The following is a 57,671-nucleotide window of genomic DNA, read 5'->3' on the forward strand; positions in this document are numbered from 1 at the left end:
TGATCACCACGATCTGGCACATGGCCACCAACGGCACCTACTACCAAGACCCCGGCACCGACTACCACGACCGGCAAAACCCCAACCGCACACGCCAACGACTGATCAAAGCCCTCAACACCCTCGGATACGACGTCACCCTCACCCTCAAAGAAGCCGCCTAACCCCCACACCAACAGACCATCTTCGTAACAGGCTCGTTCCTCGCACCTCAAAGAGCGTGACCACCCACGCTCTCTGAGGTGCGACGAGCTCTGCGAGGAGCCTCGAAGAGACCCAACGCGAGTTTTTGGCTGGGACTGTTGCCAGGTCGCCGGTGGCCTCTTTTCGAGACGCTGGTGCTCGAACCTCAAAGAGCCGAGGACGTCTAGAAGTCGGCGATGATGAGCTTCTTCATCTCCAGCATGCGTTCGAAGGCGTTCGGGCGAGCCATGAGTTCGCCCATGTTCTCGGGGACGATCTGCCAGCTGACGCCGTAGCGGTCCTTCAGCCAGCCGCACTGCTCCGCCTCTGGGACCGCGGACAAGGCATCCCAGAGGCGGTCGATTTCGGCCTGGTCCTCGCACTGCACTTCTAGTGAGACGCCTTCGGAGAAGAGGAAGGCGTGGTCAGCGCCGAAGTCGGTGGCCATGAACCATTGGTCGGCAATGCTGAACTCGCCGTAGGCAAGCGCCTCCGCGCTGGCCGGGCCGGTGGGGGTGCCGTACGGGAAGCGGTTGCCGACGGCGGCGCCACCCGGCACCGAGGAGAAGAGGGACACGTAGAAGTCGGCGGCCTCTGCCGCCTTGTCCTGCGCCGGTCCGCCGAACATTAGGGCGGGGACGACGAAGGGGCGGGGATCGCCGGCGGGATCGGTGAGCATGAGTTGCCAGTTCACGCCGTACCGGTCCTCGACCCAGCCGTAGCGTTTGGCGAACGGATACTCGTCGACATCCATCCGCACCACGCCGTCGACGACGAGCGCGTCCCAGGTGGCATCCAGGCTCGCTCGCGCGGTGGCCTCGGGGTCGGGTCCGTCGAAGCGCGACGGATCGAAGTTGAGCATGAAGGAGATCGCTGGAGTGGGGCGGAACTCGCCGCCAGCATTGATGAGCGTCATCTTGGTGCCGGCCACCCATACGGTGACGGTGAGCGGTTGCCCAGCCAGCGGCTCTTGGAAGTCGAGCAAGCCCTGATCGGGATAGCGGGACTCCACCTCGTAGCTGGTCGCCGGTAGCGAGGCGGCGTAGAAGCGCCCCATCTCCTCGGCGTTCCCGATGCTCCAGATATTCGGCACGATCCTCTGAGTGATGGTCATGGCGGTCTCCCTTCCGCGTCCCAGTATTCGCCTTGACCAGGTTCACGGTCTGACCTTTTCCCTATATCTGCCCGGGGGAGCGGTAACCAAGCATCGCTAGAGTGCTTGGCATGACGGAGGTGTGGCGGCTGCTCGGAGATGCGCTGGCGCTGAATACCGGTGCGTTCAGCGGGGTGGACGCGACCGCCGCCGCGATGCTGCCGGCTGCGCTGGGCGTTGCTGCCATCGCCGCGGTCTCGACGGTGCTGGGTCACGTCGCGGTGTTGCTGCTCAACCGCATCCGTGGGGGCAGGCTTTTGGTGAGTCTGGTGCTGAGCATCCTCGCGTTCACGGGGTTGCAGGTGGTGGAGGCGCTGGTCACCTGGGGCGTGGGCTCGCTGGCGACGCGCAACCTCCTGCCGCTGATGCCGCTGGTAGTCGTCGCACTCACGGCCACCGCGCCTCTCGCCTTCAACTTCCTCACCGCCATCCCGCACTTCGGGATGTTGATCGGCAGGGTGCTGCAGGGATGGTCGGTACTCGTGCTGGTGACGGGAATCCGGCTGGCCTACGGGGCCGGGCTCTGGGCGTCGGTGGCCTTCGTGCTGGCGGGCTGGCTTACCATCCAGCTGCTCTCTCGCCTGCTGAACCGGCCGATCGCCTGGATCTCTTCACGGCTCTGGACCCTGGCAACCGGCACCCCCACCATGGTCACGGCCGACGACATCCTGGCCGGCATGCCGCTCATCCCGGTGACACACCCCGTCCCGTCGGTCGGAGGTGGGCGCGCATGAGCTGGATCCTGACGACGGTGCTGCTGGTGGTTGTCGGCTTCGTGCTGGTCTCGCCGCTGGAGTCGCTGCGCTGGTGGTCGAACAAGGGGGAGCAGGAGGTGCGCTCGTCCTTCGAGTTGCTCCCTCCTCCCGACGCCGGCGACTCGTCGGCGACGCAGTTCGCCGTCTATCTCTCGGGCATCGGCGTGCTGGCAGGAGACGAACTCGCCAACCGTGAGCAGGCCTTCCTACAGGGCCTCGAGGACGAGGTGCCGGGGTTGGTCGTCGTGGCCGATGTCTTCCCTTACGCGGTCGACAACCGTGGACTCACCCAGCGCGCCACCATGTGGTTGTGGCGGATGCTGGATCGGATCCGTCGGCGCTGGCCCTTCAACCCCCTGCCGTTCCTGATCCAGTTGCGCAACGTTTCCCAGGTGCTGGTATCGGCAGATCGACGCTACGGCCCCACCCAGAGCATCGGTCTGGCGCAGGAGATCTGGCGTTCCCTGCAGCGTCATGGCTACCGGTTCGGTAGCGGCGTGCCCGTGACCATCGTCGGCTACTCCGGTGGTGGCCAGATGGGACTTGGTGCGGGGTGGTTCCTCGCCGGACTCGGGATTCCCGTCTCCTTGATCTCCATCGGTGGCGTGTTCGGCGACGATCCAGGCCTCGACCGGATGGGTCACGTCTGGGATCTCTACGGTGCGAAAGACCGAGTGCGGTGGCTCGGTCCCATCGCGTTTCCAGGCCGCTGGCCGACCGCCCCGCTGTCCCGGTGGGGCCGAGCGAAGCAGGAGGGTCGCGTGACCCAGAGGGTGATCGGCACCATGAAGCACGACGGCGCCGATGCGTACTTCGGTCGTCGCAGGACCGGGGCCGATGGTGGTGCCCACGCCGACGTCACCCGCGAGGCGGTCGTCGAGGTCCTGAGTGCGGCCGGTCGTTGAGGTGCGAGCGCCAGCGAGCCTCGAAGCGACCCGGCCGGCGGCTGGGAGACAGTCTCTGCCCAATGTCGCGTTCCTTTCGAGGCTCGGCCGCGGGCGGCCTCGCGCCTCAAGGAGCGTGGTGGGCTAGGTAATCCTGGAGGACCAGGGCGTGGTTGACGGCTGGGTCGTGGGCTGCGTAGAGCAGGGTGAGACGGTTGTGGCCGGCCGCCTGGTGCAACAGAGCCGCTGGGGCGTCGCTTGCCTCGAGTTCGGCGCGGTAGCGCTGGGCGAACTCGTCGAAGCGATCTGGGTCGTGGTTCCACCAGGTGCGGAGGTCAGGGGAGGGAGCTACGTCCTTGTCCCAGAGGTCGAGGGCAGCCTTCTCCTTGGACACGCCCCTCGGCCACAGCCTGTCCACCAGCACGCGGAACCCGTCGTCCGCGTCAGGCTCCTCGTAGATGCGCTTGATCTGGATGTGCATGTCTCCACGGTAGAACTGCGGCGGGTCAGGTGCCGGCGAAGGGATTGTCGATTTTCACTCCACGGATCGTGGCACCTGCATTGAGATCCTCGGTGAGAAGCCGGCTGCAACCAGCCCGGACCGACGCTTCGACGATCAGGGCATCCCAGTAGGACAACTGGTGAGTGATCGAGGTCTCGATCCCGGCCGCCACCAGACCGGCGTCCGTGGGAACCGTCACCAGTTCACCGAGCTGTGTGATGGCGCGGGAGGCATCGATCGGGTCCAGCGGTTTGGGCAGTTTTCGGGTCACGGTGACGTAGAACTCGCTCAGCACCTGGGCGCTGAGACACAGCTCAAGGTCTGGATTCAGCAGGATCTCTTGCGCCTTCTGTCTCTTCTCGACCGATGCCTTCGCGTGGTCAAAGGCGTAGACGACGATGTTGGTGTCCAGGAAGACGCGCTCAGTCATAGAGCTCGTCCCGGCCCCACGATTGTCCCTCACTAGAGGACTCAGAGGCCTGAGCCAGCTCGACTAAGCGCTTCCGGGCGTCCAGCTGTGCGACGCTCCCATCGGCGTAGTCGCCGAGGAAGCGACGCACGACGGCGTTGACCGAGGTGCCCCGCTCGACCGCTCGGAGCCTGGCGCGTCGCAGCGTCTCATCGTCGATGGTCAAGGTGAGGTTCGTCATGAGCTAAGTGTACTCGTGTTACGCGGGCCTTTGGCAGTCCCGCAGCCGGGGGCTTGTGCACGGAGGGGTGTCTGGGAGCGGCCATTCCGCTGGGTTATGCGTGAGGCCCGAGGTTCGGTAGACTCCCCGGTTGGCCGGACAGTGCCCGCGAACCTCGACTCAGGAGAGAAAACGATGGCGTCAACCAACGATCTCAAGAACGGCATGGTGCTGGACCTGGACGGTCAGCTGTGGCAGGTGCTGTGGTTCCAGCACCACAAGCCGGGCAAGGGCAACACCGTCGTGCGCTCGAAGCTGAAGAACGTGCTTTCCGGCAAGATCATCGACAAGACCTTCAACTCCGACACCAAGGTCGACACTGCCACCGTCGATCGTCGCGAGATGCAGTACCTCTACATGGACGGCGAGTCCTACGTCTTCATGGACAACGAGACCTACGACCAGATCATGATCTCCCCGGAGGTCATCGGTGACGCCAAGGACTACATGCTGGAGAACCAGAACGCGATCGTCGCCACCCACGAGGGCAACCCGCTGTTCATCGATCTGCCGGCCTCCGTCGAGCTGGAGATCACCTACACCGAGCCGGGCCTGCAGGGCGACCGCTCCACCGGCGGCACCAAGCCCGCGACGCTGGAGACCGGCAAGGTCATCCAGGTTCCCTTGTTCATTACCAACGGCGAGCGTGTCAAGGTCGACACCCGCGACGGTTCTTACCTGGGGCGCGTCTCCTCCTGATGACGGAGAAGCGCCGCTACACCACCACTCAGACGAAGGCCCGCAAGGCGGCCCTGGACATCCTGTACCAGGCCGAACTTCGCGGTGCCTCGCTGAGTGAGACGATCTCGGAGCAGCACTCGCTGGCCGAGAACGAGCCCCGTCCCCTCACCAAGACGATCCTGCAGGGCATCCTCGAGCACGGCTCCGACATCGACCGACGCATTTCCGAGTCGCTCGACCGCAGCTGGACGCTGGAGCGGATGAACAACATCGACCGCAACCTTGCCCGGATCGCCGTGTTTGAGATGGACTACACGGACACCCCCGATCCAGCCATCATTTCCCAAGCCGTGCTGCTGGCCGGCGAGTACTCCACCGATGATTCGCCCGCATTCCTCAATGGCGTGCTGGCGAAGGCCATGGCCACGAAGCCGAACACGAACTAGACGAGAGGCGCGACGTACGCATGAGTTCCGCGATTTTGGTTGTTGAGGACGGACGCGTATTTCGTGGTCGTTCGTTCGGTGCCGAGGGGGAGACCTTCGGCGAGCTGGTGTTCTCCACCGGCATGTCGGGCTATCAGGAGACGCTGACCGACCCCAGCTATCGCGGCCAGGTGGTCCTGGCCACCGCGCCGCACATCGGCAACACCGGTTGGAATGACGAGGACGGCGAGTCCTCGCGCATCTGGGTGGCCGGCTACATCGTGCGCGACCCCGCCCCGCGCCCCTCCAACTGGCGCTCCGCGCGCAGCCTGGAGGACGAGCTGACCGCGCAGGGCATCGTGGGGATCGCCGACATCGACACCCGCGCGCTCACCCGGCACATCCGCGACATCGGCAGCATGCGCGTGGGTATCTCGACGCTCACCGACGATCCGGAGGCACTGCTGGCCAAGGTGTTGGAGCAGCCCGGCATGGCGGGCGCCGATCTGGTGGGCGAGGTCACCACGGCCCTTCCTTATACCGTCGAGCCGATGGGAACCAAGAAGCTCACCGTCGCGGCCCTCGACCTGGGCATCAAGTCGATGACCCCTGCCCAGCTGGCCTCACGCGGCATCGAGGTACACGTGCTGCCCGCGCACACCACGTTCGAGCAGGTCCAGGAGCTGAACCCGGACGGCGTGTTCTTCTCCAACGGTCCCGGTGACCCCGCAGCCTCCGTCGGCCCCGTCGAGCTGCTGCGCCAGGTGCTGGACGCGGGCATCCCGTACTTCGGCATCTGCTTCGGCAACCAGCTCTTTGGCCGCGCGCTGGGCCTCGGCACCTACAAGCTCAAGTTCGGCCACCGCGGCATCAACCAGCCGGTGATCGACCGCACCACCGGCAAGGTGGAGGTGACCGCGCACAACCACGGCTTCGCCGTCGACGCGCCGCTGGATCGCGCCACTGAGACTCCTTACGGTGAGGTGACCGTCTCGCACGTCTGCCTCAACGACGACGTGGTGGAGGGCCTGGAACTGCGCCGCGACGGGAAGCTGGTCGGCTTCTCCGTGCAGTACCACCCCGAGGCCGCCGCCGGCCCCCACGACGCCAACTACCTCTTCGACCGCTTCGTCGACGTGATGTCGGCCGGCTCTGCTGCTGACGCTGCTTCCACCGGAAAGGACGCCTGATGCCCCGTCGCACTGACATCTCCTCGATCCTGGTGATCGGCTCGGGCCCGATCGTCATCGGTCAGGCCTGCGAGTTCGATTACTCGGGCACTCAGGCCTGCCGGGTGCTCAAGGAGGAGGGCTTCAGGGTGGTGTTGGTCAACTCCAACCCGGCCACCATCATGACCGACCCCGACTTCGCCGACGCCACCTACGTCGAGCCGATCACCCCGGAGTTCGTCGAGCGCGTCATCGCCAAGGAGCGCCCCGACGCGGTGCTCGCGACGCTGGGCGGCCAGACCGCCCTCAACACCGCGGTCGCGCTGCACGAGAACGGCGTGCTGGAGAAGTACGGTGTCGAGTTGATCGGCGCCTCCATCGACGCCATCCAGCGCGGTGAGGACCGGGAGCAGTTCAAGGAGATCTGCCTCGCCATGACCGACATCCCCGGCGGGGCGCCGGAGGTGGCGAAGTCGCGGATCTGCCATGCCATGGACGAGGTGCTGGCCGCAGCGAATGAGCTGGGCTACCCCGTGGTGGTGCGCCCGTCGTTCACCATGGGCGGCGTCGGCTCCGGCTTCGCCCACAACGAGGCCGAGCTGCGCAGCATCGCCGGCGCAGGCTTGGCCGCGTCGCCCACCACCGAGGTGCTGATCGAAGAATCGATCCTCGGCTGGAAGGAATACGAGCTGGAGGTGATGCGCGACAAGGCCGACAACGTCGTGATCATCTGCTCGATCGAGAACTTCGACCCCATGGGTGTGCACACCGGCGACTCGATCACCGTGGCGCCCGCCATGACGCTGACTGACCGCGAGTTCCAGCGCATGCGCGACGTGGGCATCGGCGTGATCCGCGCCGTCGGGGTGGATACCGGCGGCTGCAACATCCAGTTCGCGGTCAACCCGGTGGACGGCCGGATGATCGTCATCGAGATGAACCCGCGCGTGTCGCGCTCCTCGGCGCTGGCATCGAAGGCGACGGGCTTCCCGATCGCCAAGATCGCCGCCAAGGTGGCCGTCGGCTACACCCTCGACGAGATCCCCAACGACATCACCGGCGAGACCCCGGCCAGCTTCGAGCCGACGCTCGACTACGTGATCGTCAAGGTGCCCCGGTTCGCCTTCGAGAAGTTCCCTGCGGCCGACCCGTACCTGACCACCCACATGAAGTCGGTGGGCGAGACGATGGGCATCGGTCGCAACTTCACCGAGGCCCTCGGCAAGGCGCTGCGCTCGCTGGAGGACGGATCAGCCCCGTTCGACTTCTCCGGCGCCATCGACACCTCCGTCGAGGAGCTGCTGGAGACCATCAAGCGCCCCTTCGACGGCCGCCTGCAGCTGGTGATGAAGGCGCTGCGTGCCGGCGCCACCGTCGATCAGGTGTTCGACGCCACCGCCATCGACCCCTGGTTCCTCGACCAGCTCGACCTGATCCTCGACCTCGCCCGCGAGATCGAGCAGGCCCCCGAACTCACCCCGGAGCTGCTGCGCAAGGGCAAGCGTCACGGGTTGTCCGACGGCCAGATCGCGCGGCTGCGCAACCTCAGCACCGACGTGGTGCGCGGCGTTCGCTGGGCGCTGGGCATCCGCCCGGTGTTCAAGGCCGTCGACACCTGCGCCGCCGAGTTCGCCGCCCTCACCCCGTACCTGTACTCCTCCTACGATGAGGAATCCGAGGTGCCGCCGCGCACCAAGCCGGCGGTGCTGATCCTCGGCTCGGGCCCCAACCGGATCGGCCAGGGCATCGAGTTCGACTACTCCTGCGTGCACGCCGTGATGGCGCTGCGCGAGGCCGGCTACGAGACCGTCATGGTCAACTGCAACCCGGAGACCGTCTCCACCGACTACGACACCGCCGACCGGCTCTACTTCGAGCCGCTGACGGCCGAGGACGTGCTGGAGATCTACCACGCCGAGAAGCAGGCCGGCCCCGTCGCCGGCGTCATCTGCCAGCTCGGCGGCCAGACCCCGCTCAAGCTCGCCCAGGTGCTGAAGGACGCGGGTGTGCCGATCGTCGGCACCAGCCCCGAGGCGATCAACCTTGCCGAGGAGCGCGGCGCCTTCGGCCACGTGCTCTCGAAGGCCGGCCTGCCCGCGCCGAAGTACGGCATGGCGGCCTCCACCGAGGAGGCCAAGCAGATCGCCGCCGAGATCGGCTATCCGGTGCTGGTGCGCCCCAGCTACGTGCTGGGCGGACGCGGCATGAAGATCGTCTACAACGACGCGTCGCTGGAGACCTACATCGCCCAGGCCGCGGAGGTGACCCCCAACCAGCCGGTGCTGGTGGACCGCTTCCTCGACGATGCGGTGGAGATCGACGTCGACGCCCTGTACGACGGCGAGGAGCTCTACATCGGCGGCGTCATGGAGCACATCGAGGAGGCCGGCATCCACTCCGGCGACTCGAGCTGCTCGTTGCCCCCGATCACCCTGGGCGACGCGATCATCGAGCGGATCCGCACCTCGACGCTGGCCATCGCGGCGGGCGTGGGCGTGCGCGGTCTGCTGAACATCCAGTACGCGCTGCACACCGACACGCTGTACGTGCTCGAGGCCAACCCGCGCGCCTCCCGCACTGTGCCCTTCGTCTCGAAGGCCACCAACGTGCCGCTGGCGAAGGCCGCGGCGCTGGTGATGCTGGGCCAGTCGATCGCCGAGCTCCGCGCGAGCGGCATGCTGCGGGCCGAGGGCGACGGCACCACGCCGCGTCCCGGCGCTCCGGTGGCGGTGAAGGAGGCCGTGATGCCGTTCAACCGGTTCCGCACCTCCAGCGGCGCCTTCGTCGACACGCTGCTCGGCCCCGAGATGCGCTCCACCGGCGAGGTGATGGGCCTCTCCGACAACTTCGGCACCGCCTACGCCAAGGCCGAGGCCGCGGCCGGCGGTGCGCTGCCGGATGCCGGGACGATCTTCGCCTCGATCGCCGACCGCGACAAGCGTCACACCCTCTGGCCGATCAAGCGGCTGGCCGACCTGGGCTTCCACATCCTGGCCACCCGGGGCACCGCGTCGGTGCTGCGCCGCAACGGCGTCCAGGTGACCGAGATCGCCAAGCTGTCCGACCGCGCCGACGAGGCCACTGACAAGAGCATCGTCGACATGATCACCTCGGGCGAGATCGACCTGATCTTCAACACCCCGGAGGGCACCTCGGGCGGCGCGACCACCCGTGAGGACGGCTACCTGATCCGCACCGCGGCCGTGCTGGCCGACGTGCCGCTGGTCACCACGGTGCCGGGCCTCGCTGCGGCGGTGCAGGGCATCGAGGCGAAGCGCGGCGGCACCGTCGAGGTGCGCTCGCTGCAGGAGTGGGCGGCGCAGTCGTGACCTCCCGCGGGACGGTGGCGCTGCGACACGGCTATCACCTGCTTCGCTCCGGCATGTTCCGGTACGCCGGGGGAGACGCCGAGAAGATCCACGAAACGATGATCCGCTCCTTGGCCAAGGTGCCGGGCCACGTCCCGGGCAAGGTGGTCGATCCGGTCCGGGTGGCCGGCATCGACTTCCCCAACCGGGTGGGTCTGGCCGCGGGCCTGGACAAGGACGGGGTGGCGGCGCGCGCCTGGTCGCGTTTCGGTTTTGGCTTCGCCGAACTGGGCACGGTGACCGGCCAGGCCCAGCCTGGCAACGACCGGCCGCGGCTGTTCCGCGCAGTCGACTCCCGCGGCATCGTCAACCGGATGGGCTTCAACAACCGTGGTGCGGCCGCACTGGCGGCGACGCTCGAGGGCTACGGTGTGCGGCGCGGCAACTACGCCACCGGCATTCCGTTGGGCATCTCGATCGGCAAGACCAAGCTGGTGGGGCTGGGGGAGGCGACGGATGACTACCTGGCCTCGCTGCGGATCCTCGCCCCTTACGCCGACTACCTCGCCGTCAACGTCTCCAGCCCCAACACGCCCGGGCTGCGCAGCCTGCAAGCGGCCTCCGAGCTGAAGCAGCTCATCGACGCCCTGACCACCGCGGCCAAGCAGCGGGCCGGCGTCGACGGCACGCCGGTGCCGATCTTCGTCAAGCTCGCTCCCGACCTGAGCGGTTCCGATCTCACCGAGACCCTGGCCGCCATCGACGACAGCGACGCCGCGGGGCTGATCGCCACCAACACGACGCTGTCCCGCGACGGCCTGGCACCCCGCGACTCGGCGCTGGCCGTCGAGGCCGGTGGCCTCAGCGGCGCGCCGCTGACTGCCAAGGCGCTGGCCTTCGTGGAGAGCATCGCCACGGCCACCGAGCTGCCTATCATGGGTGTCGGGGGCATCATAACGCCGCGCGACGCGGCCCGCATGTTCGACGCCGGAGCGGTGCTCGTCCAGCTCTATACCGGCTTCATCTACGAAGGCCCGGCTTTGGTGAGAGGAATCCAACAATGGCAAAGGTGAAGGCGGCGACCTACGCCGAGCGGCTGACGGCCAAGACCTCCGAGCGGGGCAGGCTCTGCGTCGGCATCGACCCCATGCCCAGCGTGCTGGAGGCCTGGGGAGAGAGCCTCGACGTGGCGGGCCTCGAGCGCGTGGCGCGGGGCATCGTCGAGACGCTGGGCACGACGATCGCGGTGTTCAAGCCGCAGTCGGCCTTCTTCGAGCCCTACGGCTCGGCCGGCATCGCCGTGCTGGAGCGCGTCATCGACGACATCCGTCAGGCCGGCGCGATCTCGGTGCTCGACGTGAAGCGCGGCGACATCGGCTCGTCAATGAGCGGCTACGCCGAGGCCTACCTCGGCGACGGCCCGTTGGGCGTGGACGCGATGACCGTCAGCCCCTACCTGGGCTTCGGTTCGCTGAAGCCGGCGATCAAGCTGGCCGAGGAGAACAAGCGTGGCATCTACGTGCTCGCCCGCACGTCGAACCCGGATGGCACCAGCTTGCAGATGGCCAAGAGCTTCGGAGTGTCCGTCGCCCAGACCATCGTCGACGAGGCCGCCCGCGCCAACCAGAAGCGCGACAACCTGGTGGGTCTCGTGATCGGCGGCACCCACGGCGACATCGGCTGCGAGGTGGACGACTTCAACGGCTCCATCCTGGTGCCGGGGATCGGCGCGCAGGGCGGCAAGATCGAGGATCTGCGGGGCTCGTTCGGCCCGGCGGTCGCCCACGTGCTGCCGACGGCGAGCCGCGAGGTGATCGGCGGCGGACAGGGCGAGTTGGAGGAGCGTGCAGCGCGCCTTCTCGAGGCCATCTCCGCGCTCTGACCCGGCGGGGCGGGGCGCGCTTTCATAACGAAACGGTCGCATCGGCCACCTGTTCGCGGAATTCCCTGCAGCACCTGCTGACTAGGTTGTATGGTTCCCGCAAGAGGGCGGGGAAGCCCTGTGTCCCAAGGGGTCGAGATGAGTATTCCTCAACTGAGCAGTGAGCAGTTGGTCGCGGCGCGCGAAGCCGCCACCCAGGCGCGACGCGCCCGGGCCGAGCTGAAGGAAGCGGTGCGCACCGGGCAGGTCGCATTCGTGGCAGCGTTGCAGAAGGCGACAGGTGACGACGTGTTGTCGCGCATCAAAGTGGTCGACTTGCTGCGCTCGGTGCCGCGGGTCGGTGCCACACGCGCTCAGGAGATCATGGAGCAGCTGCAGATCGCGCCCAACCGGCGCATCCGCGGGCTCGGCCGGCATCAGATCGAGCGGCTGAGCGAGCAGTTCCAATAGGCCTCTCCGGTCCAATAGAGTTCTCTGGGTGAACGGCGCGCAAACAGCATCAGTCTGGGTGATCTCGGGTCCGAGCGGCGTAGGAAAGGGCACCGTGTGTGCCGTCCTGCGCGAGCGACACCCCGAGGCCTTCTACTCGGTATCCGCGACGACGCGAGCCGCCCGGACAGGTGAGATCGACGGCGTGAGCTATCACTTCGTCTCGTCCGAACGCTTCCAGAGCATGATCGAACACGGTGAGTTGCTGGAGTGGGCCGTCGTGCACGGTCACAACTACTACGGCACGCCCAAGCATCCCGTCGACGATGCCCTGCGCGCCGGGCAGGTCGTGGTGCTGGAGATCGATCTCCAGGGCGCCCGTCAGGTGAAGCAGAACCTGCCAGAAGCCCAGCTGGTGTTCCTCAGCCCGCCATCCTGGGAGGAACTGGTGGCGCGGCTGTCCGGGCGCGGCACCGAGGACGAAGCCGCGCAGCAGCGCCGGCTGGAGACGGCCAAACGCGAACTGGCCAGCGTCGACGAGGCAGATCACGTGATCGTGAATCGCGAAATCGAGGAAACCGTCGCAGCTTTGGTAGGCTTACTGGGCTTGTGATCAGAAGCCACTAGTTCCAAGAAGGTTAACTTGAGCACCACCCCTGAAGGCATCACGAACCCGTCGATCGACGACCTGCTGGAGACCACTGACTCCAAGTACCGTCTCGTGCTGTTCGCCGCCAAGCGCGCGCGCCAGATCAACGCCTACTACTCGCAGCTCGGCGAAGGCCTGCTGGAGAACGTCGGCCCGCTGGTGTCAGCCTCTCCCGAAGAGAAGCCCCTGTCCATCGCGCTGCGCGAGATCAAGGAAGGCATGCTGCAGTACAGCGAGGTCGATCCCGACGCCGAGGCCGAAGAGTCCGGTTTCGCGGCCGATCCGTCGTTCAGCTTCGTCGACCCGCTGGCCGACGACGCCGACCCCCTCGCCTGAGAACTTCACCCTTAGATCACCCGTAACCACGGGTCCGGGCGGGGCGCCATCGTGCGCTCCGATGCCCGGTTGGTGGCTTGTCGCCACCGCGAAAATATGACGCGGCTTGTTGCCGCAGAGGAGTCTCAACCATGAGTCGTTTGTTCACCTCGGAATCCGTCACCGAAGGGCACCCCGACAAGATCGCCGATGCGATCTCCGATTCGGTGCTCGACGCGCTGCTGGAGCAGGATCCGTCGTCGCGCGTGGCGGTCGAAACCCTGATCACCACAGGTTTGGTGGTGGTGGCCGGCGAGGTCACCACCCAGGCCTATGCGCCGGTGGCCACCATCGCTCGCGAGCGCATCCTGGAGATCGGTTACCGGTCGTCGCGGATGGGCTTCGACGGCGCGTCATGCGGCGTGTCCGTCGCGATCGGCGCCCAGTCGCCGGACATCGCGCAGGGCGTCGACAAGGCCTATGAGTCGCGCCTGGAGCACGACGACGACCAGCTGAGCGCCCAGGGCGCCGGCGATCAGGGCCTGATGTTCGGCTACGCCTGCAACGAGACGCAGAGCCTGATGCCGTTGCCCATCGACCTGTCGCACCGCCTGGCCGAACGGCTCACCGCGGTGCGCAAGCGCGGCATCCTCGACTACCTGCGGCCCGACGGCAAGACTCAGGTGACGGTGCGCTACGACGAAGACGGTCGCCCCGTGGGCGTGGACACCGTCGTCGTGTCCACCCAGCACGATCCCGGCATCTCGATCGAGGACTCGATCCGGCCCGACCTGATCAAGCACGTCATCACCCCCGTGCTGGAACGCTTCGAACTGGACGCCTCCTCGCCGCGCGTGCTGGTGAACCCCACCGGCAACTTCGTGATCGGCGGCCCGATGGGCGACGCCGGCGTGACCGGCCGCAAGATCATCGTCGACACCTACGGCGGCATGGCCCGCCACGGCGGCGGCGCGTTCTCCGGCAAGGATCCCTCGAAGGTGGACCGCTCCGCGGCCTACGCGTTGCGCTGGGTGGCCAAGAACGTGGTGGCCGCGGGCTTGGCGGACCGCGTCGAGGCTCAGGTGGCCTATGCTATCGGCAAGGCGCACCCGGTCGGCTTCTACCTGGACACCTTCGGTACCAACAAGGTGCCCGAGAACCAGATCCGCGACGCCGTGCTGGAGATCTTCGACCTGCGCCCCCGAGCGATCATCCGCGACCTCGACCTGCTGCGTCCCATCTACGCCCAGTTCTCCGCCTACGGCCACTTCGGTCGCGAGGTTCCGAACGCGACGTGGGAGCGCACCGACCGCGCCGACGCTCTGGCGGCGGCTGTAAAGGGCTGACCCTCTTCACGCTCTTCGAGGTGCGAGGCCGCTCGCGGCCGAGCCTCGAGGAGAGCGTCATTGAGGTCTCATGGATCTGTCGGTTTCCTTCGGTAGGTTTTCCTCAGAGGGAAGGAGCGTGGGATGCCTGGTCAGTCGGCTTTGCTGGAATCGGCATCGCGCGCGCCCGTGCGCGTCGCCAGGGTGGCCGTGGACGTGTCTCTCGCGCATCTCGATCGCCTCTTCGACTACGAGATCCCATCCAGCCTCGCCGACGACGTGGTGCCGGGATGCCGGGTCAAGGTGCGCTTCTCCGGCGTGCTGCGCGACGGCTACGTCGTCGAGATCGCTGACACCACCGACGTGACGGGCGAGCTGGCTCGCGTCGCCAAGGTGGTCTCGTCCGAACCGGTGCTCACCGACCGTTCCTATGAACTGATCCGACGCGTCGCCGACCACTACGCGGGTGTGTGGAGCGACGTGGCGCGTTCGGCCATTCCGCCTCGTCATGCCACGGTCGAGAAGGCGGAGCAACGCGAGTGGCCGGCGCCGTCGGTGCCCGATCACCCCGCCGTCGTGCTTCCGGGCTATCCCGACGGCGCCGGCTTCCTCGATGCTCTCGCCGACGGACGCTCACCCCGCGCGCTCTGGCAGGCGGCGGCGGTGCACGAGGTGCCAGGCGACCTCTTCGGAGGCATCGTCGAAGCGGCGGCCGCCTGCCTGCGTTCCGATCGTGATGTCGTGGTGGTGGTGCCGACGGTGCGCGAGCTCACGCCGGCTTTGGCGCGCTTCGCGGAGGTCTTCGGTGTCGGCTCGGTGGCGGTGCTCAGCGCCGACCAGGGCCGCTCCGCGCGCTACCGCAACTTTCTGGCGGTCAGCCGCGGTCAGGCCCGCATTGTGCTCGGCACCCGGGGTGCCGTGTTCGCTCCGGTGAGCAACCTGGGGCTCGTCGTGGTGGTCGATGACGGCAACGACGTGCACGTCGAGCCGCGCGCGCCGCGCTTCCACGCCAGGGCGGTGGCGGTGTTGCGGGCCCGCCAGGAGAATGCCGGCATGCTGATCGCAGGCTTCGGCCGATCCAGCGACGCGCAGTGGCTGGCCGAGCGAGACTGGCTGCACGAGATCACGCTGGAACCGGGTGCCTTGCGGCGGGTCACGGCGCCGGTGCGTTCCATCGGCGACGACGAACACGACCTGGTGCGCGAGCCGGGAGCGGCCCGGCTGCGGGTGCCGTCGGCGGCTTTCCGGTTCCTGCGCGAACGGCTGCCTCAAGGGCCCGTGCTGGTGCAGGTGCCACGGATCGGTCACTCGGCGGCTCTCGCCTGCGAGCGCTGTCGAAGCCGCGCGACGTGTCCCCGGTGCGACGGTCCGTTGCGGGCGATCCGGCGCGACACTCCCCAGTGCTCGCTGTGCGGATACGCGCCCACGCGCTGGTCGTGCTCCGTATGCCACGCCACAAAACTGCGCACGCCGCTGCCGGGAGCCGCGCGTACCGCGGAGGAGTTGGCCCGCGCGTTCCCGGGTGTGTTGGCCGTCAACAGCTCTGCGGAGCGGATTCGCGACGAGGTGAGTGCAGAGCCGGCCATCGTCGTGGCGACGCCGGGGGCGGAACCGGTGGCGCCAGGGGGATACGCGGGCGTGCTCATCCTCGACGCCGAGGTCAGCCTGTCTCGGCTGGATATCCGGGCGGGCGAGGAGTCGGCGCGACGCTGGGCGAACGCGTTGTCGCTTCTGCGGCCCCCCACCGAGGGCGGCGCGGCGTTGGTCGTCGGGGCAAGCGGACATCCTGCGGTGCAGGCCATGCTGCGCGCCGACCTGCGCGGCTTCATCCAGCGTGAGCTGCAAGAGCGCGCCGACGCGGGACTGACGCCGGCGGCCAAGCTGGTGCGGGTGAGCGGAGAGGCCGATGCGGTGCGGGCTTTCCTCGGCAACGAGGAGTGGGAGGGCGTCGAGGTGATGGGCCCCACCGAGGTGGAGGCCCGTCCCGAGCCGCGCTGGGCGGCCTTGCTCCGCGCGCCGTTGGCCGACGGCCGGGCGCTGGTCACTAAGGTCAAGCATGCTGCGGCGATCCGCTCGGCCCGGAAGCAGGGCGGGTTGGTTATCGTCGAGGTGGATCCCGAGACGATGGGTTAGGCAGTTGCCGGTCCTTGAGGTGCGAGGTACGAGCCTCGAAAGGGCGGCTGAGAGGAAGATTTCATGCGACTGGTATTCGCCGGCACCCCGGAGGTGGCCGTGCCCGCGCTGGAAGCGCTGGTGGCGTCGCGGCACGAGGTGGTGGGTGTGGTCACGCGCCAGGACGCTCCGGCGGGGCGCGGACGCAAGCTCACCCCGTCTCCGGTGGCGGAGCGGGCGGCCGAGCTCGGCATCGAGACCGTCAAGCCTGCCTCGCCGAAGGATCCGGAGTTCCAGGAGTGGCTGCGGTCCAAGGACGTCGACGTCTGTCCGGTGGTGGCCTATGGCGCGCTGCTGCCCACCTCGGCGCTGGAGATCCCGCGTTTCGGCTGGGTGAACCTGCACTTCTCGGTGCTGCCGCGTTGGCGCGGCGCGGCGCCCGTGCAGCGCGCGATCATGGCCGGAGACGCCGTGATCGGCACCACCTGCTTCCAGATCGTCAAGGCCCTCGACGCCGGCGACATCTACCGCGTGGCCGAGCGCCCGATGCCGGAGGCCCCGGCTGGGGCTGTGCTCGCCCTGCTCGCCAGGGAGGGCGCGCAGCAACTGGTGGACACCGTCGACGCCATCGAGGCGGGGGAGACCCCGGTGCCGCAGCCCGAGGACGGCGTCACCTATGCGCACAAGATCACGGTCGACGATGCGCGGCTGGACTGGACGCGTCCGGCGGTGGACCTGCTTCACCACGTGCGAGGCTGTTCGCCGGATCCCGGGGCGTGGTGCCTGCTGGACGGCCAGCGGTTCAAGGTCTACGACGCTGCCCTCGCCGACGGCGAAGCGCTGGCGCCAGGCCAGGTGCAGGTCACCAAGCGGGCGGTGCTGGTCGGAACCGACGACGGTGTTCTGGAACTCGTCGAGGTGCAGGCGCCGGGGAAGAAGCGGATGCGCGCGCTCGACTGGGCGCGCGGCGCGAAGCCCGAGGCGCTGTCATGACGGCGCGCGCCAACCCCCGCCGGGTCGCCTTCGATGTGCTGCGCGAGGTGACCGGCAACGACGCCTACGCCAATCTCGCGCTGGCCAAGCGCCTCGTCACCGCCGATCTCGACCGTCGCGACGCCGGCTTCGTCACCGAGCTGGTCTCGGGCACCTGCCGGTTGATGGGCACCTACGATCTCATCATCGCGGCCGCCTCCGGGCGGAAGCTCGGCTCGCTGCAGCCGGCGGTGGTGGATCTGTTGCGGCTCGGTTGTCACCAGCTGCTGGGCATGGGCATGGCGCCGCATGCCGCGGTGGGGGCCACCGTCGAACTGGCGCGCGCCACCGTCGGTCAGCGGGTGACGGGCTTGGTCAACGCCGTGCTGCGCAAGATCTCCAAGCAGGACCTCGACGGCTGGACCGCCCAGCTGGCCGCCAAGAAGGATCGGATCGGGGCGCTCGCGATCACGCACCACCATCCGCGGTGGATCGTCGACGCCTATGCACAGCTCCTGCCCACCGATGAGCTGTCCGACGCCCTGGCGGCCAACAACGTCGCCCCCGAACCCACCTTGGTGGTGCGGCCGGGTCTGGCCGAGCGCTTCGAACTGCTGCCCGTCGGGGCCAAGCCCACGCCCTACTCGCCGTTCGGTGCCACGGGCGTGGTGCCGGCCGACGTGCCGGCGGTGCAGGAACGCCGGGCCGGCGTGCAGGACGAGGGGTCGCAACTCGTCGCGCTCGCGCTCACCCGCGCGGAGGCGCCGGACGGCCCGTGGCTGGATCTGTGCTCGGGACCGGGCGGCAAGGCCGCGCTCCTGGCCGGCCTGGCCAAGAAGGCCGGCACCTGGCTGCTGGCGAGCGAGGCGCAGGAGCACCGTGCACGGCTCGTCGCCCAGGCCCTGTCGGCCTACCCGAATGGCACCGCCCCGGTTGTGGTGGCCGACGGCACCGCGCCCGCGTGGCAGCTCGGCAGCTTCTCCCGGGTGATCGCCGACGTGCCTTGCTCGGGCCTTGGAGCATTGCGCCGGCGGCCCGAGTCGCGGTGGCGCCGCAGCCCGGCCGACGTCGCGCAGTTGGGAGCGGTGCAGCGCGATCTGCTGCGCACCGCGCTCGACTCCGCGAAGCCAGGGGGAGTGGTCGCCTACGTGACCTGCTCGCCGCATCGCGACGAGACGGTCGCCGTCGTCGACGAGGTGCTGGCCGAGCGTCCCCAGGTGGCCCGTCTGCACGCAGCCGACTACCTCCCGGAGGTGCCCGACTGCGCGCTGGGCGACGACGTGCAGCTCTGGCCGCATCGCCATGGCACCGATGCGATGTACCTCGCGCTGCTTCGGGTGCCAGAAGAACCAGAGGTGGCATAGCCCTCGCGCCGGCGTCCGGTGCTGGAACGCGGCTCACGCGCATTCATGTCAAACGTATGTCAGAGGCGCTAGCCTGTCCTCGTGATCAGCAACGACGCCCTTCTGCGAGAGGCCCAGACCGCCATCGAGCGGTCACGGGCGCATCTTGATCCGGATTACCCCCGGTTCCATCTCGCGCCGCCCGTCGGTCGGCTGAACGATCCGAACGGGCTCATCGTCGTCGACGGCGTCTATCACGCGTTCTATCAGTTCGGACCGTTCTTCCCCGATCAGAAGCTGATCTTCTGGGGGCACGCGTCGTCGACGGATCTGGTCTCGTGGCAGACCCATCCACCCGCGATCGCGCCTGGCGACTGGTTCGACCGCTCGGGCGTCTATTCCGGCGGCGCGGTGCGTCAGGGCGATACGGTCTGGCTTCACTACACGGGCAACGTGAAGACCGACGACGGCCATCGCGAGAGCTATCAATGCGCGGTGACGACGACCGACATGGTGGACTTCGTGAAGCACCCGGCCAACCCGCTCATCCCTGGGCCGCCGCCCGGGTACACCGCGCATCTGCGCGATCCGCAGGTGATTCCCGACGGCGACGGCCACCTGATGCTGCTCGGCGCTCAGCGCGCGGACGAGAGCGGCTGCGTTTTGGTCTACCGTGGTGAGACCCTCGACGCGTGGACCCTGGCGGGCGAACTCACCATTCGCGGCACGGAAGGGAGCTACCGGCAGTTCGGCTACATGTGGGAGTGCCCGAACCTGTTGCGCGTGCCCGACGAGGACACCGGCGAGGTGCACGACGTCTTGATCTTCTGCCCGCAGGGTGCCGATCCGGACGGTGACGGCTTCGCCAACGTCTTCGCCTGCGGCTACCTCGTGGGACGGTTGGATGGCACGGTCTTCCATGCGACCAGCGAGTTCATCGAACTGGATCGAGGCTTCGAGTTCTATGCGCCTCAAGCCTTCTGCGACCCGGCGGACGGGCAGCGTCTAGGTCCGGTCCTGCTCGCCTGGCTCGGCAATGCGTCGGAAGACGATCAGCCCTCCTTGCGCGACTACGGCTGGGTGCATGCCATGTCGGTTCCTCGGCGACTGATGCTCCGCGACGGAGCGCTGCATCAGCGCCCGGCCCTCACAGACGCACCGGCGCCAAGCTGTGCGGCCGAAGGGACGCGGGTGCGCGCGACGCAGGTCGTCATCGATGAGGCGACAGGTGTCGACTCCTATTGGCTGAGCCTCGACGTGATCCGTCCTGCACAAGGGGAGTGGACGTTGATCCTGGAAGGGGGCGCCGAGTCGCAGGTGCTCTTCACCTTCTCGCCCGGTGCGTTGACGGTGGACCGCAGCGCGACGCGCTATCCCCATGGCGAGCGGCGCACGCTGGCCCTCGATCTCCCCGAACGAGTGCGCATCGACCTGATCCATGATCGTTCCATCACGGAGGTCTTCATCGACGACGGCCGGATCGCCTTCAGTATGCGCACCTATCTCAGCCCGGGGACGCGACGCCTGCTCGTCGCCTCGGACGACGAACTGGAGCTGGTCAGCGTCCGGATGAGGGTCATCGGGTAGCGATCGGAGAACGCCCAGTGCGTTTCCGGGCGCCTCCCGTCAGGATCTCTGACAATCGATTGACACATATGCCAATCGATTGACATACTTGCGCCAGCACAGACTCGTGCCCACGTTCAAGGAGGAACTGCCCCATGGACCATTCCCGGGTAGCACAGACGGTCTTAACCGCCGTCGGAGGAGCAGGAAACATCACAGCCGCCGCGCACTGCGCAACTCGGCTTCGTATGGTGTTGGCGGACAGCAGCAAGGTCGATCAGGAGACGCTGGACAACGACCCTGACATCAAGGGCACATTCCAGGCCAGCGGAATGTTCCAAGTCATCGTCGGGCCCGGCGACGTCGACGTGGTCTACGACAAGATGATCGCTTCCGGCGTCCAGGAAGTCAGCAAGGATCAGGCGAAGCAGGTGGCCGCCGAGAAGCAGAACGTCTTCCTTCGGTTCATCAAGACCATCGCCGACATCTTCGTGCCGATGCTGCCCGCTCTGATCGCGGGCGGCCTGATGATGTCGCTGAACAACGTCCTCACGGCCGAAGGGCTGATCGGCGAGGGGTCGATCGTTGGGAGGGCGCCGTGGCTTGCTGACTACGCGTCGATGATCCAGTTGATCGCCGCCGCAGCCTTCGCGTCGCTTCCCGTGCTCATCGGCTTCTCGGCAGCGAAACGATTCGGTGGCAACGAGTACCTTGGCGCCGCGATCGGTGCGGCGATGGTCTCCAGTGATCTGGTCAACGCCTACGCCCAGGTGGCCGCGATCGAGGGCGGCACGATGCAGTTCTGGCACGTCTTCGGCCTCGAGGTGGCCCAGGTCGGCTATCAGGGTCAGGTCATTCCGGTGCTGGCCATCGCCTGGATCCTGTCGGTGGTCGAGAAGCGATTCCACAAGTGGCTGTCCGGCACCGCAGACTTCCTGCTCACGCCGCTGTTCACCATGCTGATCACCGGCTTCATCGCCTTCGTCGTGGTCGGACCGATCATGCGCGTCGTCGCCGCCGGCATCTCGGACGGATTGCTGTGGCTCTACACCACGGGCGGTGTCTTCGGCGGTCTCATCCTTGGTCTCGTGTATTCGCCGATCGTGATCACCGGCCTGCACCAGTCCTTCCCAGCTATCGAACTTCCGATGATCGCGAACATCGCGGAGACCGGCGGATCCTTCCTGCTTCCGATCGCCGCGATGGCCAACGTCGCTCAAGGCGCCGCCTGCCTCGCCGTCTTCATCAAGGTGCGCGACGCGAAGCTGAAGGCCCTGTCGGGTGCGTCGGCGGCGTCGGCCTTCTTCGGTATCACCGAGCCCGCCATCTTCGGCGTGAACATGCGTTTGCGCTGGCCCTTCTTCTGCGGCCTGATCGGCTCGGCCGTCGGCTGTGCGCTGATCGCGCTCTTCGACGTGAGGTCGCAGTCGCTCGGATCCGCGGGCATCGTCGGCTTTGTCTCCGTGGTGCCCAAGCACATTCCGATGTTCTTCGTCTGCCTCCTGGTGACGATCGTCGTGACCTTCGCGGTCACCCTCGCCTACGCGTCTTCGCGCGGCAAAGAGTCGCTGTCCGGCGCGAAGACGGTGGCGGTCACCCCGCCGCCGGCCCCGGCGCAAGAGCCCATCGTGGCCGCCCCCGCCCCCGCCACCGCGTCCGCCGGTGGCACGGCGACGGCCGTCGCCGCCAGGCCGGCTGCCCCGGCGCTGCTGCCCGGAACGGTCACCACGGTGGTCTCGCCCATGCGGGGCAGGATCCTTCCGCTCGGCGAGGTGCCGGACGCGGGCTTCGCCAGCGGAGCCATCGGCAAGGGCGTGGGGATCGATCCCACCGAGGGTCGCGTCGTGGCTCCCGCCGACGGCGTTGTCGCGATGACGTTCCCCACCGGCCATGCGATCGGCCTCAAGCTGGACAACGGCATCGAGATGCTCGTCCACATCGGCATCGACACGGTCAACATGGAGGGCAAGGGCTTCACCGTCCACGTCGGCAAGGGGGACAGGATCACCGCGGGAACGCCGCTGGTCAGCTTCGATCGCTCGGCCATCGAGGCCGCCGGCTACTCTCCCGTCACTCCGGTCCTGGTGACCAACCACCGCAAGTTCGCTTCGGTGGAGCAGGCCGCGACGGGTGAGACCGCCTTCGAGGCCACCCTGCTGAAGGTGACGGCGAAGGACGCCTGACAGCCGATCCGGTTGGCGTCGCGTTTGTGCGCGGCGCCAACCGGATTTCTCATCCCCTGATCGAAAGCAGACACCGTGAGCCCAGCGCCTGATCGTCCCGTCGCCTCCCGGGCCGCCGACCCGAACTGGTGGCGTCAGGCGGTGGTCTATCAGATCTATCCGCGCAGTTTCGCTGACGCCAATGGCGACGGGATCGGCGACCTCGTCGGCATCACCTCGCGGGTGGGCTACCTGAGAGCCTTGGCATCGACGCCGTGTGGCTCAGCCCGTTCTATCCCTCGGCGCTGGCGGACGGCGGCTACGACGTCGACGATCATCGTGCCGTGGATCCGCAGATCGGCACCCTCTCGGAGTTCGACGAGATGATCGCGGCTCTGCACGCGGCAGAGCTCAAGCTCATCGTCGACATCGTGCCCAATCACACCTCGGATCGCCACGCCTGGTTCCGCGCGGCGCTCGCGGCCCGACCAGGATCGGCGGAGCGCGATCGCTATCTCTTCAGGGACGGATCGGGCGTCGACGGTGAAGATCCGCCCGCCGACTGGCTTTCCGTGTTCGGTGGCCCTGCCTGGACCCGGGTTGGGGATGGTCAGTGGTATCTGCACACGCACGCTCCGGAGCAGCCCGATCTCAACTGGGCCCATCCCGACGTGCGCGCCGACTTCTTGAAGACCTTGGCGTTCTGGGCGGATCGCGGCGTCGACGGGTTCCGGATCGACGTCGCCCATCAGGTCGCCAAGGCGCTGCCGGCCGCCTTGTCCAGCCATGAAGAGCTGCAGCGCCCAGGTGCCTACCCGGAGGGGCAGCATCCGTTGAGGGATCGCGACGAGGTGCACGCGATCTACGCGCAATGGCGGGGGCTGTTCAACCGATACGATCCACCGCGCGCGGCCGTCGCCGAGGCCTGGGTGCCGGCCCATCGGCGGGTGCGCTATGCCTCCGCGGAGGGCCTTGGCCAGGCCTTCAACTTCGACCTTCTCCGCGCCCCTTGGGAGGCGACGGCCTATCGCCGCATCATTCAAGACAACCTCGACCTCGCCGCGCGCTCGGGCACCTCGTCGACGTGGGTGTTCTCCAGCCATGACGTGGTGCGCCACGCCACCCGCTACGGCTTGGGCATCCACAGCAACGGGCGGGAGTGGCTCGTCTCGGGAGGAACCACTCCCGTTGAGGATCGCGCCCTGGGTCTTGCCCGTGCCCGCGCGGCCACCCTGCTGGCGCTCGCGCTTCCGGGAAGCGCATATCTCTACCAGGGCGAGGAACTGGGCCTGCCCGAGGTCGCCGACATCCCCGGAGAGTTGCGGCAGGATCCCACCTTCGCCCGCACCCAGGGTGCGCAGATGGGACGCGATGGATGCCGGGTGCCGCTGCCCTGGAGGCCGGACGGCCCGGCCTTCGGCTTCAGCGACACGTCGGCTCATCTGCCGCAGCCGTCATGGTTCGCCGACTACGCCGTGTCGCGTCAAGAGCAGGATCCTGCGTCGACGCTCGCGCTCTATCGTGCCGCCTTGGCGCTTCGTCGCCGGATCCAGTGCGAGGAGGGGATCGAATGGCTCGACGTCGGACCGGCCGGCGTGGGGTTCCGTCGGCCGAACGGCTGGAAGTCGATCACCAACTTCGGCACCGGCGAGATCCCTGGCCCGGAACAGGTGATCCTTACGAGTGATCCCGCCCTGAAGTACGCCGGAATCGTGCCGCCGAACACCACGGTCTGGTCACTAACCGCGATGTGACTGTTGGTCAGGCGCTGCTTGCCTCGATGAGGGTGACGGGCAACTCGACCGACGGACGCGTGGTCGGAGCCTGCGTCCCAGATCGTCCCTCGATGCGATCGAGCAGCATCTCGACGGCCGTGCGGGAGATCTGCGTGATCGGCTGCCGAATGGTGCTCAGCCATGGGGCCGCCGTGCGGATGGCGTTGGTGCCGTCGAAGCCGACGACACGGAGATCCTCAGGCACACGTCGTCCGGTGCTTCGTGCCCACTCCACGATCGTGCATGCCGTGAGATCGTCGGTCGCGAAGATCCCGTCGATGCCCTCGGGAAGGCGGTCCAAAGCGGCCCTGATGCGGGTGGTCCGCTCAGGCTCCGGCGTTCCGAACGTGACCGCGACGACCACCGGCTCCAGACCTGCCTCGGCGAGCACGTCGCGGTAGCCGGCCTCGCGCAGATTGCGCGGGCCCGGTGTCGAGGTGAACAAGGCCGGCCTTCGGGAGCCACGTCGTAGCAACAGCTCGGTCGCCAGCCGACCGCCGGCCCGGTTGTCGGCGCGGACGTTGGGAATGTGCTCCGCGAGTTCTCGGTCGATGGTGACGACGGGGAGCCGGGTGGCCGCGTACTCGGGAATCGTGTCGTTGTGGGCGCCCGAGATGATCCCGTCCACCCGGTTGCCTTCGAGCTGCTGCAGATAGTCGCGCTCCGCGTCGCTGCGGTTCATGCTGTTGCAGAGGAGGGTGCGATAGCCCCGCTCGGCGAGTGCATGTTCGATCGCCACCGCGACCTCGCCGAAGAACGGCAGCGACACCATGGGAAGGATCACCCCGACGATGCGGGTGCGCTGTCCGAGCAGGGCTCGCGCCACCTCGTTGGGTCGGTACTGCAACTCCTCGATCGCCAATGCGACGCGATCCTTGGTCTGCTGACTGAGGTAGCCGCGGTTGTTGAGCACCCGGGACACCGTCGTGGGGGAGACACCGGCCCGCTTGGCTACGTCGGACAGACGGGGCTCGCGTGCCTGTTGCGCCACAGTTGGTCCCCGCTCCCGCTCACCGATCGAATCACCTGGCATTGTACCCATAGCGGATCTCGCGACGCGGGCAGAACCGGCGCGCAAGGAGGCCCGAGGTTCTCGGTCGGTCGCGTAGCTTAGAGGTACCTGCGGAATCTCTTGGAGGAAACCGACGAACGTTCCGCACGAGGAAGGCGACCATGACCGAGATCGCTATCTCTGCCATCACCGATCCAGGCCGGCTGGCCGCGGCCTATGAGAGGCTGCTGGTGCCCAACTTCCCATCGCGCGAGCTGATCTCCCAGCAAGAGTTCCTCGCAGGGGTGGCCTCCGGCGGCGCGTCCGTGCGAGTGAGCGGCGACGCCGACGACCCCACCGCGCTTGCCATGTTGCAGCGGTTCCCCGGCACGCCAGCGGTGCTGCTCACCTATTTCGCGACGCGTGCCGACCTTCGTGGCAAGGGCGTCGGGTCGAGCCTGCTGGCCCAGATCCTCGACGACGTGGCTGCCGATGAGAGCGTCTCCGTCGTGCTGGCAGAGGTGGAGCATCCCGGCCATCACGAGGCCAGCGAGCAACACGGCGATCCGACGGCGCGGCTGCGTTTCTACGGCCGACTCGGTGGACTGATCCTGGACGTGCCGTACTTCCAGCCGCCGATCTCCGACGACGAGGATCCGGTCTACGCCATGCTGCTGCTCGCCCTGAAGCCGCCGGCCGGATTCGTGCGCGACGGGCGTCTGCGGCCGGAGGCGGGAGTCGCCGCCGGGTTGGAGCAGATCATGGGCCACCTCGATGCGAGTCTCTACCCGGTTGGTCCGGTGCTCGACGCGGTGCGCAATCCGCAGGGCATTCGCCTGGCTGAGGTGCGGGAGTCGGATTCGGTATCAGTCTCTCGTCCGCGCGCCGCTGACGTCGGCCACTAGATGATTGATGCAGGGGGATCGTGTGTTCGGCGTGGCTCGGTGATGACGTAGGCCAGGGCGTCCAGACTCAGCGTTGCTTACCCAATCCCTGAGCCCTGAAGGACCCCGTGATGGACGCTGACCTGGACACCCTGGCCACCGCACTCTACGTCACCTGCGACGATCTACTGAAAGCTCATCCCGAACAGCTACCCCCACGACCAGTAACCGGCTTCCATCCCCGGATCACCGATGCCGAGCTGGTCACTCTCGCGGTGATCCAAGCCCTGCTGCAGATCCCGAAGGAACGACGCTTCCTGCGCTACGCCCACCGGCACTTGATCGACATGTTCCCGGACCTGCCGGGCCAGTCCTCCTACAACAGGCGATTGCGTGCGCTGGCAGGCACGATGGCCTGGCTGACCACACAACTGGCTGCAGCGACCTCGGTGTTCACCGATGATCTGTGGATCGTGGACTCCACCCCGATCGAGTGCGGCCGCTCCAAAGAGACCGTGAAACGCTCCGATCTGGCCGGATGGGCCGAGTACGGCTACTGCGCTTCCCACAGCCGGTTCTTCTGGGGACTCCGGTTGCATCTGGTCGCTACCCGTCACGGTCTGCCGATCGCGTGGGCGCTGTCGGGAGCCAAAGCCGATGAACGTGACGTCTTCGAAGACATGCTCGGGCTGCTCCCACCAGAACTCACCACTGCGGTGGCCACTGACGGGCAGACCACGATGGGCGACAAGAACTACTTCGGCCGCCAGTTCGAGCAACGCCTCAACCAGGGCGGCATCACTGTTCTACGACCGACCCGATCCGGTGAAAAGCCCCGTCCTGGTGGTGAGTTCTTCAAACCACTGCGCCAGGTCATCGAGTCAATCTTCGACACCTTCAAAGACCAGCTCGATCTCGAACGCCACAACGCGCGCACCGCCGCCGGAGTACTGACCCGCATCGCAACCCGGATCCTCGCCCTGACCACCGCGATCTGGCACAACGACCGCATCGGCGCACCAGTCCTACGCTCCCTGACCGCCTACGACCACTAACCCCCAAACCACGCCCCGCATCAATCATCTAGGCTGTCAGCCATGCAGATCACGCCGAGCATTCTCAACGCCGACTTCGCCGATCTGAAGGGCGAGATCGGCCGCATCCCGAGCGCCGACATGATCCACGTCGACGTGATGGACAACCACTTCGTGCCCAACCTGACGCTGGGGCTGCCGGTGGTGGAGTCGATCCGCAAGGTGACCGCCCAGCCGTTGGACATCCACCTGATGATCGAGAATCCGGACCGCTGGGCGCCCGCCTATGTCGAGGCCGGGGCCGAATCGGTGACCTTTCACGTCGAGGCCGCCGGCGCACCCATCCGGCTGGCTCGTGAACTGCGTCGGCTCGGAGCCAAAGCGTCGATGGCGTTGAAGCCGGCGACCCCCATCGAGCCGTACGCGGACATGCTCGAGGAGCTGGACATGGTGCTGCTGATGACGGTGGAGCCGGGTTTCGGCGGTCAGAAGTTCCTCGACCTGGTGCTGCCCAAGATCCGCCGCACCCGGGCGTTGATCGAGGGCACCGGCAAGCAGATCCTGGTGCAGGTGGACGGGGGAGTCTCCGTCGAGACCATCGGTCGCTGCGCCGAGGCGGGCGCTGATGTGTTCGTGGCCGGGTCGGCCGTCTACAGCGCCCCTGATCCCGGTGCCATGGTCAACGACCTCCGCGACCTGGCCATCAAAGCCTGCAGCCACTGACCGCGAGTCCTCAGGCGTTGTCACGCCCTTTTCGAGGCTCGGCCGCGAACGGCCTCGCACCTCAAAGAGCGTCAGTGGTGCTTCGCGCTCGTCCTGATTGTCGAGGCTCGGCCGCGAACGGCCTCGCACCTCAAAGAGCGTGGTTTCCCCCACGGCCGTCGCGGCGACGGCGGAGGTAGCGCTCGAACTCGGCGGCGATCTTGTCGCCGGTGGCCTCTTCGACCTCTTCCTGTTCGCGCACCTCGACGAGTTGCTGGATGTACTCCGCCACGTCCGGATCGGCCGAGGCCAGCTCGTCGACGGCCGCCACCCAGCGCTCGGAGTCCTTCTCCAGGTCGCCTCGGTCGAGGGTGAGCCCGAGCAGTTCCTCGATGCCGGAGGTGAGCGCCAGCTGCGCCTTGGGGTTGGGCGGGGACGAGACGTAGTGCGGCACCGACACCCATACCTGGGCGGTGGGGATGGGCACCTGGTCCAGCAGGTGCGCGACCACGCCCAGCACACCCGTCGGCCCGGTGTAGTCGAGGTTCTCGACGCCGACCGTGTTTTCGCGCAAGCCAGGGTTGTTCGAGTACATCCCGACGGGCAGCGCGCGGGAATGCGGGGTGTCCGAGAGCATCGCGCCGAGGATCACCACCATGGACGGCGAGAACGTGCGGATCCGTTCGACCACCTCGCGAGCGAAGCTGCGCCACAGCAGGCTGGGCTCCGGCCCCACCATCACCACCAGATCGCGCTCGGGATGATGCACGACGTGCAGCCGAACGCTCGGCCATTCGATCCACGGCCCATCGGCGGACTCGCGGATCTGGGGACGGGTCTGCTGGTAGTCCCAGTAGCGTTCGTCGTCGATGGCGCCGATCTCCTGAGCCTCGTAGACCGAGACGAGCTGACGCAGCGCGTCGCACGACGCGTTGGCGGCATCCGCCCACCCGCCGAGAGCGATCAAGACGGCCGGGTCGCTCAGGTCCTCAGGATCGAACAGCATTCCTCCACCCTACTTGCTCGTAGCGCGGGGATGTCGATCCGCACGAGGAGGCGCCCCTCTACTACAGATCGTCAGTGCCTCGCCCCCAGAAAGGGAAGTGGTTTGCATCTGCCCAAGTCGCCGGAAGTTTCCTAGGCTGCTGCCAGCTCGCAAGGAGGTGAGTTCGGTCGTGTCATTGAGTGCTCGGGCAGCGCAGGTGCTGGGTGATGTGCTGCGTGCCACCACGCCAGTCAGGCTGGCGGAGATCGCCGCGCGCACCGGCGTGAGCGAACGCACCGTCAAGACCGACGTCAATCGCGCGCGCACCTGGCTCGAGAACCGCGGCTTCACCTTGAGCTCCGCCGGAACCCGTGGCATCTGGGTGAACTGCACCGAGGAGGAGCGCGCGGCGCTGCTGGCCGAGGTGCGCCCCACCACCATGGAGGCCGATCAGCGCGGGCGTCGCGTGATCCTCTGCTGCATGCTGCTGACAGCGACGCAGCCGTTGTCGATCACCGGCGTGGCGGAGGAACTCGGCGTGGCGCGCAACACGGTGCTGCACGACCTGGCCGATCTGGAAGCCGAGCTGGAGACCTTCGACATCTCCTTCGAGCGCAGCCGCCTGGGTCTCACCGCCGTCGGGGGCCGCGCCAAGCGCCTGCTCGCCCTCGATCAGGTACTGCGCGCCAACCTGGGCTACGACGATCTCGCCTGGCTCACCACCCTGGTGTCCGATCCCACGAAGGTGAATCTCGACGAGGTCTCCCCGGGCATCCGGCTGCTGTTCGAGCGGGTGGCCAACCCCGTCGCGTCGGCGGCGTGCATCGGCAAAGTGACCGAGCGGCTCACCCAGCGGTTCGCGGCTCCCGGAGACATCGCGATCGGCGGCATGCTGCTGCGCTTGGTGTTGGTGCAGGTGGTGCCGCATCCCGGCATCCAGCCCATCGTCGAGCAGAACGACGAACTGCGTCGGATCATCGTCGAGAGCGTCCACGAGTTCACCCGCAAGACCGGCGTGGGACTCGACCAGGACGACGTCGAGTTCGTCTTCCAGGAGGCCGCGCTGGTGGCTGCGGCGTCGGAGCTGCACGACGGCCAGTCGCGCAACGACTCCGTGAGCATCGCCGCGCGGGGGCTGATCGACCGGGTCGACGCCCTGCTGCAGGCCGAGCTCGCCGACGACGAGACCCTGCTGAACGGGCTCACCGGCCACCTCTCGGATCGTTTCGCGAAGCTGCGCAACGCGATCATCGAGCCCAACGTGATCGTGCACGAGGTGCTCACTCAGTACGCCGACATCTACCGCGCCGTGGAGGAGGCCTGCCGCGACTACCTGGATCTGTCGAAGGCCGATCTCAGCTTCCTCGCGGTGCACTTCGCAGCCGCGTACGAGCGTTACCTCAACCGGCCAAGGGTGCGCACCCTGATCGTCTGCGCGACGGGGCGCGGCGTGGCGACGCTGATCGGCCTGCTGGTGCAGAGCCGCTTCCCACCCATCGAGATCGTGCGCACCACGTCGATGTTCGAGGTGCAGCAGGGCGGCGTGGCCGACGTCGACCTGGTGATCAGCACGTTCCCGGTGACGGTCGGCAAGCCCACCGCCGTGATCCGCTCGGTGCCCACCGCCCGCGACTTCGACGCGATCGAGGAGAAGCTCTCCCAGGTGTTCCAGATCCGCTCGGCTCAGGTGCAGTCTGCGCCGCGCAGCAAGATCGACCTCGGATCCTCCTATCCCAGCCTGATCACCACCGGCCTGTCGCTCAATCGTGAGGTGATCGAGGCGGCCCAGCTGCCGCTGCTCGGCGACGCCGCCGAAGGCCTGCTGGTGCACTGCCTGCTGCTCGCTGAGCGCATCCAGGCGGATCGCCAGTACCAGACGGTCGCGGGCGACCCGCCCTTCCCTTCCGGCCTGCTCGACCGGGTGCGGGCCGTTTTCGAGGCGCGCGGCCTGGTGATCACGCAATCAGAACTCCAAGCCATCGTCGCCTATTTCACCTATCAGGAGGAGTCATGAATCTGATCTTGCGGGGCGCCACGCTAGTGGGCTCCGGTCCTGGTGACGTCTATGTCACCGATGGAAAGATCGCCGCCGAAGCGGCGGCGGATGCCCAGGTGGTGGATCTCGACGGCGCGCTCCTCACGAGCGGACTGATCGACATCCACACCCACGTCTTCATCCCGGCCAAGACCTTGGGCCTGCCCGCCGACCGGGTCGGCATCACGCAGGGCGTCACCACCGTCGTCGACGCCGGCAGCGCTGGCGCCCGCGACTTCGACCGGTTCCGCGCCGAGGCGGTCGAGACCCAGAAGACCCGGGTGCTGTCGTGGCTCAACGTCTCCAGCATCGGCTTGGTGGATGGGCGTCACGAGCTGGTCGACCTGGCCAACGTCGATCTCGGTCGTTCGCTCGAGGTGATCGAGGCCAATCGCGACCTGATCGTCGGCATCAAGGTGCGCATGTCGGGCTCCGTCGTGGGCGACAACGGCATCAAGCCGCTGGAGCTGGCCATCGAGCTCGGCGAACGCGCCGACCTTCCGGTACTGATCCACACGGGCAATCGTCCGCCCGAGATGTCGGACTGCCTGGACATGCTGCGCCCCGGCGACATCTGCTCGCACGCCTTCCACGGCAAGCCCGGCGGCATCATCGACGAGAACGGCGACGCCCGCCCGGCCGCGATCCGCGCCCATGAGCGCGGCGTGCTGTTCGACATCGGCCACGGCGAGGCCAGCCTGAACTTCTCGGTGATCGCCCGCGCCAAGGAACTCGGCCTGATCCCGCACACGATCAGCACCGATATCCACGAGGGCAACGTCGACGGTCCGGTGTTCTCGATGGCCGTCACCATGAGCAAGGCGCTCGCATTGGGGTTCAGCCTCGACCAGGTGCTCGCCTGGAGCACGACGGCGCCGGCCCGCGCGATCCGTCGACCAGAACTGGCCGACCTCAGCGTCGGGGCACCGGCCGATCTCACGGTGCTGCGCCTGGTGGAGGGCGAGTTCTCCTACCGCGACGCCGACACCAACCCTCTCAACGGCCAGCAGGCCCTCGAACCCACCCACGTCATCAAGGATGGAGAACTCTATGTCGTATGACTCGAAGGCGCTCGCCGAGCAGATCCAGGAGAAGCTGCCCGAGCCGCTGCCCGACCTGAACGAACTGGTGCGCGCGCTCGATCAGATCGATCCGGGCCTGGAGAAGCGCGGCTGGAAGATGAACGACCTGCAGCGCCTCGCGCTCGGCACCCACCTGGCCGCCGCCGTGAAGCGCTTTGCCACCGGTGAACTCGTCGCCGAGATCGATGCGTCGCTGCTCGATCAGGTCTCTGCGGAGGCCACCGAGATGGCCGGCGAGATCCTCGCCCTGATCCAGAAGACCCCCGAAATCCAACCAGAGGAAAAGTTCCTCGTCGCCGTGCATCTCGACTCGGCGCAGCTCTAAGAAACCAAGGAGAACACAATGGCTATCAAGGTCGTTATCGGTCATCGGCTCGGCAAGGGCCAGCGCGTGGCAGAGGGCGTGAAGGAGGCCGGCGGCGAGCCGATCCTGATCCCGGGCCTCGGCGCGGACATGAAGCTCGGCGACGTGATGAACGAGCACAACGCCGACTTCGGCATCAGCTTCTGCGGCTCCGGCGGCGCCGGCGCGGTGACGGCGAACACCAAGTACGGCTACCCGATGGAGTTCTCGCTGCGCACCATCGACGCCGGCGTCACCGCCATCAAGAACGGCGCCCGCGTCGTCGGCTTCGGCTTCCTCGACCAGGAGGAGCTGGGTCGCCGCCTCACTGAGCAGTACGCCAAGACCCATCCCGAGGCCGGATGATGCAAACCGAAGACCGCAAGGTCACCGTCACCGGCACGGGGGAGACTATGCAGCGCGCCTTCCAAGACGCGCTCAACTCCATGCGCAAGCAGCTGCTGAAGGGCAAGCCCGAGGCGCTGATGAAGGCCGACCCCGTCGAAGTGAAGGTGCTGAAAGCGGTACGGCACGTGTGGACCGAGAAGTTCTTCGGGCTGTTCTTCCAGCGTGAGCGGGAGAACCACATGATGACCATCCGGTTCACCGTGCGCGTGTCCTTCGTGGATCTCACCACCATCAACGTCACCGAGGTCAAAGAAAACCCTCGGTGGACGCAACGAGTCCTTCAAATGAAGTAGAGAAAGGCGGACCTCTGAGATGAGTACCGCAGTCATTCTCGCCGAGTCCCTGATCATCGGGGGCTTGGCGGGATTCGGCGCCAGTGCGGGCGCCGCCCGTATGTTCCATGCACCGACGGTGCAGGGCATGGGCGCCTTCCGTACCTTCGGCGAGCTGAACGCATGTAAGGGCGACCCCGTCGCGCACTTCTCGTTCGGCCTCGGCTTCCTGTTCAACGCGTGGGCCTCCGTCGTGGGCGCCGGCGCGCTGACCCAGGACGTCGATCACCGCATCATCCCCAACTGGGCGGCCGGCTCTCTGCTGCTGCGCAACAAGTCGGTGGAAGACACCCTGTACAACCCAAAGAAGATGGCCATCGCCGGTGCCATCGTCGGCGCGATCCTGGTGACCGTGCTGAACACCACCGCGGCCGGCGTCCCGACCGCCCTGCAGAGCGTGGCCACCCAGGTGCTCGGACAGGCGGCCGGCTGGCTGCTCAACCCGGTGATGCCGATCCTGTTCTGGATCGCCGCCCTTGACGCCGGAAAGAAGACCGGCATGTGGGGCACGATCCTCGGTGGCCTCTCGCACATGATCCTCGGCAACGCCGTTCCCGGCATCGTGCTGGGCATCCTGCAGGGCCAGAGCCTCGAAGCGAACGGCTGGAACAAGGTCAGCAAGATCATGTGCTCCGCCATCGTGCTGCTGTTCCTGTTCAGCGGCTTCTTCCGTGGCTTCGACATCACCGTGCTCAACCAGATCGGCGCCACCGTGCCCGATTGGCTGATCAACGTTCACGCGCTCTTCGGATATGAGGTGAAGTAAATGTCTGACATCGCTGCTGAGGCCGCACGGGCCGAGCAACTCCGCAAGAACTTCTGGTACGCCGAATGGTCGTTCCCGATCTTCGTCGCCACCCTTTCCGCCGGCATCTTCGCGGGCACGCACCTGTACTACGTGTACAAGGTGGGAGCGTTCAACGACATTCCGATCGTCGCCCTGCTGGCCGCCGGCATGGCCGATCCCGCCCAGCTGGGAGCGGCGGCCGCCTTCGGTGCCAGCTTCCTGTTCGCCCGTGTGCTGGAGGGGCCGCTCGTCGGCATCCTCGACATCGGCGGCTCGCTGCAGACCGGCGTCGGCATCGGCATCCCGGCCCTGCTGCTCACCGCAGGCTTCACGGCGCCGCTGGAGAGCTTCCCGCTGTCGCTGCTGGTCGGTGGCGCGATCGGTCTGGTGATCGGCCTGATCATCATCGTGATCCGCAAGTTCACGGTGAATGCGTCGGAGACGACCTACGGCACCGAGATCATGATGGGCGCCGGCAACGCGGCGGGCCAGTACCTCGGCCCGCTGATCGTGATCGCCGCGTGCATGGCCTCCGCACCCGTCGGCCTCGGCGCGACGATCGGCGCGGCCATCGCGTACTACTTCAAGAAGCCCATTCCGGGCGGCGCCATCCTCGGCGCCATGCTGATGGGCATGATTTTCCCATTGGCCATTCCGGAATGAGCGTCTTCGAACAGATCGGCTGCCGTCCGATCATCAACGCGAGCGGCAAGATGACCGCCCTCGGAGCCAGCGCCGTCAGTCCCACCGTGGCTGCGGCGTTGGCCGAGGCCTCGCAGGACTACGTCGAGATCAAGGAGCTGCTGGTGCGCGCCGGCCGCGTGATCGCGGAGGCCACGGGCACGCCCGACGGTTGCCCGGCCACGGGCGCCGCCGGCGCGATCGTGATCGGCGTGGCCGGCGTGATCGCGGGTGAGGATCTCACCCGGATCGAAGCGGTCCCGAACGTGGTGGGTGTGCCCAACGAGGTGATCATCCAGAAGGGCCAGGTGGTGAACTTCGGCTCCTCGATCACCCAGCTGATCCGCATCGCCGGCGGCGTGCCGGTGGAGGTGGGGCAGGCCAACCACGTCGAACCCGAGCACATCAGCGGCGCCATCGGTCCGAACACCGCGGCGCTGTTGTACGTGAAGTCGCACCATGCGGTCCAGAAGGGCATGGTGTCGGTGGAGGAGATGTCCGAGATCGCCAAGGCGCACAACCTGCCCCTGCTGGTCGACGCTGCGGCCGAAGAGGACTTCGGCCAGTACTACCGCAAGGGCGGCGACCTGGTGTTCTGCTCGGGAGGCAAGTCGCTGAACGGGCCGACGTCCGGCTTCCTCTGCGGCCGGGCCGACCTGGTGGCTGCGGCGCGCGCGCAGTATGCGGGCGTCGGGCGTCCGATGAAGGTGGGCAAGGAGGCTGTCATGGCCCTCTGCGCCGCCCTCATCGAGTACCCGAATCGTCCGGACGTGTCCGGCCAGCAGCGCGACCGCATGCAGTGGCTCTGCGACGAGGTGAACACGGTGCCCGGCTTGAAGGGCTCCATCCTGGCCGACGAGGCGGGGCGTGCGATCTACCGCGCCCAGATCGTCGTCGACCCGGAGGCCTTCGGCATGGACGCCATCGAACTCACCACGCGCCTCAAGCAGGGCACCCCGGCGATCTTCACCCGCGACTATTACGCGAACACCGGGTCGTTCCAGGTGGATCCCCGGCCGTTGCGCGACGGTCAAGAAACTGAGATCGCGGCCGCCATCGTGGCGCTCGCGAAGAAGGAGAACTGATGTCCAAGATCGAACTCAACGTCCTGGCCAAGGACCTCGACAACGCGGTGGCCGTCACCCAGGCGGCGGAGGGCAACGTCTACGTCGGCGTGCTCACCAAGAACTTCGACACCGTCGATGAGGCCGTGGCCCAGGTCAAGGCCTATACCGCCGCGGGCGTGCGGGTCTCCGTCGGCCTCGGTGCCGGCGATCCGGCGATGTGGCGGCGCGTGGTCGACGTCTCCGTCGCGACGCTGCCCGCCCACGTCAATCAGGTGTATCCCGCCGCCGGCCTCACCGTCGGCGCGCTGGAGGTGGCCGGCGCCACTGACACCTGGGTGAACGCGCTGATCACCCCGGGCTCCAAGCCGGGTCTGGTCCGGGTGGGCACGGGACCGAACAGCGTCGGCTTTGACGGCGAGGTCTCGGCCGAGCAGGCCGCGGCCCTGGTGGCCGAGGTGGGCATCGCCAGCGTGAAGTTCTACCCGATCGGTGGCACCACGCAGCTCGATCACCTGACCGCGATGGTGAAGGCGGCTGTCGCGGCCGGCGTGCCGATCTTCGAGCCCACGGGCGGCATCGACGTCGAGAACTACGATGTCGTCGTCAGCACCTGCCTTGAGGCCGGTGCCACGCACGTGGTGCCGCACATCTACACGTCGATCGTCGACAAGGCGTCGGGCAACACCATCCCCGAGCTGGTGACGCTGCTCAACGAGAAGTCCGCGGCGCTGCTCTCCTGAGTCAGGCCAACGAGGCCCCGGAGCTCCCACAGGAGTTTCGGGGCCTTCTGGCATGCCTGCGAGGGGCATCCAGTAGGGTGTGGCCAAGCAACGGAGCAATGGATGCCCAGGACACGGCACGGCTCCGAGAAGGAGTGAACAAGTGGCTATCAAAGTTGTCATCGGCCATCGTCTTGGCAAGGGTCAGGCGGCGGCCGAGGGGGTGAAGCAGGCCGGGGGCGAGGCGATCGTGATCCCGGGCCTCGGCGCGGACATGAAGCTCGGCGACGTGATGCAGGAGAACGACGCGGATCTCGGCATCAGCTTCTGCGGCTCGGGCGGCGCCGGTGCCGTGACGGCGTCCACCAAGTACGGGTACAAGATGGAGTTCCAGCTGCGCACCATCGAGGCCGGTCTTGAGGCGGTCCGCAATGGTGCTCGGGTGATCGGCTTCGGCTTCATCGACGAAGAGGAGCTGGGGCGCCGGGTCACCGAGGAGTACGCCAAGCTGCACCCCGAGAAGGCCTGAGCAGTTTTCTCCGAAGTGAGGCTGGTTCGTTCACTCAGCCGGGAGTGAACGAATCGGCGCTCGCAGTGCCGGACGCATTATGGTGATCCGGTGCCAAAGTCTTTCAAGGAACTGCTCGGATCTCGTGTGCTCGTCGCCGACGGGGCCATGGGCACCATGCTGCAATCCTTCGGAGACCTCAGTCTGGAGGAGGACTTCCAGAATCTCGAGGGCTGCAACGAGGTGCTCAATGTCACCCGCCCCGACGTGGTGGGTGCGGTGCATCGTGCCTACCTGGAGGCGGGTGCCGACTGCATCGAGACCAACAGCTTCGGCACCAACCTCGCGGCGCTGAACGAGTACGGCATCGTCGATCGGCTGGAGGAACTGGCCGAGGCGGCGGCGCGGATCGCACGGGAGGCCGCCGACGAGTTCTCCACGGAGGACAAGCCGCGTTTCGTGCTGGGGTCCGTCGGTCCTGGCACCAAGCTGCCGACGCTAGGCCACGTCACCTTCGCCGAGATTCGCGACGCCTACCAGCTCCAGATGAGCGCCATGATCAGCGGCGGCATCGACGCCGTGCTGATCGAGACCTGTCAGGATCTGCTGCAGGCCAAGGCCGCCGTGATCGCCGCCAAGCGGGCCCGCGAGGAGGCGGGCGTCGAGCTGCCGATCCTGGTCAACGTGACGGTGGAGACCACCGGCACCATGCTGTTGGGGTCTGAGATCGGCGCGGCGCTCGTCGCCCTGGAAGCGCTGGGCATCGATTGCATCGGTCTCAACTGCGCCACCGGTCCGGCCGAGATGAGCGAGCACCTGCGTCATCTCTCGCGGCGTGCCGGCATCCAGGTGGGTGCCATGCCCAACGCCGGCCTGCCCGAGCTCACGGCCGACGGAGCGCGCTACCCGCTGGGGCCCGAGGGGCTGGCCGAAGCTCTGGGCCTGTATCTGGACGAGTTCGGACTTGCGCTGATCGGCGGCTGCTGCGGCACGACGCCCGAGCACATCCGGCTGCTCGCTGAGGGCTACTCGGGCCGTCCAGTTGCGACGCGCACCCCGCAGATCGAGGAGGCCTCCTCGTCGCTCTACATCGAGGTGCCCTTCGCGCAGGACGCGTCGTACCTCAACATCGGCGAGCGCACCAACGCCAACGGCTCCAAGGTGTTCCGCGAGGCCATGCTTGCCGGCAACTGGGACGAGTGCGTCGAGATCGCCAAGTCCCAGGCCCGCGACGGCGCGCACGTGCTGGATCTCTGCGTCGACTACGTGGGCCGCGACGGCGCGGCCGACATGTCGGAGCTGGCGTTCCGGCTGTCCACCGCTGTGACGCTGCCCGTCGTGCTCGATTCCACCGAGCCGCACGTCCTCGAGGCCGGCCTCGAGCGTCTCGCCGGGCGCTGCATCATCAACTCGGTCAACTACGAGGACGGTGACGGTCCCGAGAGCCGCTTCGGCCGGATCATGCCGATGGTGCGCGAGCATGGCGCCGCGGTCGTGGCGCTGACCATCGACGAGGAGGGCCAGGCCCGTACCGCCGAGTGGAAGGTGCGCGTCGCGTCGCGGCTCATCGACGACCTGGTCGACAACTGGGGCATGAGGGTGGGCGACATCCTGGTCGATGCCCTGACGTTCCCGATCGCGACCGGCCAGGAGGAGACGCGCAAGGACGGCCTGGAGACCATCAACGCGATCCGCGAGCTGAAGCGGCGCTACCCGGGCGTGCGCACCACGCTGGGCCTGTCGAACATTTCCTTCGGCCTCAATCCCGCGGCTCGCATCGTGCTGAACTCCGTGTTCCTGCACGAGTGCGTGCAGGCAGGCCTGGACTCGGCGATCGTGCATTCGGCCAAGATCCTGCCGATGGATCGCATCCCGGAGGATCAGCGTCAGGTGGCGCTGGATATGGTCTACGACCGACGCGCCGAGGGCTACGACCCGCTCAGCCGTTTCCTCGAGATGTTCGAGGGCGTCACCGCCGCGTCGGCGCGTCAGAGTCGCGCTGCCGAGCTGGCAGCCCTGCCGTTGGCCGAGCGCCTGCAGCGCCGGATCATCGACGGCGAAGGCAAGGGCCTCAGCGAGGATCTGGACGAGGCGCTCGGCGGCAAGCCCGCGCTGGAGATCATCAACGAGGATCTGCTGGCCGGCATGAAGGTGGTCGGTGAGCTGTTCGGCTCGGGCAAGATGCAGCTGCCGTTCGTGCTGCAGTCGGCCGAGGTGATGAAGACCGCGGTGGCCTATCTGGAGCCGCACATGGAGAAGTCGGACGGGTCCGGCAAGGGAACCCTGGTGCTGGCGACGGTGCGCGGCGACGTGCACGACATCGGCAAGAACCTGGTCGACATCATCGTCAGCAACAACGGCTACACGGTGATCAACATCGGCATCAAGCAGCCGGTGCAGGCGATCATCGAGGCCGCCGAGAAGCACAATGCCGACGTGATCGGCATGTCCGGCCTGCTGGTGAAGTCGACGCTCGTGATGAAGGACAACCTGCTCGAGCTCAACCGGCTGGGGCTGGGGGAGAAGTACCCGGTGCTGCTCGGCGGTGCCGCGCTGACAAGGGCCTTCGTCGAGCACGATCTCAATGACATTTTCGACGGCGAGGTGCGCTACGCCAAGGACGCGTTCGAGGGTCTGGCCCTGATGGATGCCGTGATGGCCGTGAAGAACGGCGTCGAGGGCGCCGCGCTGCCGCAGCCCAAGCGTCGCCGCTACGCCAAGGTGGAGGTGGCCGACGACCAGGCCGACGAGCCGGGCCTGCGCTCCGATGTGGCCCGTCGCATCGACGTGCCGACGCCCCCGTTCTGGGGCACCCGTGTGGTCAAGGGCATCCCGTTCGCCGACGTGCTCCAGTGGCTGGACCATCGCGCCACCTTCATGGGGCAGTGGGGGCTGAAGTCGCTGCGCGGCGGCCCGTCGTACGAGGAGCTGGTGGAGACCGAAGGTCTGCCCCGGCTGCGCATGTGGGCCGACCGGATCAAGACCGACAAGCTGGCCAACTTCGCCGTCGTCTACGGCTACTTCCCGGTGCACTCCTCGGGCAACGACCTGATCGTCTTCGATCCTGCCGACCAGGAGCGCGAGGTGACTCGCTTCACCTTCCCGCGCCAGCGTCGGGACCGCCGGCTCTGCCTGGCCGACTTCTTCCGCGACGAGGAGGAGGCACGCGAGCTGGGTCCGGACGTGCTGCCGATGCAGCTGGTCACCATGGGGTCGGAGGTGGCCAAGGGAACGGCCAAGTTGTTCGAGGCCAACGCCTACCGCGACTACCTGGAGCTGCATGGGCTGTCCGTGCAGCTCACCGAGGCCTTGGCCGAGTTCTGGCATTCCCGGGTGCGCGACGAGCTGGGCCTGCAAGGCGATGGCTCGGTCGAGGCGGCGATTCGCGACCAGGCCTACCGTGGCTCGCGCTACTCCTTCGGCTATCCGGCCTGCCCCGAGATGGAGGACCGGATCAAGCTGACGAAGCTGCTGGAGCCGGAGCGGATCGGCGTCGAGTTGAGCGAGGAGTTGCAGCTGCACCCGGAGCAGTCGACGGATGCCATCGTCGTGCACCACCCGGAGGCCAAGTACTTCAACGCCAAGTAGGGTGTCGGGCATGACTCTGCCTATGCCGAAAGCCGTGCTGTGGGACTTCGACGGAACCCTGATCGACAGCGAGCCCATCTGGGCGCAGGGCGAGCAGGTGGTCATGCGCGGGCGCGGCGTCGCCTGGGGGAGTGAGCACAACGCGTCCTTCGTCGGTCAGTCGATGGAGAACACGGCGCGAGCCATGGCAAGGGCCTTGGGCGACGAGGAGCTGTGGCGAGAGCTGGCAGACGGCGTCGAGGAGTACGTCGGCGCGAGGCTGGCTCAAGAGCTGCCCTGGATCGACGGCGCCCGCGAGCTGCTGGAGGACGTGGCGGGGCGCGGTGTCCGGATGGCGGTCGTGACGGCGAGCAGCAGCCGGATCCTGGAGGCCGCCCGTCCGCATCTCGAGCGGCACGTCAAGACGATCGTGACCGCCAACGACGTGACCAACCACAAGCCGCACCCCGAGGCCTATCAGACGGCGATGGAACGCCTCGGCGTCGCGCCGGAGGAGTGCCTCGTGGTCGAGGACTCCATCCCCGGCGTCGCCTCCGGTCGTGCCGCCGGCGCCGTCGTCTACGCCGTGCCCGTCCCGATGATCGAGATGACGGAACAGCCCGGGGTGCGGATCAACCACAACCGCCTGACCGGCACCACCTGGCCCGACCTCCTCGACGCCTGGCGCACCCTGAAGTGACCCACCCACCTCACGCTCTCCGAGGCGCGGGGGATCACCACGGTCTTTGAGGTGCGGAGGCTCCGGGCGAGGAACGAGCCCCGAAGCCGCAGCCTCGACATTCAGGACGAGCGCGAAGCACTGATGACGCTCTTTGAGGTGCGTAGGCTCCGGGCGAGGAACGAGCCCCGAAGCCGCAGCCTCGAAAAGACCCAGCGCGAGAATCCGCAGTAGCCCAGCCACAGACGGTCACCGCCGTTATCCGGCATACTTGTGCGCTGACTCGACGACGGGACGACCAAGTATGAATCTTTCTGGTGTGAAGAGCGGCAATCTGCAGCCGGGCGAGCGCGTGACGCTCACTGACGGCAAGGGACGACGCAAGTCGATCGTGCTCCGCGAGGGCGCGGAGTGGCACACGTCTCGTGGCGCGATCAAGCACGACGACATGATCGGCGGACCCGAAGCCGTCACGGTGAAGGCCGCCGGCGGTGCCGAGTACCTGGTGATGCGCCCGATCCTGAACGAGTACATGGTCTCGATGCCTCGCGATGCGGCGGTGATCTACCCGAAGGACGCGGCTCAGATCCTGATGTGGACCGACATCTTCCCGGGTGCTCGCGTGCTGGAGGCCGGCGTCGGTTCCGGCGCGCTCAGCCTGGCGATGCTGCGGGCGATCGGCCCCGAGGGGCGCCTCCACTCCTATGAACGGCGCCAGCAGTTCGCGGACGTGGCCATGAAAAACGTCGAGACCTTCCTCGGCGGGCCGCACCCGGCGTGGGAGGTGACCGTCGGCGACCTGGTCGAGGTGATCGCCGACGAGCCCATCGACCGCGCCATCCTGGACATGCTGGCACCGTGGGAGTGCATTGACGCCGTCGGCGAGCGCCTGGTGCCCGGCGGCATCCTGTGCTGCTACGTCGCGACGACCACCCAGCTCGGTCGCACCATGGACACTCTGCGTGCGCACGGCGGCTTCACCGAGCCGTCGGGCGTCGAGATCAGCATTCGCGAATGGCACGCCGAGGGCTTGGCCATCCGCCCGGGCCACGGCACCAGCGGTCACACCGGCTTCCTGATCCACACCCGTCGGATGGCCCCCGGTAACACTCCGCCGATGCGTAAGCGTCGCCCGGCTCCCGGCGCCTACGGCCCCGACTACACCGGTCCGCGCCCCGCCAACATCGCCACCTAGGCGCGGTTCTTGCGGCGGCCGGCCAGATGGGTGATGAGCCGCCAGCCGCCGAGGAACAGACCCAACACCAGGGTCGTCACGATCACGAACGGCAGGGCGGTTCCGCCGCCGGAGGCGATGCGAAGGGACATCCCGCCGGCGACGGTGACGAGCCAGATGATGAGGAACTCACGCAGTCCTAGCCCGACCTTGCCGAGCAGCACGACGACGGCCCAGCCCACGGCGAGGGCCGCGCCGAACGGCCAGAAGGTGCCGAAGATGCCCGCGACGTCGAGCGTCTCGCCGTGGCTGGCTCGGCCGTTGATGGCGAACAGCAGGACGGCGATCAGGTCGATGGCGATGGGCACGATGCGCTTCATGGCGCCCACTATAGGCACGTCGGCGCTACTGCCTCGTGGAGGTGTGTGAGGCGGCGCGCGTCCTGTCGGTCGGGTGGGCTATCGTCGGGGTGACTCAGATAGAAAGCGAGGCCATGGCCGATCAGCTGCGGGGCCTTTTGGGGCCCTCCCTCGACGCGAACACGTCGTCCTTCGCCGAGTTCCTGGGGCGCGCGATGCCCGATCACCGGCTGTCCGTGCCGGCGAGCGAGCTCGCGCCTCACGGCACCACCATCATCGCGGCGCGATATCGCGACGGCGTGGTGATGGCGGGCGACCGGCGCGCGACGATGGGCTCGGTGATCGCGCTGCGCGATATCGAGAAGGTGTTCGGGGCCGACGACTCGTCGATCATCGGCGTGGCCGGATCCGCGGGCACCGCCGTCGAACTGGTGCGGCTGTTCCAGGTGGAGCTGGAGCACTTCGAGAAGATCGAGGGCGTGAGCCTGAGCTTCGAGGGCAAGGCCAACCGGCTGGGCGCGCTGCTGCGGGCCAATCTTCCGCAGGCCATGCAGGGCCTGATGGTGCTGCCGCTGTTCGTGGGCTGGGACGAGCGCGCCGGCCGCGGCCGGCTGTTCTCCTACGACGCCACCGGCGGGCGTTACGAGGAGCAGGACTTCTGCGCGATCGGCTCCGGCGCGTCCTTCGCGCGCGGGTCGCTGAAGAAGATGCACGATCCTGAGGCCGACGAGTTCACGGCGGTCGCGGCGCTGCTGCAGTCGCTGTTCGACGCGGCCGACGACGACTCCGCCACCTCTGGCCTCGACGTCACCCGCGGCATCTTCCCGGTCGTGATGCGCGCCTCGGCCGACGGCGTCGTCAAGTGGGAGGACGACGGCGTGCGTGAGTTGGCCGAACGCATCGTCACCGGCCGCAAGGTCCGGCCCGAGGGACCGAGGGGGACCGCGCTGTGAGCACGCCTTTTGGCTACATCTCGCCCGAGCAGCTGATGCAGGACCGGGCGGAGTTCGCGCGCAAGGGCATCGCGCGCGGCCGCTCCGTCGCCATGCTGCGCTACCAGGACGGCATCGCGATGGTGGCCGAGAACCTGTCCACCACGCTGCACAAGATCTCCGAGATCTACGACCGGATCGGCTTTGGCGCCGTCGGCAGGTACCACGAGTTCGAGGCGCTGCGCATCGCCGGCATCCGCCAGGCCGATCTGCGCGGCTACTCCTACGACCGCTCCGACGTGTCCGGCCGCAGTCTTGCCGTCTCCTACTCGCAGCTGCTCGGCGGCGCCTTCTCGTCGGGCAGCGAGAAGCCCTTCGAAGTGGAGTTGCTGGTCGGCGAACTCGGACTGACGCCGGAGGCGGATGTGATCTACCGGGTCGCCTACGACGGCGTGATCACCGACCATGCCCAGAGCGCCGTGATCGGTGGCGAGGCCGAGCAGGTGGCGTCGCGGCTGCGCGCGTCCCATCGCCCGGACGCGCCGCTGACAGAGGCCATCGCGACGGCAGCCCGCGCCCTGGGAGGCTCGGAGGCGCTGGCCGCGTCGCATCTCGAAGTGGCTGTTCTCGACCGCAACAGCCGGCTCCGGCGCACCTTCCGCCGGCTTCCGGCCGACGAGGTCGCCGCGCTGCGTGAAGCCACCGATGAGTGACGGGCAGAGCGCGGCCCGGGTTCTGATCGTCGGCGCGGGGCTGGTGGGGTCGTCGCTGGGCCTCGCCCTCGTGCGCGCGGGCTACGACGTCGTGCTGTGGGACACCGCGGCATCCCATGCTCTCGTGGCGGCCGAACTCGGAGCCGGCCGGGTGGGCGATCCCGGCACGCACGTCGACATCGTCGTGGCTGCGACGCCGCCGGCTTCGATCCCGGGCGTCGTCGTGCAATGCCTGGAGCGTTTTCCCAAGGCGGTGGTCACCGACGTGGGGTCGGTGAAGGCGCAGCTGGTGGCCGATGTCGCTCAGCGCACGCCGCACGCCGCACGGTATGTGCCGTCGCACCCCATGGCCGGTTCGCAGTTCACGGGGCCGATGACCGCCTCGGCCGACCTGTTCGTCGAGCGCACCTGGGTGGTCACCCCCGTCGAGGGCAACGCCGAGTCGGATGTCGCGATGATCACCCGGATGGCCGAGGCCTCCGGCGCGCGCGTCGTCGTGATGGCGCCCGATGCGCATGACGAGGCCGTAGCCCAGGTGAGCCATGTGCCACACCTGATGAGCATTCTCACGGCCAGCCATCTGCGCGCGGTGCCGGGAGAGAACCTGCGGCTGGCTGGGCAGGGGATTCGCGACGTGACGCGCATCGCCGGCTCCGATCCGGGGCTCTGGCGGCAGATCCTGACGGCCAACTCGGCCGCCGTGCGCGCGGAGCTGGAGGAGGTGGCCGAGGATCTCCAGTACCTGATGGGGGTGCTCGACCAGCCTGAGAAGCTGGAGAGCTTCCTCGGCCTGGGGCAGGCGGGCGCCCATGCGCTGCTGGTCAAGCACGGCCGGCAGCCGTTGGACGTGTGGAGCGTCACCGTCGAGATCCCCGACGAGCCGCGCGCGCTCGGCCGCCTGTTCACCGACATCGGCAAGGCCGGCTTCAACGTCGAGGACTTCGATCTGACGCACGACCCCGTGCGCAATGTCGGTTATCTGTCGATCACCGTCGAGAGCGAGATGGCCGAACGGCTGCGCTCGCATCTGGTGGACAAGGGCTGGGCCGCCTGGTCCAGCACGAGGAAAGAGTGAGGAAACCCATGGCTGAATCCGTTCTGGTTGCGATCGACGGGCCGAGCGGCTCGGGCAAGTCGACCACCTCGAAGCTGCTCGCCACCCGGCTGGGGCTGGGCTACCTGGACACCGGCTCGATGTATCGGGCGGCGACGGTGCGCTACCGCGAGGCGTTCCCCGAGGGCGGTGCGGATGCTGCGGCGATGACGGAGCTGATCGCCAGCACCTCCATCGAGGTGGGCACCGATCCGGCGGCGCCCACCATCGCCGTGAATGGTCGCGACGTCTCCGCCGAGATCCGCGAGCCTCGGATCGCCGCCGCCGTCTCCGAGGTGGCCACCAACACCGACGTGCGAGCGCTGCTGATCGACCAGATGCGTCGCGTCATCGCCGAGCACGACCGTCGGATCGTCGTGGAAGGTCGCGACATCACCACCGTCGTCGCTCCCGACGCCGACGCCCGCGTGCTGCTGGTGGCCGACCCGGCCGCACGGGTTGCCCGTCGGGCCGCGGAGGTGGGCGACAAGGCCGACCAGGCCGCCGTCACCGACCAGGTGCTGCGCCGCGACCGTGACGACTCGACGGTGGTCAACTTCACCGAGGCGGCCGAGGGCGTCACCGTGATCGACTCCACCTTCCTGACCCCCGACGAGGTGGTCGACGCCATCATCGCCCTGCTGCCCCGAGGTTGACGCCTCCGCGACGAAGGGAGGCCGCGACCCTCGCGAGGCGGTCGGTTGACCAAAGATAGGTAGACTGAGCCGTCGCTGCGTCGGGAGACGCGGGCTGTGGACGAAGGGAAGCGTTGTGAGCGAAGAAACCACTGGGGAAGAGACGATCATCAAGCCGGTGGTGGCGGTGGTGGGGCGACCCAACGTCGGAAAGTCCACTCTGGTCAACCGCATTCTGGGTCGGCGCGAGGCCGTCGTCCAGGACACCCCGGGCGTGACGCGCGACCGGGTCTCCTACGACGCCAACTGGAACGGCCGCGAGTTCGTGCTGGTCGACACCGGCGGCTGGGTGTCCGACGCCCAGGGCATGGCTGCCCAGATCGCTGAGCAGGCCGAGCTGGCCATCTCCACGGCCGACGCGGTGTTGTTCGTCGTCGACGCCACCGTCGGCACCCTCGACGAGGACGAGGCCGTCGTGCGCGTGCTGCGTCGATCCAGCAAACCCGTCGTGCTGGCCGCGAACAAGGTCGACAACCAGCAGACCGAGATGATGGCCGCCACCATGTGGAACCTCGGCCTGGGCGAGCCGTACCCGGTCTCGGCCCTGCACGGTCGCGGCTCCGGCGACCTGCTCGACGCACTGCTCGACGCGCTCCCGGAGGCTCCGCGCGAGGCGGAGGTCGAGGAGGCCGGGCCGCGTCGCGTGGCCATCGTCGGCAAGCCCAACGTCGGCAAGTCGTCGCTGCTCAACAAGCTGGCCCAGCAGCAGCGCGTGGTCGTGTCCGACATCTCCGGCACCACCGTCGACCCGGTCGACGAGATCGTCGAGGTGGGCGGCCAGGTGTACCGGCTGATCGACACCGCCGGCATCCGCAAGCGCGTGAAGCAGGCCTCCGGGCACGAGTTCTACGCCAGCCTGCGCACCCAGGCCGCCATCGAGCGCGCCGAGGTGTGCGTGATGGTGATCGACGCCTCCGAGCCGGTCAGCGACCAGGATCTGCGCATCCTCAGCGACATCGAGGAGATGGGACGCGCCCTCGTCATCGCGTTCAACAAGTGGGATCTCACCGACGACGAGCGCCGCCGCTACCTGGAGCGCGAGATCGAGCGCGACCTGGTCGCCTTCCGTTGGGCGCCCACCGTGAACATCTCGGCGCTGACCGGTCGCAACGTCGACAAGCTGTCGAAGGCGATCGAGGCGGCGGCCGCTGGCTGGGAGACCCGGATCTCCACCGGCAAGCTCAACTCCTTCCTCGGGCGCATCGCGGCCTCGCATCCGCACCCGGTTCGTGGCGGCAAGCAGCCCCGCATCCTGTTCGGCACCCAGGCCCAGGCCTGCCCGCCCACGTTCGTGCTGTTCACCAGCGGCCAGCTCGATCCGCAGTACACGCGCTTCGTCGAGCGGCGTCTGCGCGAGGACTTCGGCTTCGTCGGCTCGCCGGTGCATATCGAGGTGAGGGCGCGCGCCAAGCACTCCGAGCGTCGCTGAGGTAGCGGGGTGTTCGGCGGGTTCATCACCTTTGTCCTGGCGGTCGGCTTCGCGATCGGCGTGCGTCGGGAGCCGCGACGCTTCGGGCTGGGCATCCTGCTGGCTGTGCTGGTCAGCGATCTGCTGCTGCGGGGCTTCAGCGCTCTGATCAACCTCACCGATCAAGGGGTCGGCACGATGTTCGCCGGCCTGCTGTTGATGGCCGTCGTCGTGGTGATGCTGCTCCTGGTGGCGACGCTGGGCGTGTTCTTGATCTGGAACACCGTCGTGATGTTCCGCAAGGAGGGGCGCGGGCTCCCTGCCCGGATCACCGGAACCGTCGGAGCGTTGATCGTGGCCTACCTGGCCGCCGGCGTCGTGACGCTGGTGTTCGGCCTTTACGACGTGGTGCCCTGGTTGATCTTCACGGGGCTGCCGGCCACGTATCTCGCCTTCCTGTTCGTCGCGTTCCTGCTGTATTCGACGCTGTATACGGCGATCGCCGACCGCTTCGGCGACCCGGTCGATGCCGTCGTCGTGCTCGGCGCCGGCCTCCTGGGTGGCGAGCGGGTGAGCCCGCTGCTGGCTAAGCGGATCGACAAGGGACGCGAGGTGTTCGAGAAGTCGAAGGCGGCGGGTCGCGATCCGCTGCTGATCGTCTCTGGTGGTCAGGGTGCCGACGAGAAGATCTCGGAGGCCGAGGCCATGTCGCGCTACCTCGTCGAGCGCGAGTTCGATACCGGTCAGCTGGCGTTGGAGGCCAAGTCGACGGACACCGACGAGAACCTGCGCTATTCGTCGGTGGTCCTTGCTGAGCGTCGTCCGGAAGGGGTCACGCGCATCGCCGCCGCGACGAGCGACTATCACGCGTTCCGTGCCGCGATCATCATGCGCAAGGCCGGTCTGCCCGGCTATGCCGTGGGCGCCAAGACGGCCCGCTACTACTGGCCGAGCGCGATGATCCGCGAGTTCGCCGCCATCCTGATGGAACACTCCCGCCTCAACCTGGTGATCCTGCTGGGCCTGTGCGCGCCACTGATTATCTACGCTCTTTGAGTTATCTACGCTCTTTGAGGTGCGGAGCGCAGCGGAGCCTCGAAAAGAGCGCAACCTCGGGCAGGGACTATCCCTCGGCGCCCGGCTGGGCCGTTTCGAGGCTCGCACGCTCGCATCTCAATGACCGTGATCTCCCGCTACTCCCCACTCTGCTGGGTATGCAACCGGAAGCCCTCGGCGCCGAAGATGCTGAGCACCTCAGCAGCCTTGCCTCCCTCGGCGCTCATCGCGTGGGGGATCTGGGTGTCGAACTGCGCCGCCTCTCCCGCCTGCAGCACGACCTCCTCGCCGCCTAGCTGCAACCTCAGAGACCCCGACAGCACGTACAGCCACTCCTGTCCCTCATGGGTGCGGGGCTCGGGCTTGGCCTGACGCGGGGGATAGGTGATCTTGTAGGTGGACACAGGCGAGCCCTCAGGAGACAACGGAGCGACGATCATCCCGTTCATCCGCAGCACCGGGCGGCGCACCCGGGGATCGCGCGGGGCGTTGTCGATCAGGTCGTCGATGCGAATGCCGAGCTGACGGGTGACGGGCACCAACAGCTCCAGGCTGGCCTGGCGCTTGCCGGCCTCGAGCCTCGAGAGCGTGCTCACAGAGATGGAGGTGCGCTCCGAGAGTTCTTCGAGGGTCAGCCCACGGGCGCGACGGGCGGCCCTCAGTCTGGGCCCGATCAAGCGGAGTTCATCAGTCATAGTTTGCCAATTCTGCAAAAGGATTTGCTTCCCCATCAGTATGGACGTGGAATACCTGCATGGACAACACATACGACGTGATCATCATCGGCGGAGGAGTCGGCGGACTGGCGACCGGGCTGACGCTGGCGCGCGCCCGTCGGCGGGTGCTGATCGTGGACTTGGGCCTGCCGCGCAACCGCTTCGCCTACCACATGCACTCCTTCCTGGGGCAGGAGGGAACCAACCCGCTGGATCTGCTGCGCAAGGGGCGCGACGAGGTGCGGGTCTTTGGAGCGGAGATCGTCGACGCAGAAGTCTCGGGCGTGAGCTACGACGGGGGTTTCACCGTCGAGTTGCAGGGCAGGACAGTGACGGCGCGCGCCCTGGTGCTGGCCACCGGCGTGACCGACGAACTTCCCGACGTTCCAGGTCTGCGCGAACGTTGGGGCATCGATGTGATCCATTGCCCGTACTGCCATGGCTACGAGTTCGGCGGCCAGCGTCTGGGTGTGCTGATCACCTCGCCGATGGGGCTGCATGTGGCCAAGCTCGTGCGCCAGTGGAGCGACGACGTCACCCTCTTCGTCGCCGACGGCCAAGAGATCCCAGCCGACGAGCAGGTCGCCTTTGCGGCTCGGGGCATGAAGGTCGTGAAGGGCGGCGTCCAGGGGGTGGTCGTCGTGGACGACGCGCTGACCGCCGTGCGCACCGCAGAGGGCGAGGTTCCTCTGGATGCGCTGTTCGTCACGCCGGCGTCCCGCCCGAACGACGAACTGGTGCAGGGCTTCGACCTCGAGCGCACCGAGTACCCGATGGGCAGCTTCCTCAAGGTCGACGCCATGGGCAAGACCAGTCATCCGTGGATCTGGGCAGTGGGCAACGTGACCAATCCCGGGATGAATGTCGCCATGACCGTCGGCGCGGCGGCGAGTGTCGGCGGAATGCTGAACGCCGCTCTCGTCGAGCAGGACTTCACCCAGGCGCTTACTCATTCCCATCACTCTCCGCTCCCGCCGGCCGAGTACTGGGAGGCCCGCTATGGAGAGCGCGATCAGGTGTGGTCGGGCAAGGTGAACGCCGTGCTGGCGGGCATCGCGTCCGATCTGGAGCCGGGGCGAGCGCTCGACCTGGGCTGTGGCGAGGGCGGCGACGTGATCTGGCTCGCCGAGCAGGGGTGGAAGGCCGTCGGTATCGACATTTCGCCCACCGCCACCTCCCGGGGCGAGGCCGCGGCCAAGGAGCGCGGTCTCGACGATCGTGCGACCTTCTTCGCGCAGGATCTGGCCGACGCAGACCTGGATGGCAAGTTCGATCTGGTCACGGCGAGCTTCTTCCAGTCGCCGGTCGAGCTGGATCGTGCTGCGGCCTTGCGCAGGGCAGCCGCCTTGCTTCGACCTGGCGGTCACCTCCTGATCACCGCCCACGCCGCCCCGCCGCCCTGGGCCAACCCGGAGCACCTCAAGACCTTCCGTCCGATCGACCCGCACGACGAGGTGGCCATGCTGCAACTTGAGCCGGGGGAGTGGGAGACGGTGTTCGCCGAGATCCGTACCCGAACCGCCACCTCGCCGGACGGTGTGCCCGGCGAACTGGAGGATTCGGTGGTGCTTCTTCGCCGCTTGTGAGGGGCGTCCGGAGTTGTGGCGGCTGGTTCCGTCACGACTCCGGACACCTTCGGAACTGCTCGGTTGGACCGACCGCCCGACCTTGGGATAGAGTTCTTTCTCGGATCGGAAACGGTCCATCGGGATGTGGCGCAGCTTGGTAGCGCACTACACTGGGGGTGTAGGGGTCGCAGGTTCAAATCCTGTCATCCCGACGTAAAAGCCCTAGTGAGAACGTGTTTCTCACTAGGGCTTCGTCGTGTTTTGGGTCGGTGCAGAAGGAGACTGTCGGACCTCGTCGGTAGCGTCATGCCATGGCCGGAAAGAGAAGCTACGCGGACGCTCAACTGCTGGCAGCTGTCGCAGCATCGAGTTCGTGGCGTGGGGTGTTGCGGGAACTCGGCATGGTGGCCACCTCGGCTGGAGCGATGAGATCAGTCCGTGCGCACGCCGACCGTCTTGGAGCGGACTACGGGCATTTCACCGGACAGCGACGGTGGACAGAAGCCCAGCTTGCTGAGGCGGTCCGGGCGTCGAGTTCCTGGGGCGAGGTGGTCGATAGGCTCGGGCCGAGGGGCGGATCCGCCGCCGCGCTACTCAAGGGCCATGCCGCACGGCTTGGCCTTGACGTCTCCCTCCTTGGAGCCCGTCGCCCCTCCGACGATGTTCAGACTCTTCGGCCAAATATTCGCAACCCTCCTCGCGCTGGCTCTCTCTTGGCTGCAGCATGGTTCACCCTCTGTGGGTACGAGGTGTCCTGGCCGCTCGAGCCATGCCGCTACGACCTCCTCGTTCACGGAGCTGGCGGAATGAGGCGAGTCCAGGTCAAGACCACCCTCGCAGCGAAGCCGGTAACCCGCACGGTGTACCTTTCGACGACCCGACGGGAGCGGCGCACCTATGATCCCGATGAGATTGATGACTTCTTCATCATCGATGGCGATCTCAACTTCTACTTGATCCCGGTGTCGACAGTCGGCGGGCTGCACGCGATCCGCCTCGACGCCTACGAGCCCTATCGACTTCCCAGACCCGGCGCAGGGCTCGAATGCCTGACTGGCATCCGGCGCGACAAGTAGGTGACCTCAGATCCACCCACTGGGAGACCTCCTCGTGCCCCCATTGAGAAGAGCTTGATTGCCTGCTGATCTACCCTTGCCAGAAACGTGAGCCCGGACTACTCAGTACGAAGCAAGCGCTGGCAGAAACGTTGTGTTCGTCGTTTGTGGCGTGGCTGGGTGGCTCCTCTCGTTCCAGAGTCCCCTGCAGCCGCGATTGCACTCCGCTGCTTATCGCTGGGTAGTCTGATGTCATGACTCCGTTTTCGACTCGACGTGCTCGCGGTAGGACAGTTTGACGAGCGGAACGATGATCGCCCCTTCAAGGACGGGGCTGGCGCAGTACTCGGAGGTCCGCTGCACCGACTACAGTGACGTGCTTGCATGGGTGACGGCGGATTCGGAGGTTCCATTCTCCGTTGAGGGACTCAGCGGCGTGACGGAAACCCAGGGAGCCCACCTCGGACGATTGTCAGCGCTCATCCTGCAGGCGATTGTGGGCTCGGGTAGACACACGCGGATCGCGCAGGCGCTGGCAAAGTCGTCACAGGTGTGCGTTCCTGGTGAGGTCCGTGCCGCTTTTGAGCGGGTCGTGAGCGCGAGCGCTCTCACTAACCTCGCATCGCTCTACGCCGACATTGTCAAGGCAGACAATCGCCGCACACTAGGCACCTTCTTCACACCAGCGGCGGCGGCCGCGCGCATGGTTGCCGAGTACGCGGAAAGTCACCCGGCACCCCGTTGCGTAGTGGACGTCGGTGCGGGTGTCGGGGTTTTCTCAGCTGCGGCGCGTGATCGTTGGAGTTCGGCAAACATCAAAGCCGTCGACATCAACCCGGTCACGCTTGGTCTACAAGCCGTCGCGCTGCGAGTGCTGGGCGATGAGACCACCGACCTAGTGCTGAGCGATTATCCTTCATGGCTGGCATCAAGAGAGCCGGGGCCACCGACTCTTTACCTTGGCAACCCACCCTACACTCGCTGGCAGCTCATCCCGAGAGAGGATCGCGATGTTCTCCTTGAGGCGACCCAGGGTCTTGTGGGCGCGAGAGCAAACCTCTCGACAGTCTTCCTCGCGATCTCCCTCTTGAAGCTCCGCCCCGAGGACGGGCTGAGTTTGATCGTGCCAGCCGGGTGGATGAGCGCAGCATACGCAAAGAACCTCCGCGCGTACGTGCGCAACCAGACTTCCCGCGCGATCACTCTCAGGCTCGCCGACTCATGGAGGTTCGAGGGGGCTATCGTCGACGCTGTCGTCGTCGAGGTCGGCCCAGCGATAGGGGGGAGAAACCAACTGATGATCACCGACTGGCTCGGTGCTACGCAGACGATATTGGGTCGAGAGCAATCAGACGAGTCTCCGTTCATCAGGGACAGCGCTATTCGGACGAGACTCGCCCGTTCAGATGGCACTGAGCTCAGCGAGTACGGAAGGTTCACTCGGGGAGTCGCAACTGGAGCGAACTCGTTCTTCGTTCGAACTGTTGAACAGGCAGACAAGGACGGCATTGATCCTCGGTGGCGGACAGACATCGTGCGGAGGATGCGCCCCGGCAGCGGTCCTGCGCAGCCAGTGGTTGAAACGTCCACACTCCTGAACCTTCGGGACTATCAGCAAGGCGACGACGCGACCATCGACGAACTGGTCGCCGACGCCGAGCGCGCCGGCATCAACGAGAGGCACCTGTGTGCGTCGCGGGAGCGATGGTTCGATCTGTCGGCTGAGGTCTGGATTCCTGATGTGGTCCTTTCGTCCTTCGGCCGGGATTCCTATCACGTGCACGTCAACAACGCCGGTCATTCCATTACGAACAACCTCTTCGGATGGACATGGAAGGACTCGGTGGCGCTAGATGAGCGCCAGGCCATCCTGGAGTGGCTTACGAGCGAAGAAGGTCAGCGTTCTCTTGCCCTGAGCGCCACCCGCGAAGCGAACGGACTGCACCGCCTCAGTCCGCGAGCTCTCATGCACGTTCAGTACCCCCAACCGGGATAGTTGACGTATCTCCGCTAGTCTGAGGCTAGCTCGCTGCGACGAAGGACCCGAATGCCGAACTCAGACACGTCTGTACCAGACGCTCTTGCCTTCTCGGTGGACACGCATCTTCTTCGTGAACTCGGCACGCTTCTGGTGGGTCGCGACAGCACTGCACTGGTCGAGCTGATCAAGAACGCCTACGATGCGGATGCACGAACCGTGACGATCCATGGGGAGTCGCTCGCAAACCACGGGTTCATCTCTGTGCGGGACGATGGTCACGGAATGAGCTACGAGGACTTCACCGAGAGCTTCCTCCGCATCGCTGGCCGAAGCAAAGAAGGTGGTCATCGCCGCAGCCCGCGTTACGGCCGCAAGTACACCGGCGCGAAGGGGATCGGGCGGTTGGCCGCGCATAAACTGGGGGAGCGCCTCGCGCTAGAGTCCACTCCAGACAATAGGCTGCTGGGACGACGAGCCGACACCAATGGTGTCATCGCGAACATAAATTGGGTCGAGATCGAAGCAAGCGAGAAAAGTATCGATGAGACCAAGCTGATTCAAGCCGTCCGAACACGGCCATCGCCCATCGGCAGCGGGACCGAGTTGACCATCTCGCGACTCCACAGCGATTGGTCAACACGTCAACTAAATGAGTTCCTCGCGGAGGTGCGATCTACGAGACCGGACGAGGTGATGTGGGCACCGCTCCCAACGACGGTGTTCCATGACCCGCTCTTATTGCCCACGCTTGAGACCGCAGACAGCGACTCAAACGACCCTGGCTTCACCGTCGAACTGTCTGGGGAGTTTGCCGGCTCGGAGTCGCAGTGGCCGACCCTGCTCGCGCACATCGGCTGGCTAATCGAGGTGGACGCTCGCGACGAAAACGTCGTTTCCTACCGAATCACGCCATCCCGGAATCTCAAGAAGCAGCACCCTGGTGCAGAGCAGCGCGAGTTCACGTGGGTCAGAAAACAGCCAGGACCGCGCTTCACGAGCCGAGTTCTCGTCCGGGGGACCGAATCATTCCCACGCGCACTTAAGGACTTGCTGACGACGTTTGCGAACTCGGCAGCCGGGATCCGGCTGTACTCGGAGGGCTTCCGTGTACTGCCCTATGGAACCGCGAGGAACGACTGGTTGGGCATCGATCGCGCGTATAGCTCGCGTGAAGAACTCCGACTCGGGAGGGACTTCGAGAACGAACTTCCCAGCGCCGACAATCGTGCAGCGAAGGTCCAGGAGAAGACTTATCGGCTCTCCAATCGTTCTTATTTCGGGGCGGTGTTCCTGCATGATGAGTCGAGTGCAAACTTACAGATGGTGGTCAACCGGGAAGGGTTTCTCCCGAACGATGACTTCGAGCAGATCGTCGACATCATGAGTCGGGCAGTAAATATCAACACGCGCATGCGAGCTGCGCTCGGTGTGCGGCAGAAGGAAAGGGATGAGGCAGAGAAGGCTGCCGCAGCGGCGGCACAGCGCGCTGAGTTGCTCAACCGCGCTACGCGTCCTCAACTCCACACTCCGACCACGCCGCGTACGGCGGCCCAAGAGGTGCGGACGCTTCTCGAGGTCGGTCGCGACTCGGTGGCTGCGTTGCGCATTGACAGTAGTCCCTCTTTGCCTGCTGAAGACCGAGAGTTACATGCCAAGGTGCTCCAGGTTGTGCTTGATGAAATTGGCTCGGCGTCGATGGCTGCTGCTGATGAACAGGCGCAACTGCGAGTGCTCGCGAGCCTTGGCACCCAGCTAGGGGCTTTCGTCCACGAGGTGAATAGTCTGCTCGGTCAGGCTCGCCTCGTGGAATCTGCGCTCGGCGATATGCTTGACCTTGATCTCCCCATGGAAGCGCGCACTCGCATACAGCGTATCCGACGTGCGCAGATCGAACTGATCTCAACACTTGAGCGTCAATCCGTCTACTTAGCAGACTCGTTCGGTGCGGAATCGCGGCGTCGGAGGAGCCGCCAGCTGCTCAGTGACAGGTGGGCGACGGCGAAGCGGCTGCTCTCGGCTGCGGCTCAACGGCGGGATGTGACTATCAGTGAGTCGCTCCCGTCTGGTCTGCGCACTCCGCCGATGTTCTCAGCAGAGGCGAACATCATTCTCACGAACCTTCTGAGTAACGCCGTCAAAGCCGCCGCGAGCGGTGACGCGTCCGTCTCCCGACAAATCAAACTCTCAGGCACTCAAAGCAACGACGGGATCCAGCTTCTCATCGAAAACACCGGCGCGAGAGTCGACCTGGCGAAGAGCGATCGATGGTTCAGTCCATTCGAGACTACGACCAGCGACATGGACGAGACGCTTGGACAGGGGCTTGGGCTTGGACTCACACTCACTCGCCGGATTATTGAGGACTACGGGGGACGGATCGCTTTTATCGAACCAAGCAATGACATGGCGACTGCAGTTGAAATTTGGTTACCTGAGAACTGAGAAAGTATGACACGGCATGAAATCCAATGAAGTCCGGATCCTGGTCATTGATGACACACCAGGGCGGCACACCCTGCTTTCACAAGGAGATGCGAAGTTCCGGGTTCTGCATCCGCTTGACGTCGACGATTTCAGCCTTGAAGGCATCGATCTAATCTGCGTGGATGAGTATCTCGGCCAGGACTGGGCAGCGAAGATTCAAGGACTGGTCAGCGACCTGCCAGCCCTTCACAACTCGGACGGACTTGCTGTCGCCGCAGCGCTACGCAGCCGCGCCCGACTCGCGGACCGCTCTGGTGCGCCGGGATTCGCTGTCGCGCTCTTCACCGCTGACCTCGGCAGGTTGTCCGAAGGCCTTCCGGAGTCTCGACAGGAACCACTCACAGCATCAATGCATGATCTCGAATGGGTGTTCCGGTTTGAGGGAGGCCCGGCCGGCTTTGGTGATCGTGTCGAAGAGCTGGCGTCCGCCGCTCGCTCAATCACCGGCATTGACGTTGCTGCCAACGGCCACTCATGGTTGGGCCTTGGCGCTAGGGCATGGGCTGACCTTGCCCGTGCACAGATCGATGACTGCAGGCCACCGCAGAGTGCTCTTGCCAAGTCAACATCGGGAAGAAGCTATCTCAGATGGTTGGCGCAACGAGTGCTTCCGTACCCGACGTTCGTTCTTGATGAGGAGTACGCTGCAAATTTGATGGGCATCGAGGTTGCGGCCTTCCGGAGTGATGCCGTCCAAACTCTGCTTGCCTCACAGCAGGCAAAATATAGCGGCCCGTTACGCAAGAGCTTTCTCGGTCGGCGTTGGTGGAGGGCTGCCTTGCAGCACATTCTTGAAGAAGCCGGAGTGTCTGCCTGGGATGCACCTCATGAAAAGGCGGAAGCACTCTCACGCTTTATCGGTTCGGCAGTAGCTCCTCTCGATGCAGTCAACCCGGTTGTTTGCTATGGCCCTAGCGGTGACGTGGTTGCCATCGACGCTGAAGCAGAAGATTGCGTCCGAATCCAGCTGGACGGCTGGCCTCTTTTTGCCGACGAGGCCTGGGCGCAGCTCGACGTGGCGCGAACGGTGCCAGAGGTCCGCGCGCTTGTCGCCCACGACGATGTTGCCCGACTGAGTGAGTAGTTGCCACCATGCAGCGAGAAGTCACCCACCTTGTCGACACGAGCTACGCGCTCTGCTTTGGAGCTGTCCCTCGTGGAATGACGCACCTTCGGGAGCTCTTTCAAGGGGGTTTGGCAGCACCGCCCGCCGTGAAACGTGAGCTGGATCGACTCCGCCGTTCCGGCCGGAACTCGGACGTCCGGAAAGCGGCGGAGAGGTTTGCCGGTCGCAATGAAAGTGTTCTGCTCAATGCCCCCCTCTATCAAGGCGACCTTTGCGAGAGAGACCTTG

51 protein-coding genes, 1 tRNA gene and 2 pseudogenes are annotated in these 57,671 nt (G+C 66.7%); 46 read left to right on the forward strand and 8 right to left on the reverse strand.

The window, feature by feature from the left end:
* Window positions 1–367 precede the first annotated feature (367 nt).
* Window positions 368–1,297: a VOC family protein gene (locus P0D62_RS16515; protein WP_275703647.1), complete on the reverse strand. Its 930-nt coding sequence runs from the start codon at window positions 1,295–1,297 to the stop codon at window positions 368–370.
* A gap of 110 nt (window positions 1,298–1,407) precedes the next feature.
* Between P0D62_RS16515 and P0D62_RS16520 the strand changes: the two genes are divergently transcribed.
* Window positions 1,408–2,070, forward strand: coding sequence for a hypothetical protein (locus P0D62_RS16520; protein WP_275703648.1), 663 nt, complete (start codon window positions 1,408–1,410; stop codon window positions 2,068–2,070).
* Window positions 2,067–2,996: a hypothetical protein gene (locus P0D62_RS16525; protein ID WP_275703649.1), complete on the forward strand. Its 930-nt coding sequence runs from the start codon at window positions 2,067–2,069 to the stop codon at window positions 2,994–2,996. The genes P0D62_RS16520 and P0D62_RS16525 overlap by 4 nt, the downstream gene beginning before the upstream one ends.
* Before the next feature lie 106 nt (window positions 2,997–3,102).
* Here the strand turns inward: P0D62_RS16525 and P0D62_RS16530 are convergent, their stop codons facing one another.
* From P0D62_RS16530 to P0D62_RS16540, 3 genes are read right to left on the reverse strand one after another with little or no spacing between them, the layout of a single operon-like run.
* Window positions 3,103–3,456, reverse strand: a complete 354-nt coding sequence (locus P0D62_RS16530) for a DUF488 domain-containing protein (RefSeq protein ID WP_275703650.1) — start codon at window positions 3,454–3,456, stop codon at window positions 3,103–3,105.
* 25 nt (window positions 3,457–3,481) lie between these two features.
* On the reverse strand, window positions 3,482–3,907 hold the full coding sequence (locus P0D62_RS16535) for a PIN domain-containing protein (RefSeq protein ID WP_275703651.1): 426 nt from the start codon (window positions 3,905–3,907) through the stop codon (window positions 3,482–3,484).
* Window positions 3,900–4,127: a hypothetical protein gene (locus tag P0D62_RS16540; RefSeq protein WP_275703652.1), complete on the reverse strand. Its 228-nt coding sequence runs from the start codon at window positions 4,125–4,127 to the stop codon at window positions 3,900–3,902. The genes P0D62_RS16535 and P0D62_RS16540 overlap by 8 nt, the downstream gene beginning before the upstream one ends.
* 174 nt (window positions 4,128–4,301) lie before the next feature.
* Here P0D62_RS16540 and efp point away from each other — a divergent pair, with 174 nt between their 5' ends.
* From efp to P0D62_RS16620, 16 genes and pseudogenes are all read left to right on the forward strand, one after another.
* Window positions 4,302–4,865, forward strand: a complete 564-nt coding sequence (gene efp / locus P0D62_RS16545) for an elongation factor P (RefSeq protein ID WP_275703653.1) — start codon at window positions 4,302–4,304, stop codon at window positions 4,863–4,865.
* Window positions 4,865–5,293: a transcription antitermination factor NusB gene (gene nusB / locus P0D62_RS16550; protein WP_275703654.1), complete on the forward strand. Its 429-nt coding sequence runs from the start codon at window positions 4,865–4,867 to the stop codon at window positions 5,291–5,293. Before efp ends, nusB begins: the two co-directional genes overlap by 1 nt.
* A 20-nt stretch (window positions 5,294–5,313) precedes the next feature.
* Window positions 5,314–6,462: a glutamine-hydrolyzing carbamoyl-phosphate synthase small subunit gene (gene carA / locus P0D62_RS16555; protein WP_275703655.1), complete on the forward strand. Its 1,149-nt coding sequence runs from the start codon at window positions 5,314–5,316 to the stop codon at window positions 6,460–6,462.
* Complete coding sequence (gene carB, locus P0D62_RS16560) at window positions 6,462–9,770, forward strand: carbamoyl-phosphate synthase large subunit (RefSeq protein ID WP_275703656.1); 3,309 nt, start codon at window positions 6,462–6,464, stop codon at window positions 9,768–9,770. The genes carA and carB overlap by 1 nt, the downstream gene beginning before the upstream one ends.
* Window positions 9,767–10,822: a quinone-dependent dihydroorotate dehydrogenase gene (locus P0D62_RS16565; RefSeq protein WP_275703657.1), complete on the forward strand. Its 1,056-nt coding sequence runs from the start codon at window positions 9,767–9,769 to the stop codon at window positions 10,820–10,822. Before carB ends, P0D62_RS16565 begins: the two co-directional genes overlap by 4 nt.
* A complete protein-coding gene (gene pyrF / locus P0D62_RS16570) occupies window positions 10,810–11,631 on the forward strand; it encodes an orotidine-5'-phosphate decarboxylase (protein ID WP_275703658.1) in 822 nt (273 codons plus the stop codon). Before P0D62_RS16565 ends, pyrF begins: the two co-directional genes overlap by 13 nt.
* Window positions 11,632–11,769: 138 nt before the next feature.
* Window positions 11,770–12,081, forward strand: a complete 312-nt coding sequence (mihF, locus tag P0D62_RS16575; RefSeq protein WP_275703659.1) for an integration host factor, actinobacterial type — start codon at window positions 11,770–11,772, stop codon at window positions 12,079–12,081.
* Window positions 12,082–12,139: 58 nt separating this feature from the next.
* On the forward strand, window positions 12,140–12,673 hold the full coding sequence (gene gmk, locus P0D62_RS16580) for a guanylate kinase (protein ID WP_455153259.1): 534 nt from the start codon (window positions 12,140–12,142) through the stop codon (window positions 12,671–12,673).
* 30 nt (window positions 12,674–12,703) lie between these two features.
* The gene (rpoZ, locus tag P0D62_RS16585) at window positions 12,704–13,045 is read left to right on the forward strand and encodes a DNA-directed RNA polymerase subunit omega (RefSeq protein ID WP_275703661.1); all 342 of its coding nucleotides are present in this window, start codon (window positions 12,704–12,706) and stop codon (window positions 13,043–13,045) included.
* Window positions 13,046–13,176: 131 nt separating this feature from the next.
* A complete protein-coding gene (gene metK / locus P0D62_RS16590) occupies window positions 13,177–14,370 on the forward strand; it encodes a methionine adenosyltransferase (protein WP_275703662.1) in 1,194 nt (397 codons plus the stop codon).
* A 123-nt stretch (window positions 14,371–14,493) separates the two neighbouring features.
* A complete protein-coding gene (locus P0D62_RS16595) occupies window positions 14,494–16,482 on the forward strand; it encodes a primosomal protein N' family DNA-binding protein (protein ID WP_275703663.1) in 1,989 nt (662 codons plus the stop codon).
* A 63-nt stretch (window positions 16,483–16,545) separates the two neighbouring features.
* Complete coding sequence (gene fmt, locus P0D62_RS16600; protein WP_275703664.1) at window positions 16,546–17,454, forward strand: methionyl-tRNA formyltransferase; 909 nt, start codon at window positions 16,546–16,548, stop codon at window positions 17,452–17,454.
* Window positions 17,451–18,797: an RsmB/NOP family class I SAM-dependent RNA methyltransferase gene (locus P0D62_RS16605; protein ID WP_275703665.1), complete on the forward strand. Its 1,347-nt coding sequence runs from the start codon at window positions 17,451–17,453 to the stop codon at window positions 18,795–18,797. The genes fmt and P0D62_RS16605 overlap by 4 nt, the downstream gene beginning before the upstream one ends.
* A gap of 81 nt (window positions 18,798–18,878) precedes the next feature.
* Window positions 18,879–20,363, forward strand: coding sequence for a glycoside hydrolase family 32 protein (locus P0D62_RS16610; RefSeq protein ID WP_275703666.1), 1,485 nt, complete (start codon window positions 18,879–18,881; stop codon window positions 20,361–20,363).
* Between the two features lie 134 nt (window positions 20,364–20,497).
* Entirely contained in the window at window positions 20,498–22,525 is a 2,028-nt protein-coding gene (locus P0D62_RS16615; protein ID WP_275703667.1) for a sucrose-specific PTS transporter subunit IIBC, read from the forward strand.
* 141 nt (window positions 22,526–22,666) lie between these two features.
* Window positions 22,667–24,258: pseudogene (locus P0D62_RS16620) on the forward strand (glycoside hydrolase family 13 protein).
* A gap of 7 nt (window positions 24,259–24,265) precedes the next feature.
* Here P0D62_RS16620 and P0D62_RS16625 read toward each other — a convergent pair.
* Window positions 24,266–25,270, reverse strand: coding sequence for a LacI family DNA-binding transcriptional regulator (locus P0D62_RS16625; RefSeq protein ID WP_275703668.1), 1,005 nt, complete (start codon window positions 25,268–25,270; stop codon window positions 24,266–24,268).
* Window positions 25,271–25,452: 182 nt separating this feature from the next.
* Between P0D62_RS16625 and P0D62_RS16630 the strand changes: the two genes are divergently transcribed.
* From P0D62_RS16630 to rpe, 3 genes are all read left to right on the forward strand, one after another.
* A complete protein-coding gene (locus P0D62_RS16630; protein ID WP_275703669.1) occupies window positions 25,453–26,175 on the forward strand; it encodes a GNAT family protein in 723 nt (240 codons plus the stop codon).
* Between the two features lie 110 nt (window positions 26,176–26,285).
* Complete coding sequence (locus P0D62_RS16635) at window positions 26,286–27,209, forward strand: IS982 family transposase (protein ID WP_275703670.1); 924 nt, start codon at window positions 26,286–26,288, stop codon at window positions 27,207–27,209.
* A gap of 42 nt (window positions 27,210–27,251) precedes the next feature.
* A complete protein-coding gene (gene rpe / locus P0D62_RS16640; RefSeq protein WP_275703671.1) occupies window positions 27,252–27,911 on the forward strand; it encodes a ribulose-phosphate 3-epimerase in 660 nt (219 codons plus the stop codon).
* Window positions 27,912–28,041: 130 nt separating this feature from the next.
* On the opposite strand, the gene P0D62_RS16645 is transcribed toward rpe, so the two are convergent.
* Complete coding sequence (locus tag P0D62_RS16645; protein ID WP_275703672.1) at window positions 28,042–28,896, reverse strand: proteasome assembly chaperone family protein; 855 nt, start codon at window positions 28,894–28,896, stop codon at window positions 28,042–28,044.
* A gap of 169 nt (window positions 28,897–29,065) precedes the next feature.
* Between P0D62_RS16645 and P0D62_RS16650 the strand changes: the two genes are divergently transcribed.
* The 13 genes and pseudogenes from P0D62_RS16650 to P0D62_RS16710 form a co-directional block, all read left to right on the forward strand.
* Window positions 29,066–30,889 (forward strand): BglG family transcription antiterminator, encoded by a 1,824-nt coding sequence (locus tag P0D62_RS16650; protein ID WP_275703673.1) that lies wholly within the window; start codon window positions 29,066–29,068, stop codon window positions 30,887–30,889.
* Complete coding sequence (locus tag P0D62_RS16655) at window positions 30,886–31,971, forward strand: amidohydrolase/deacetylase family metallohydrolase (protein WP_275703674.1); 1,086 nt, start codon at window positions 30,886–30,888, stop codon at window positions 31,969–31,971. Before P0D62_RS16650 ends, P0D62_RS16655 begins: the two co-directional genes overlap by 4 nt.
* Window positions 31,961–32,317 carry a PRD domain-containing protein gene (locus P0D62_RS16660; protein WP_275703675.1) on the forward strand — a complete coding sequence of 119 codons (357 nt, stop codon included), beginning with the start codon at window positions 31,961–31,963 and terminating at the stop codon, window positions 32,315–32,317. Before P0D62_RS16655 ends, P0D62_RS16660 begins: the two co-directional genes overlap by 11 nt.
* 18 nt (window positions 32,318–32,335) lie before the next feature.
* Window positions 32,336–32,701, forward strand: coding sequence for an SFCGS family glycine-rich protein (locus P0D62_RS16665; protein WP_275703676.1), 366 nt, complete (start codon window positions 32,336–32,338; stop codon window positions 32,699–32,701).
* Complete coding sequence (locus P0D62_RS16670; protein WP_275703677.1) at window positions 32,698–33,036, forward strand: DUF4312 family protein; 339 nt, start codon at window positions 32,698–32,700, stop codon at window positions 33,034–33,036. Before P0D62_RS16665 ends, P0D62_RS16670 begins: the two co-directional genes overlap by 4 nt.
* A gap of 19 nt (window positions 33,037–33,055) precedes the next feature.
* The gene (locus P0D62_RS16675; protein ID WP_275703678.1) at window positions 33,056–33,841 is read left to right on the forward strand and encodes a DUF4311 domain-containing protein; all 786 of its coding nucleotides are present in this window, start codon (window positions 33,056–33,058) and stop codon (window positions 33,839–33,841) included.
* Window positions 33,842–34,525, forward strand: a complete 684-nt coding sequence (locus tag P0D62_RS16680) for a DUF4310 family protein (RefSeq protein WP_275703679.1) — start codon at window positions 33,842–33,844, stop codon at window positions 34,523–34,525.
* Entirely contained in the window at window positions 34,522–35,628 is a 1,107-nt protein-coding gene (locus P0D62_RS16685) for a DgaE family pyridoxal phosphate-dependent ammonia lyase (protein WP_275703680.1), read from the forward strand. The genes P0D62_RS16680 and P0D62_RS16685 overlap by 4 nt, the downstream gene beginning before the upstream one ends.
* Window positions 35,628–36,350, forward strand: coding sequence for a KDGP aldolase (locus P0D62_RS16690; RefSeq protein WP_275703681.1), 723 nt, complete (start codon window positions 35,628–35,630; stop codon window positions 36,348–36,350). Before P0D62_RS16685 ends, P0D62_RS16690 begins: the two co-directional genes overlap by 1 nt.
* A gap of 142 nt (window positions 36,351–36,492) precedes the next feature.
* Entirely contained in the window at window positions 36,493–36,858 is a 366-nt protein-coding gene (locus tag P0D62_RS16695) for an SFCGS family glycine-rich protein (protein ID WP_275703682.1), read from the forward strand.
* Window positions 36,859–36,948: 90 nt separating this feature from the next.
* Window positions 36,949–40,425 carry a methionine synthase gene (gene metH, locus P0D62_RS16700; protein ID WP_275703683.1) on the forward strand — a complete coding sequence of 1,159 codons (3,477 nt, stop codon included), beginning with the start codon at window positions 36,949–36,951 and terminating at the stop codon, window positions 40,423–40,425.
* A gap of 10 nt (window positions 40,426–40,435) precedes the next feature.
* Window positions 40,436–41,104, forward strand: a complete 669-nt coding sequence (locus tag P0D62_RS16705; RefSeq protein WP_275703684.1) for an HAD family hydrolase — start codon at window positions 40,436–40,438, stop codon at window positions 41,102–41,104.
* 277 nt (window positions 41,105–41,381) lie between these two features.
* Window positions 41,382–42,278: pseudogene (locus tag P0D62_RS16710) on the forward strand (tRNA (adenine-N1)-methyltransferase); the annotation flags it as partial.
* On the opposite strand, the gene P0D62_RS16715 reads toward P0D62_RS16710, so the two are convergent.
* Window positions 42,275–42,637: a DUF3054 domain-containing protein gene (locus P0D62_RS16715; RefSeq protein WP_275703685.1), complete on the reverse strand. Its 363-nt coding sequence runs from the start codon at window positions 42,635–42,637 to the stop codon at window positions 42,275–42,277. The pseudogene P0D62_RS16710 and the gene P0D62_RS16715 sit on opposite strands and share 4 nt — an antisense overlap.
* 113 nt (window positions 42,638–42,750) lie before the next feature.
* Here P0D62_RS16715 and prcB point away from each other — a divergent pair, with 113 nt between their 5' ends.
* From prcB to P0D62_RS16745, 6 genes are all read left to right on the forward strand, one after another.
* Window positions 42,751–43,569 (forward strand): proteasome subunit beta, encoded by an 819-nt coding sequence (gene prcB / locus P0D62_RS16720; RefSeq protein ID WP_275703686.1) that lies wholly within the window; start codon window positions 42,751–42,753, stop codon window positions 43,567–43,569.
* Window positions 43,566–44,261 (forward strand): proteasome subunit alpha, encoded by a 696-nt coding sequence (gene prcA / locus P0D62_RS16725; protein ID WP_275703687.1) that lies wholly within the window; start codon window positions 43,566–43,568, stop codon window positions 44,259–44,261. Before prcB ends, prcA begins: the two co-directional genes overlap by 4 nt.
* Complete coding sequence (locus P0D62_RS16730; RefSeq protein ID WP_275703688.1) at window positions 44,254–45,336, forward strand: prephenate dehydrogenase; 1,083 nt, start codon at window positions 44,254–44,256, stop codon at window positions 45,334–45,336. The genes prcA and P0D62_RS16730 overlap by 8 nt, the downstream gene beginning before the upstream one ends.
* Before the next feature lie 8 nt (window positions 45,337–45,344).
* On the forward strand, window positions 45,345–46,010 hold the full coding sequence (gene cmk, locus P0D62_RS16735) for a (d)CMP kinase (RefSeq protein WP_275703689.1): 666 nt from the start codon (window positions 45,345–45,347) through the stop codon (window positions 46,008–46,010).
* A 115-nt stretch (window positions 46,011–46,125) separates the two neighbouring features.
* A complete protein-coding gene (gene der / locus P0D62_RS16740; protein ID WP_275703690.1) occupies window positions 46,126–47,478 on the forward strand; it encodes a ribosome biogenesis GTPase Der in 1,353 nt (450 codons plus the stop codon).
* A 9-nt stretch (window positions 47,479–47,487) separates the two neighbouring features.
* On the forward strand, window positions 47,488–48,513 hold the full coding sequence (locus P0D62_RS16745; RefSeq protein WP_275703691.1) for a YdcF family protein: 1,026 nt from the start codon (window positions 47,488–47,490) through the stop codon (window positions 48,511–48,513).
* Window positions 48,514–48,650: 137 nt separating this feature from the next.
* Here the strand turns inward: P0D62_RS16745 and P0D62_RS16750 are convergent, their stop codons facing one another.
* Complete coding sequence (locus P0D62_RS16750; RefSeq protein ID WP_275703692.1) at window positions 48,651–49,208, reverse strand: helix-turn-helix domain-containing protein; 558 nt, start codon at window positions 49,206–49,208, stop codon at window positions 48,651–48,653.
* A gap of 59 nt (window positions 49,209–49,267) precedes the next feature.
* Here P0D62_RS16750 and P0D62_RS16755 point away from each other — a divergent pair, with 59 nt between their 5' ends.
* The 6 genes from P0D62_RS16755 (at window position 49,268) to P0D62_RS16780 (ending at window position 57,401) form a co-directional block, all read left to right on the forward strand.
* The gene (locus P0D62_RS16755; RefSeq protein WP_275703693.1) at window positions 49,268–50,815 is read left to right on the forward strand and encodes an FAD-dependent oxidoreductase; all 1,548 of its coding nucleotides are present in this window, start codon (window positions 49,268–49,270) and stop codon (window positions 50,813–50,815) included.
* A 120-nt stretch (window positions 50,816–50,935) separates the two neighbouring features.
* Window positions 50,936–51,009: transfer RNA gene (locus tag P0D62_RS16760), tRNA-Pro, on the forward strand.
* 213 nt (window positions 51,010–51,222) lie between these two features.
* Window positions 51,223–51,873: a group I intron-associated PD-(D/E)XK endonuclease gene (locus tag P0D62_RS16765; protein ID WP_275703697.1), complete on the forward strand. Its 651-nt coding sequence runs from the start codon at window positions 51,223–51,225 to the stop codon at window positions 51,871–51,873.
* 289 nt (window positions 51,874–52,162) lie between these two features.
* Window positions 52,163–53,848, forward strand: coding sequence for an Eco57I restriction-modification methylase domain-containing protein (locus P0D62_RS16770; protein WP_275703694.1), 1,686 nt, complete (start codon window positions 52,163–52,165; stop codon window positions 53,846–53,848).
* A gap of 51 nt (window positions 53,849–53,899) precedes the next feature.
* On the forward strand, window positions 53,900–56,275 hold the full coding sequence (locus P0D62_RS16775) for a sensor histidine kinase (RefSeq protein WP_275703695.1): 2,376 nt from the start codon (window positions 53,900–53,902) through the stop codon (window positions 56,273–56,275).
* Between the two features lie 16 nt (window positions 56,276–56,291).
* On the forward strand, window positions 56,292–57,401 hold the full coding sequence (locus tag P0D62_RS16780) for a hypothetical protein (protein ID WP_275703696.1): 1,110 nt from the start codon (window positions 56,292–56,294) through the stop codon (window positions 57,399–57,401).
* The last annotated feature ends 270 nt before the right edge of the window (window positions 57,402–57,671 follow it).

The sequence above is a fragment of the Tessaracoccus caeni genome (assembly GCF_029211185.1).
Classification (GTDB): Bacteria; Actinomycetota; Actinomycetes; order Propionibacteriales; family Propionibacteriaceae; genus Arachnia; species Arachnia caeni.

Coding starts and splice junctions, on each gene's coding strand:
- P0D62_RS16515 (WP_275703647.1), bottom strand. CDS start 1,297: ATGACCATCACTCAGAGGATCGTGCCGAATATCTGGAGCATCGGGAAC.
- P0D62_RS16520 (WP_275703648.1), top strand. CDS start 1,408: ATGACGGAGGTGTGGCGGCTGCTCGGAGATGCGCTGGCGCTGAATACC.
- P0D62_RS16525 (WP_275703649.1), top strand. CDS start 2,067: ATGAGCTGGATCCTGACGACGGTGCTGCTGGTGGTTGTCGGCTTCGTG.
- P0D62_RS16530 (WP_275703650.1), bottom strand. CDS start 3,456: ATGCACATCCAGATCAAGCGCATCTACGAGGAGCCTGACGCGGACGAC.
- P0D62_RS16535 (WP_275703651.1), bottom strand. CDS start 3,907: ATGACTGAGCGCGTCTTCCTGGACACCAACATCGTCGTCTACGCCTTT.
- P0D62_RS16540 (WP_275703652.1), bottom strand. CDS start 4,127: ATGACGAACCTCACCTTGACCATCGACGATGAGACGCTGCGACGCGCC.
- efp (WP_275703653.1), top strand. CDS start 4,302: ATGGCGTCAACCAACGATCTCAAGAACGGCATGGTGCTGGACCTGGAC.
- nusB (WP_275703654.1), top strand. CDS start 4,865: ATGACGGAGAAGCGCCGCTACACCACCACTCAGACGAAGGCCCGCAAG.
- carA (WP_275703655.1), top strand. CDS start 5,314: ATGAGTTCCGCGATTTTGGTTGTTGAGGACGGACGCGTATTTCGTGGT.
- carB (WP_275703656.1), top strand. CDS start 6,462: ATGCCCCGTCGCACTGACATCTCCTCGATCCTGGTGATCGGCTCGGGC.
- pyrF (WP_275703658.1), top strand. CDS start 10,810: ATGGCAAAGGTGAAGGCGGCGACCTACGCCGAGCGGCTGACGGCCAAG.
- mihF (WP_275703659.1), top strand. CDS start 11,770: ATGAGTATTCCTCAACTGAGCAGTGAGCAGTTGGTCGCGGCGCGCGAA.
- metK (WP_275703662.1), top strand. CDS start 13,177: ATGAGTCGTTTGTTCACCTCGGAATCCGTCACCGAAGGGCACCCCGAC.
- P0D62_RS16595 (WP_275703663.1), top strand. CDS start 14,494: ATGCCTGGTCAGTCGGCTTTGCTGGAATCGGCATCGCGCGCGCCCGTG.
- fmt (WP_275703664.1), top strand. CDS start 16,546: ATGCGACTGGTATTCGCCGGCACCCCGGAGGTGGCCGTGCCCGCGCTG.
- P0D62_RS16605 (WP_275703665.1), top strand. CDS start 17,451: ATGACGGCGCGCGCCAACCCCCGCCGGGTCGCCTTCGATGTGCTGCGC.
- P0D62_RS16615 (WP_275703667.1), top strand. CDS start 20,498: ATGGACCATTCCCGGGTAGCACAGACGGTCTTAACCGCCGTCGGAGGA.
- P0D62_RS16630 (WP_275703669.1), top strand. CDS start 25,453: ATGACCGAGATCGCTATCTCTGCCATCACCGATCCAGGCCGGCTGGCC.
- P0D62_RS16635 (WP_275703670.1), top strand. CDS start 26,286: ATGGACGCTGACCTGGACACCCTGGCCACCGCACTCTACGTCACCTGC.
- rpe (WP_275703671.1), top strand. CDS start 27,252: ATGCAGATCACGCCGAGCATTCTCAACGCCGACTTCGCCGATCTGAAG.
- P0D62_RS16645 (WP_275703672.1), bottom strand. CDS start 28,896: ATGCTGTTCGATCCTGAGGACCTGAGCGACCCGGCCGTCTTGATCGCT.
- P0D62_RS16655 (WP_275703674.1), top strand. CDS start 30,886: ATGAATCTGATCTTGCGGGGCGCCACGCTAGTGGGCTCCGGTCCTGGT.
- P0D62_RS16660 (WP_275703675.1), top strand. CDS start 31,961: ATGTCGTATGACTCGAAGGCGCTCGCCGAGCAGATCCAGGAGAAGCTG.
- P0D62_RS16665 (WP_275703676.1), top strand. CDS start 32,336: ATGGCTATCAAGGTCGTTATCGGTCATCGGCTCGGCAAGGGCCAGCGC.
- P0D62_RS16670 (WP_275703677.1), top strand. CDS start 32,698: ATGATGCAAACCGAAGACCGCAAGGTCACCGTCACCGGCACGGGGGAG.
- P0D62_RS16675 (WP_275703678.1), top strand. CDS start 33,056: ATGAGTACCGCAGTCATTCTCGCCGAGTCCCTGATCATCGGGGGCTTG.
- P0D62_RS16680 (WP_275703679.1), top strand. CDS start 33,842: ATGTCTGACATCGCTGCTGAGGCCGCACGGGCCGAGCAACTCCGCAAG.
- P0D62_RS16685 (WP_275703680.1), top strand. CDS start 34,522: ATGAGCGTCTTCGAACAGATCGGCTGCCGTCCGATCATCAACGCGAGC.
- P0D62_RS16690 (WP_275703681.1), top strand. CDS start 35,628: ATGTCCAAGATCGAACTCAACGTCCTGGCCAAGGACCTCGACAACGCG.
- P0D62_RS16705 (WP_275703684.1), top strand. CDS start 40,436: ATGACTCTGCCTATGCCGAAAGCCGTGCTGTGGGACTTCGACGGAACC.
- P0D62_RS16715 (WP_275703685.1), bottom strand. CDS start 42,637: ATGAAGCGCATCGTGCCCATCGCCATCGACCTGATCGCCGTCCTGCTG.
- prcB (WP_275703686.1), top strand. CDS start 42,751: ATGGCCGATCAGCTGCGGGGCCTTTTGGGGCCCTCCCTCGACGCGAAC.
- P0D62_RS16730 (WP_275703688.1), top strand. CDS start 44,254: ATGAGTGACGGGCAGAGCGCGGCCCGGGTTCTGATCGTCGGCGCGGGG.
- cmk (WP_275703689.1), top strand. CDS start 45,345: ATGGCTGAATCCGTTCTGGTTGCGATCGACGGGCCGAGCGGCTCGGGC.
- P0D62_RS16750 (WP_275703692.1), bottom strand. CDS start 49,208: ATGACTGATGAACTCCGCTTGATCGGGCCCAGACTGAGGGCCGCCCGT.
- P0D62_RS16755 (WP_275703693.1), top strand. CDS start 49,268: ATGGACAACACATACGACGTGATCATCATCGGCGGAGGAGTCGGCGGA.
- P0D62_RS16765 (WP_275703697.1), top strand. CDS start 51,223: ATGAGATCAGTCCGTGCGCACGCCGACCGTCTTGGAGCGGACTACGGG.
- P0D62_RS16770 (WP_275703694.1), top strand. CDS start 52,163: ATGATCGCCCCTTCAAGGACGGGGCTGGCGCAGTACTCGGAGGTCCGC.
- P0D62_RS16775 (WP_275703695.1), top strand. CDS start 53,900: ATGCCGAACTCAGACACGTCTGTACCAGACGCTCTTGCCTTCTCGGTG.
- P0D62_RS16780 (WP_275703696.1), top strand. CDS start 56,292: ATGAAATCCAATGAAGTCCGGATCCTGGTCATTGATGACACACCAGGG.